Raw genomic sequence first — 55,518 nt, forward strand, 5'->3', positions numbered from 1 at the left:
CCGTCGCTTCGAGTTGCTGTTTGAGGCGGTCCAGTCGCGTGGTTTGGGCCGTGTGCATTCGATCGCGCAAACGATCGAGGTTTTGCCGCTGTTGATCGATTTCCCTTTGGATCGGTCGCAGGGACAGGCGCGATGACAGGTTGCGCAGCGATTCCTGTCGCGTCGATATCAAGCTTCGCAGGGTCGAGGGGCGCAGATGAGCAGACAATTCCACCACTTGCAGGCGACGGTTCTGCACCCCTCGGATCAAGGCGGGTGTGAGGCGATCTGCAATCAAATCAAGGCGTTGTCTTGGTGTGTTCAACAGGCTGTCCGGGCGCGGCAGGGCGCGGGACAGATCGCGCAGCCTTTGCGTTCGGCGTTGAACGGCATCCGTTGCCGCGCGGGACAGGCGCGCGGCTTGCTCTTCGGTCCAGGCAAGCAGTTCCATGCGCACCGGAACGGCCAGTTCGGCGGCCGCGGTGGGCGTCGGCGCGCGCTGGTCCGACACGAAATCAATCAGGGTGGTATCGGTTTCATGCCCAACGGCCGAGATCAACGGTATGTCCGACGCGGCTGCGGCGCGGGCGACGATCTCTTCATTGAAACCCCAGAGGTCTTCGATCGATCCGCCGCCACGGGCGACGATGATCAGGTCGGGCCGCGGCAACGCGCCGCCGGGTGTCAGTTGGTTGAAGCCTTCGATGGCGCGGGCGACCTCGGGCGCGCAGTTGGCCCCTTGAACCGCCACAGGCCAGATCAGCACCTTGCGCGGAAACCTGTCCCTGAGCCGATGCAGAATGTCGCGGATCACGGCACCGGAAGGGGATGTCACAACGCCAATGATCTGCGGCAGGTACGGCAGGGGTTTTTTGCGTTCGGGCGCAAATAATCCTTCGGCCTCAAGCTGCTTCTTGCGCTTCTCCAGCAGCGCCATCAGCGCGCCCTGACCCGCGACGGAAACCTCATCGACATTCAGGTTGTATTTGGATTGCGCCCCGAAAGCCGTGAGGCGACCGGTGACGACGACCTCCAATCCTTCTTCGGGCACAACGGACAGGCCGGAAATCTGACCTTTCCACGTGGTGCAGGCCAAAACGTTCCTGTCGTCCTTGATGTCGTAGTACAGATGCCCGGATCGGGCTTTGAACACGCGCCCAACCTCACCGCGCACGCGGATTCGACCGAACGAGCCTTCGAGCGTCCGTTTCACTTCACCCGAAATTTCGGACACAGTGTATTCAGGGGTGTTTTGGCCCGGAATCGGGTCATCAAGCAGGTCGGACATTTCAGCGCCTTGTTTCAAATGCGCGCCCAGCTTAGAACGCCGCGCAGGCAAGGCCAAGCAGATCGGAGAGCTTTCATGAATATCCTCATTCTCGGCAGCGGCGGGCGCGAACACAGCCTGGCATGGGCAGTGCTGCAAAACCCCAAATGCGACCGTCTGATCGTGGCTCCGGGGAATGCGGGGATCGCTCAGATCGCGGATTGTGCCGCTCTGGATATTGAAAACGGCGGCGCTGTTGTCGGCTTTGCCGAAGAAAATGCGATTGATTTCGTGATTGTCGGACCCGAGGCGCCTTTGGCGGCCGGTGTGGCCGATCGGTTGCGCGAAGCCGGTGTATTGGTTTTTGGACCTTCAGCCGAGGCGGCGAAGCTGGAAGCGTCGAAAAGCTTCACCAAGGAAATCTGCGACGCGGCCAACGCCCCCACCGCGGCTTATGCCCGGTTTACCGAGGCTGAGCCTGCCAAAGCCTATATCCGCGAACAGGGCGCGCCGATTGTGGTCAAGGCCGATGGTCTGGCCGCAGGCAAGGGCGTGATCGTTGCGATGGACGAAAAGACCGCACTGGACGCCATTGACGACATGTTCGGCGGTGCCTTTGGCGGTGCGGGCGCGGAAGTCGTCATCGAAGAATTCATGGATGGTGAAGAAGCGTCGCTGTTCGTTCTGTGCGATGGTGAGGACATTCTTTCAGTCGGCACGGCCCAGGATCACAAACGGGTTGGCGAGGGCGATACCGGCCTGAACACCGGCGGAATGGGGGCGTATTCTCCGGCGCCGGTGTTGAGCGAAGAGGTGGAGGCGCGTGCGATGGAAGAAATCGTGCGCCCTACCATCGCCGAGATGAAGCGCCGGGGAACGCCGTTTCAGGGCGTTCTTTATGCAGGTTTGATGATCAAGGACGGGCAGCCAAGGCTGGTTGAATACAACGTCCGCTTCGGTGATCCGGAATGTCAGGTGTTGATGATGCGGTTGGGTGCGCAGGCGATGGACCTAATGCACGCGGCTGCCGAAGGCAGGTTGGGTGAGATGCGGGTGAATTGGGCGGATGACCATGCCATCACGGTGGTAATGGCGGCCAATGGTTATCCGGGTGCTTACAAGAAAGGCACTGCGATCAAAGGGCTTGAAGGCCTGCCGGAAGACAGCCGGAACATGGTGTTTCACGCTGGTACAAAGAGTGCCGATGGGCAGGTGGTTGCATCGGGCGGGCGCGTGCTGAACGTGACCGCCCGTGGGAGCACGCTGAAGGAGGCGCGCGACCGGGCCTATGAAATGGTTGAAGCCGTGGATTGGCCTGACGGGTTTTACCGGCGCGATATCGGATGGCGTGCATTGGATGGTTGATCGGGCAGGGGGTTTGCCCCTCGGCCTTGCGGCCTCCCGGCGCTGCGCGCGTTCGCGGTCGAAATCGTCCACTGGACGATTTCTTTTCAACCGCTGATCCCTCAGGATTTTTTTGGCCAGATGAAGAGGCGGATCAGCAGTTCAGGGCTTGGGCTAGGCTTTTGCGGCCGTTGAACGGGCCCCGGTCGGATGTGATCCAGCCGTTGTCGTAAGAGACGCTTATGATCCGCGTCCAGTCGGCGCTGGCCACGATCAGTTCCGGGCGGTCGCCGCAGGTGCGCAGGCCTCCGGAAATGAAATCTTCACCGATCCTGTGGTTGGTCAATCCGGGCAGAGCCGCGATTTCGGTCAGGGCATTGTCTTTGTAGCGCCAGATGCGCAGCGTTTTGGCAAGGTGCGGACGGTCGACATAGGCGATCTCGACATGTCCGTCGCCGTCCAGGTCGGCGGCCCCGATCGGGGCAAGCCAGCGGAAGCGGGTGCCGATATGAGGCGTGGCCGCGATCTTGTCTCCGGCGGCGTCGTAGATCGCAAGCTGAGCCCCTGATTTGTCGTGGGATTCAACGACAATTGCTTCGCGTGCGCCGTCCAGGGTGACGTCTGCCAAGCGCGGGGCGATGTCTTCGAACACGCGATCCTGCGGCAGACGAACAGTTACGACCGTACTGTCGGTCGTGAATTCCAGCGCGCCATATTCGATCGTGTCACCCAGGACGCCATGGGCGTAACGAGTGGTTGGTTCTGTGAAGCGGGCGTCGTTTATGGTATCTGCCGCGCCAGCTTGTGGCAGCGCGAGCCAAAGTCCGAAAGATAGCAAAGCGCCGCGTGCCCGACGTTGCCAAAAGCGGCGGGGCAGGCGCGGCGCATTGTTGTGCATCAGATCTGCTTTTCAGGCATCTGAACGACCAGACCGTCCAGCGCGTCGGTGACCTTGATCTGGCAGGTCAGACGCGAGCGGGCCGGGTCGGGCTCGAACGCAAAGTCCAGCATGTCTTCTTCCATGTCATCCTTGGCCGGAATTTTCTCGACCCAGTCGGGGTGGATGTAAACATGGCAGGTCGAGCAGGCGCAGGCGCCGCCGCAATCGGCCTCGATGCCGGGGATGTTGTTGTCACGGGCCCCTTCCATGACGGTCAGTCCGTTGGCGACCTCGACTGTGTGTTCGGTACCGCCGTGCTCGACATAGGTGATCTTTGCCATTGCGTGCGTCTTCCTTTTGCGATGTTCGATTTCTTCCTTAGTGAAGGCATTTAGGTCTTTCCAGCCTCATTTGCGACTCAGCGCGCCATGTCTGGACTTTCTTGTTGTTTGTTCTATTTTTGTTCTCATGCTTGTTGCACCCGTTCGCCCTGTGGTTTCAAACCGGGATTGGCCGCGCCCGCCGTCCTGTCTGCCTTCCAGCCAACTGGATTCCCCGCCCGAGGGCGCGCGCGTGGCTGTGGCCGGGCTTGTGATCCTGCGGCAGAGGCCGGGAACGGCCAAGGGGGTGATCTTTCTGACGCTTGAAGACGAGACCGGGATCGTGAATGTGGTGATCTGGCGCAAAATCTACGAACGGTTCCGCCGTGCGGTGATTTCGGGGCGGTTGCTGAAGGTGACGGGCCGGATGCAGCGGGCGCATTCAGTGACCCATGTGATTGCGGAAGAAATCGAGGATATTTCGGGGATGCTGGATATGCTGGTTCAGGGCGCAGGGGCGGCCTGCCGTGACGGACAATAGCGAGCGGCTGTCTTGCCGCCTTGCGCACAGCAAGACCTGTGCGCCGATGAATGTCGGTAAGTTCTCGCATATCACGCTGGGTCAAAGGCGCTTTTCCGCCAATTCGGCATTGGTCGGTCGACTCTTTGATGTCGTGTTAGTACTGCGGGCATCTCTATGCGTCGGCCTGTGTCTGAACGCAGGCGCGACGGCACGCTACTCAACATTTTCTCAGAGTCAGTTCAGATGCCCGAAGTAACACGAAATGGATCGTTCGAAAAAACCGTCCAGCTGGATGAGAGCCAGATTGCCGGTCGCCTTGGCGAACTGTTGGAGCATACGCGTTCAAAAGGATACGTGCATACCGCCAGAATGATCGAGGAAGCATTGAGTGCCCACTCTTTCGAGCGCAGACACCTTGGGAATACCCAAAAATACCTCTCGGAATTGCAGCGTCTGAAGCGAAAAGAGATGACACGCTTGGTGCGGGAAACGGATGGGAAGAAGCAAGCGGCTTTTGTTCTGACACCCCGGATGCGCGTTGACCACAGAAATCCTGCCGCGCTGCGCAGTGGAGCTTGGAGGAACACCCCGATGCCTTTCCCGGCGGAACCCGAATTCAAGTTTCGCTAGCCGAACCTGCCGTGGCCAAGGCGGACAGGGCTGATGATCCGCGTCAATCCAAACGGGTTTTCAACGCAGTCATCGTTTGAACAAGACCTCCTGCGCCTGCTTGTCACGATTGTCTCCTCGTAGCTCTGCGTGCAGAGCGCGTCCGGCCTGAACACCGGGGCGGGCGCCGACGGTCTTCAGCCAGCGCGCAAAGTGGGGTTTGTCATCCAGCACTTGCTGCTGCCCTTCCCACAGGCTGGCCCAGCCCCAGATCGACATGTCTGCAATCGAATAGAAGTCTCCGGCAACGTATTCGTTCTCGGCCAGCCGTCTGTCGAGCACCCCGTACAGACGACCGACCTCGGCCCGGTATCGATCTTTGGCATAGGGCAGGTCCTGTGGCGGGTTCAGTTGCGGGGCGTATTTCAGGAAGTGATGCGCCTGACCTGCCATCGGGCCAACACCGCCCATCTGCCACATAAGCCATTCTTCGACGGCGATCCGATCACGCTCGGTCTTGCCATAGAACTGCCCGGTCTTGCGGGCCAGATACATCAGAATTGCCCCGCTTTCAAAAACCGAGATCTGTGCACCATCCGGCCCGTCAGGGTCCACGATTGCGGGCATACGGTTGTTCGGGGCGATCTTCAGGAACTGCGGGTCGAACTGATCGCCCTTTCCGATATTGACCAGATGCGTGGTGTAGGGCAGCTCCATCTCCTCAAGGGCGATGGACACTTTCCAGCCGTTCGGTGTGGGCCAGAAGTACAGATCAATCGGGTCGGCCATGTGTTCTCCTGATGTTGAAGGGATCATGCGGGTTTCTGCCGGTTCGGCAAGGGCCGCTTACGAAAGCGTGACTGAAACGCAGGCCGGGCTTGACCGCAAACCGCCCGAGGCGTATGCCATCCCAGAGCTTCGTGGCGATTTGTTACCGGATTGCGGGCCACGCTAAACAACACCGCTAAAAGGTCAGGATGAAAGACCCCTTTCGCTTGGCCGCGTCTGGGGTTTTTTGTTTGCCTCCGCCGGAGGCTGAAAGGGAATGAGATGAGCGAGAACTGGAACAAACGCACCCAAGCCGTCCATGGCGGTGTCCGCCGCAGTCAGTACAACGAGGTGAGCGAGGCGATTTTCCTGACGCAGGGCTTTGTGTACGAAACTGCCGAACAGGCCGAAGCCCGGTTTCTGGAATGCGGCCCCGATGAGTTCATCTATGCCCGCTATGGCAACCCGACCGTGTCTATGTTCGAACAGCGCATCGCGGCCCTTGAAGGTGGCGAGGATGCGTTCGCGACGGCCTCGGGCATGGCGGCGGTGAACGGTGCGCTGACCTCGATGCTGAAGGCCGGGGACCATGTTGTTTCAGCAAAGGCACTGTTCGGGTCCTGCCTGTACATTCTGGAAAACATCCTGACCCGTTTTGGCGTCGAGGTGACTTTTGTGGACGGCACCGATCTGGAGCAATGGCAGACAGCGATCCGCCCGGACACCAAGGCGGTCTTCTTCGAGTCGATGTCGAACCCGACTCTTGAAGTGATCGACATCGCATCCGTGTCCAAGTTGGCCCACGCCGTCGGGGCGATTGTGGTGGTGGACAACGTGTTTTCGACGCCCGTCTTTTCGCGCGCGATAGAACAGGGCGCGGATGTGGTCGTTTATTCGGCGACCAAGCATATTGACGGACAGGGCCGTGCGCTGGGCGGCGTCATCATCGGCACCAGGGATTTCATCCGCGGAACCGTCGAGCCGTATCTGAAGCATACCGGCGGCGCGCTCAGCCCGTTCAATGCCTGGGTCATGCTCAAAGGTCTGGAAACCATGGCGCTGCGCGTCAATGCGCAGGCCGACAGTGCACAACGGATCGCAGAGGCGCTGGAAGGGCACCCGGCGCTGGCGCGCACCCTTTACCCCGGTTTGAAGACCCACGCGCAAAACGCTCTGGTTCAATCGCAACTTGGTGGAAAAGGCGGGACCGTGTTGTCCCTGGATGTCAAGGGCGGCAAGGACGCGGCTTTTGCTTTCCTCAATGCGCTGACCATTCCTGTGATCTCGAACAATCTGGGCGATGCCAAGTCGATCGCAACGCACCCGGCGACCACAACGCACCAGCGTCTGAGCGATGCGCAGAAGGACGAGTTGGGCATTACGCCGGGCCTGATCCGTTTTTCCGTTGGCCTGGAAGACGCCGGAGACCTGCTGGCAGACATCCAGCAGGCATTGGAGGCTTCGCAGAAGCAAACAGCAGCACAGTGACAAGCCTCTTACCACTAGGGGTCGTCGCGTTATCTGTGAACGCGGCGTCTTTCCGGGTGGTGTTCGCGGTTGAAGCCTGACCTTTGTGTCTGCGAAAGGCGTATTTCGTTGCAGAATGACGGTTTTGCGCCGGTTTTTTCAATCCGGACTGCTATTGCCTGCGTATTGGGTTAAACTGGTAAATCACCTGCAGTCGTATATATTTCTACGACCAATCGAGGAACCGCAGCCGATGAACATCCACCCGCGCGATATTGATGAGACCCCGGATCAGGAAAAAGCCGCCGAGGCCCTGAAAGTTCTGCGGCAATGGGCGGAATCTGCGACGGCATCCGAGATCAGCCAACTGGATCCGGCTATTGCGCGGCTGGTGCCCGGCCTGACCCGGGTGAACTATCCTTCGCTTTCGCGCGAGTACCCGGAGGGTTTCTCGGTTGACGCGGATTACCGAGCGTCGTTGCCCGACTTGCAAAACGGCCCGTCCAGCTTGATACGCGGTGCCAAGCAACAGATTCAGCATGTTGGCATCTCGAACTTTCGCCTGCCGATCCGTTTCCATCGGAAAGATGGGGAAGACCTGACGCTTGAGACATCTGTTACGGGCACCGTCAGCCTTGAGGCCGAGAAAAAGGGCATCAACATGTCCCGGATCATGCGGTCTTTTTACAAACATGCCGAGCGTACATTCAGCTTCGAAGTGATGCAGGCGGCGCTTGACGACTATATGACCGATCTGGACAGCTTTGACGCTCGTATCCAAATGCGGTTTTCTTACCCCGACAAGGTCAAGAGCCTGAGATCAGGTCTGGAAGGATATCAATATTACGACATCGCTCTGGAACTGGTGGAGTCGGGCGGTGTGCGCCAGAAGATCATGCATCTGGACTATGTCTATTCCTCGACTTGCCCGTGCTCTCTGGAGTTGAGCGAACATGCCCGTGTCATGCGGGGACAATTGGCAACACCGCATTCGCAACGATCTGTCGCGCGAATTTCCGTGGTCGTGGATTGCGATGCCGATTGTCTTTGGTTTGAAGACCTGATCGAGTTGTGCCGACGCGCGGTGCCGACCGAAACTCAGGTCATGGTCAAACGTGAAGACGAACAGGCTTTTGCCGAGTTGAACGCAGCCAATCCGATTTTTGTCGAAGATGCGGCGCGCTTGTTCTGCGCTGAATTGCTGGCAGATCATCATGTTGGTGATTTCCGGATAGTAGCCAGCCATCAGGAGAGCCTGCATAGCCACGACGCTGTGTCGATTCTGACCGAAGGCCCAACCTTTGCGGCATCCAGCTTGGATCCAAGACTGTTCAACACTTTGTTTCACGTTGGGTGAATACCGCCGTGTAAGCGATTAGGATTTAATCAAAGATTACGGCGGTAGGCGTTCTTTTGCCGCAATGCAGCAAAAATGCTGCATTTGCGCAGTCGTTTGTTATATATCTATCGTGAATGCAGCAGCTGGATGCTTGCCATTTGATTGGCTGGCCGCCCCGAAAAGGATGCCGAGACGTGAGACGCCTTGGACTGCAAGACCGCGACCACCGTTCGAGAAATCGAAGAGGGCAAGGCGTTTTATCCATCACATTTGGGCTGCATCGTTATTACAGGAGAAGCATGTAATGAATCCGATTACCCAACCGCTGGAGTTTCAAGCTGCGGCAATTCGCATGGCTGGTTACGCAATGGTCAACCAGATGAAGATCATGCAGATCGTAGCCCGTTCAGCGTTCGAATTGCCGATGGCTCCTGTGCAGGCGTTGCACGTGGCTGCGGCGTCCCCGGAAAAGCCGGTGGAAAAGACGACGGTCAAGGCAAAAGCCACTGCGCCGCGTGTGCAAAAAACTGTCGTCAAAAAGACCGCAGCAGTGAAAAAAACCGTAACGAAGGTCACCGCCGGCAAACCTGAGCCCAAACCCGCGGAGTTTTCCGCGAAGCCGCGCGCCGTCGTCACGCCAAAGGCTGAACCTGCGGCGATAGCAAAGCCCGCACCAAAACCAGCACCCAAACCGGCGCCGCAGCCAAAAACAGAATCGAAACCGGCTGCAGCTGTTGCAAAAAACGCCAAACCGGCTGCGCGGAACGCGACTGCAACCACGTCTTCCTCTCGCGCGTCGGCCCCGGCAAAAAAACCTCGTACCCGACCGGCGGCTTCTGCGACCAAGGCACCTGCTGCGCGTGCCAAAGCCGCTAAGCCTATCGAACAAACCGTTTCGACCCCAGCAAAAACCGCGCCCCTTGCTCCCAAAGCAGAAACTCAGCATTCGGCGCCCGCTGCTGCGCGGTCAAAACCTGCGGCATCGGCAGAACAATCAAAACCGCAGGCGCGCAAAACGCGACCGCCGTCGAAACCGCCCGCAATGCCGGGAGCGGATACCAAAACAGACACGTAAACCGGGATCATCTGCTTGACACGGTCGGGCTGGCGCGCCAACGCTGCGCGTTATGATGGATCTTCGCCCGGTCGGATATGTGATTGGCTTGCTGGTCGCCATTCTTGGGGCGACCATGCTGTTTCCTATGCTCGCGGACATTATCGAAGGTCGCGGCGAATGGAATGTGTTCCTGGAAAGCGCGATAATCACAATGCTGACCGGATCCGTCCTGGCGATGAGTTGCTCGAACGGTGTGGGCGAGGGGCTGACCATCCGGCAGACCTTTTTGCTGACAACCGGCGTTTGGGTCGCGCTGCCGGTGTTTGGTGCAATCCCGTTTCTGTTCGGTGAAACCGAGCTGCGCTTTGTCGATGCCTATTTTGAGGCGATGTCAGGCCTTACGACGACCGGTTCGACCGTAATATCAGGGTTGGACACGCTGCCAAAGGGCCTTTTGTTGTGGCGCGGTATCCTGCAATGGCTGGGAGGCATCGGTATCATCGTCGTCGCGATGGTATTCCTGCCCGAATTACGGGTAGGAGGCATGCAAATCTTCCGATCGGAAGGATTTGAAACCATGGGGAAAATCCTGCCTCGCGCGCAGGAGATTGCGGGGCAGATTTCCCTGATCTACGTCTTCCTGACCCTTGTGTGCGTGCTGGTCTATGCCGCGTTTGGGATGAGCTTTTTTGACGCGTTAGTGCATGCTTTCACGACGGTGTCCACGGGCGGTTTTTCGAACTATGACGCCTCGTTTGGAACATTTTCAGGCCCGGCCGAATATGCTGCATCCGTCTTCATGATTTTGGCGGCTCTTCCTTTTGTGCGCTATGTCCAGTTGGCCAATGGTCATACGGCGTCGTTATGGAAAGACAGTCAAATCCGGGCATTTCTGGCGACCATTCTGGTTCTGGTTGTCATCATGTCAGTCTTTCTGACCTCGGTCTTTCCGCATCATTGGGAACAGGCGTTCCGCGAGTCACTGTTCAACATCACCTCGATCATCTCGGGGACAGGATACGCCAGTGTCGATTACATGGGGTGGGGCAGCTTTCCGATCATGCTGTTTTTCCTGATCGGATTGATCGGTGGATGCGCGGGGTCGACTGCGTGCTCGATCAAGGTTTTTCGCTATCAGTTGCTGTTCGCCTCAATCAAAAGCCAGATCAAACGGATCAGGTCCCCGCATGGCGTGTTCATGCCGCTCTATGATGGAAGGCCGGTCGGACGGGACGTTCTGACATCGGTGATGAGCTTTTTCATGTTCTTCGTTCTGTCGATGGGAGTGTTGTCCTGGGCGTTGGCACTGACAGGTCTGGACTTCATTACTTCGGTGTCCGGGGCCGCGACGGCGCTGGCGAACGTTGGACCGGGTCTCGGCGATCAGATCGGACCGGCGGGTAATTTTGCAGGTCTCAACGATACGGCCAAATGGCTGCTGACAACTGGAATGCTGGTCGGGCGGCTCGAGCTTTTAGCGGTATACGCGATCTTCACCGTTCAATTCTGGAGAGGCTGATGAAAAGACCCCTTGGCGCGCAAATCTCGCATATGCTCAAGGATCGTGGCGTGGATGTGATTTTCGGTATACCGGGCGTCCACAACCAGGAAATGTATCGTGGTATCGAAGAGGCCGGCATCACGCATGTTCTGGCCCGGCACGAGCAGGGTGCCGGATTCATGGCTGATGGTTACGCGCGCGCAACCGGCCGCCCCGGCGTCGCCTATGTGATCACCGGCCCCGGTTTGTGCAACATCATGACCCCGATCGGACAGGCCTACAGCGACTCGGTTCCGATGCTGATTCTGTCCTCTTGTCTGGATGAAACGCAGGCTGTCCGGGGTCAGTTGCACCAGATGAAAGATCAACGTGCTGCCGCCGGTACGGTTGCGGATTGGTCTGTACAGGCCAACTCCGCCGAAGCTGCCTATGGGCTGATAGAACGGGCGTTTGAAGAATTCGAGCTTTCGCGCCCGCGCCCCAAGCACATTCAGGTGCCCATCGCGCAGTTGCAGGCCGAGGCCGCCCCCGCGCCGTTCCCCAACCAGCCCGCGCTGCGCGCCAAAGCCTTGCCGCCTGACGTGTCATCGGTCGTGTCCATGTTGAACCTTGCCCGCAGGCCGCTGTTCATCCTAGGTGGCGGATGCAGGTCGAATGATTGGCGTCAGATTTTGACACAGCTGGGGGCGGCCTGTTTTACCACGTATGCCGGGCGCGGGCTGCCGGGCGCAAATTATCCGCTGGACTTCGGGTCCATGTTGCCACGTCCCGGCAGCGCCGAGGTAATCGCGTCGGCGGATCTGGTCGTTGCGGTGGGGGCCGAGCTGGGCGAGGTCGATTTGTGGCGGCAGGATTTGGGGCATAAGGCGACCTTGATACGCGTCGACCTCGACCCCGAAGTTCTTTCCGATCGCCATCGCGCCGCCATCAAGCTGCAAGTCGACAGCCAGAGCTTTGCCCGCGCCTTGTGGCACGCAACTCAGGACATGAAACCAGCAACAGGCTGGTCACCCGAGGAAGTCGCCGAGATGCGCGCCCGCTGGCGTGCCGAGGTGGATGGAGAGCGGCCCGGAATCGTGCCGATCTCGGATGCTTTGCGCGCTGCCATGCCGGCCGACACCATGATCTATTCGGACATGACGCAGTTTGCCTATGTCGCCAAAGATGTATGGGACATGGCCTATCCTCATCACTGGCATCATCCGACGGGGTTTGGCACTCTTGGCTATGGGTTGCCCGCCGGTATTGGCGGGGCGGTTGCCCGGCGCGGCAAACCCACGGCGGTTATCGCCGGGGATTACGGGTTCCATTACACAATGCAGGAACTGGGCGTGGCGGTTGAGTTGGGATTGTCGCTGCCCATCATTCTATGGGACAATGGCAAACTGAAGGAAATCGAGGACAGTATGGTGCGCAGCCAGATCGCGCCCAACGCGGTCATGGCGCATAATCCCGATTTCTGCAATCTTGCCGAAGCCTTTGGTGCGCGCTCCTCGGCGCCTTCGAATGTGGCAGAGATGCAAAGTGCAGTAAGGGCCGCATTCGATGCGCCTGTGCCGACCTTGATCCACGTGACACCTGATATTCTGTAACGAAAAAGCGCCGCACTTTCATGCGGCGCTTTTTTGCTGAGGTGCTGTCTGATCAATCCCAGCAGTGAACCAGAACCGTCATGCCGGTTGCGCGCCGGTTCAACTCATTGGGTGATATCTGTATGGTTTCTTCACTCGATTGACCGGACACTCCGGCCTCTGCAAGAATTTCGGTCAACCGATCAACGGTGGCCGCAAGGCTGACCGAAGCGGGCAGGGTGCGCCCTTCGGACGGTGTGGGCAACAACATTCCAACGACGTTGCCGCTGTCGTTGAAGACCGGGCCGCCTGCATCACCGGGTTGGGCGTTCAGCGCCAGACGCTTGACGCCGGTCTCACCGCTCAGCCCACGTATGTCCGCGACCTGCCCGTAGGTCAGGGTGGGGCCACCCAATGCGCCCTGATAGGAAAAGCCGGACACGGCCACTTCCGACTTGATGCGCGGCTTGGTGGCACTGAACGCGGCGACGCTCATGGGGGCGAGCGTTTTTGCAGGGCGCAGGACTGCCACGCCAAGTTCAGGGTCCGTCAGGGCCAGTTGAACCTCTTGATCACCATCCAGAGTGATCCGCGTGCAGCTCTCCGCGGCCTCGGAAACCGTCAGTACTGTCCCGTTCTCATCCGCGAAGAAACCAGAGCGCGTCAGCCGAGGCTTGCGGACCTGAAGGCCCGACACCAGATCGATGCGCTGTTCTGCGGAAGCACCGGCGGCGGCATCCAGAACCGCATCCGTCGTGCTGAAGCTGGACGTCATCGCTGACAGAACTCGCAGGCGACGTGCCTCGTCTCCTTCGGGCCAGACAAGGGTGAAGCCCTTGATTTTTCCATCGGCCAATTGCGCTTGCGTAAAGGACACTTTGCCGTTGCCGCGCCCTTCAAGGGTAAACCGGTCGCGGCCCAGTTCACGAGGGCCATTCAGCGGAACGATCTCAAGCGATTGCATCACCTCGTAAAGCGCGCGGAGCGTGTTCTTGTCCCCCTCCTGACTGATCAGGAGCGCCTTGGCGTTCAGGTCAGAGATGCTTTTGAAATGTGCAAACGGGGCTTCATAACGATCAAGGCTCACAGCGCCCAGAGGCATGTCGAGCACAATCCCGGCCTTGTCGTCGGAATACCGCTCCATTCCGACAGAGATCAGCGGCGCGTTGTATTCATCCATCAGGGCCTTGCGCTGCAACGTGGTCAGAACACCCGTGGCGTCAAACCCGTTATAGCGCTGCCAATCGCTCATTGATCGGCGGGTGCCTTGCCCGAACGCACCATCAATGGTCGAGTTGTAAAACCCCGCCGCGCGCAGAGCCGTTTGCAGATCCTTGCGTTCCTGCGCGGTCAACAGACGTTCGGACTGAAGCGCCTGTGCGCGGGTTTCATCGGAATCCTGTGGTGTGGCGACTGCCGGAGCCTCTTCCGGTTGTGCCACAGGTTCAATTGGTGCCGCGACGGCGCCGCGGTTCAGCACGTTTGCCCCGACGGGCCAGAACTGTTGCCCCATCGCGCTGGAAAACGCGATGTAGCTGTCGCGCGGGATCTGGCCTTCGGCCCGATAGACGCGCAGCACCTGTTCGGCGTCGGTACGAGCATAGGGGCCGATCACAATCGCGTACCAGCCGCTGTTCAGGCGAAACCCGTTCACGTCCGGCAAAGCGCCGGCATAGGCCTGTGCCCGTTCCTGCGCTTCGCGCAGCGAGGGCTGGGCCTCGACCTGGACCCAGACGCCGGGATCTTGTTGTGCGGTTGCGGCGCGCAGGCCGACCAGAAGAAACAATAGGATTGCTGAAAATACGCGTGTCATAGTCTGCCCGTCTTATGCAGTGTTCATGCTTTGGCGCAGAATACGCGAATTCATTTGCGAAAAGCCATGCCGCGAATGCGGGGAATTTACGGTGTGGCCCTGCAGATACAGGCTTGGCCCCAAGCCCCGTTGACGCCCCTTTGCCCCTTGCATAGGAAGGGCAAAACCGACCGGAACCGGGCGCAAAGGCGCCCAGAGGGAATGCCATGACCGAACCGACCAGCGCACCGCGTTCATTTCAGGAGATCATCCTGCGGCTTCAGACCTATTGGGCGTCTAAAGGCTGTGCGATTCTACAGCCCTATGACATGGAAGTCGGGGCCGGAACGTTCCATCCCGCGACCACCCTGCGCGCGCTTGGCTCGAAAGCCTGGACTGCGGCTTACGTTCAGCCGTCACGCCGCCCGACGGATGGGCGTTACGGTGAAAACCCGAACAGGTTGCAGCACTATTATCAGTATCAGGTGCTGATCAAACCCAGCCCACCGGATTTGCAGGAGCTGTATCTGGGAAGCCTCGAGGCGATTGGCATCGACATGGACCTGCACGACATCCGTTTTGTCGAAGATGACTGGGAAAGCCCGACGCTCGGCGCGTGGGGTCTGGGTTGGGAAGTCTGGTGTGACGGAATGGAAGTCAGCCAGTTCACCTATTTCCAACAGGTTGGCGGCCATGACTGCGCGCCGGTATCAGGCGAGCTGACCTATGGGCTGGAGCGTCTGGCCATGTATGTGCTGGGCATTGATCACGTGATGGACATGCCGTTCAATGACCCCCAGTCGCCGAGTCCTTTGACTTACGGCGATATCTTCAAGCAGACCGAAGAGGAGTATGCCCGCTGGAACTTTGACGTGGCCAACACCGAGGTTCTGCTGCGCCACTTCGAAGAGGCCGAGGCCGAGTGCGCCGCCATTCTGAGCCAGGAGCATGTGGACCCGAAGACGGGCAAACGCATCATCATGGCGCACCCGGCCTATGATCAATGCATCAAGGCCAGTCACATCTTCAACCTGCTGGACGCGCGCGGCGTGATCTCGGTGACCGAACGGCAGGCCTATATCGGGCGCGTCCGTGCGTTGGCCAAACAATGTGCGGATGCGTTCGTGCAGACCGAGGCCGCCGGGTTTCAGGCCTGATGAGGCAATCAGGCCAGCCCGGGCAAAAGCGCCTTGAGCCCGTCTGCGATCATGCTGACGGCAATGGCGGCAAGGATCATACCCATGAAGCGGCTCATGATCACGCGCGCGTTGCTGGACAGGCGTTCAGCCAGCCAGGCGGCGTTCCAGAACGTGATCAGAAGCAGACCGACCACGACAAGAAATACTCCCATAAAAACAAAAGCCTCGACCGTGGTTTTAACCTGATGTGCGTACAGGATCAGGGTGGTTATCGTGCCGGGGCCCACAAGAATGGGAAAGGCCAGCGGGTAAAAGGCCACCGTATCGGTTTCGGGGTAAGCTTCCTTCTCTCCTTTTGTTCCATGATGAGAGGTGCTTTCGTTTCCGTTCAGCATGTTGAGGCCGATCATCATGACGACCAGGCCGCCGGCGACGCGCAGGTGATTGACGCTGATGCCAAAAAGGCCAAGCGCCTGACTTCCAGCCAGCGCAAAGGCACCGCCAAGGATCAGGCAATAGATCACCGTCTTCACCGCAATCTTGCGCTGGTCGGCGGCAGGCAGGTCCTGAGTGACGCTCAGAAACACCGGCAGGTTGGAAACCGGGTTCATGATGGCAAACAATGCGCCGAAAAAACCGACAGCAAGCGTGGATTCCATGGTGTTGACCTCATTGATGCCTGTACCCGGACGAAACCTGTCCTATTTTACAAGAACTTGAAAGAGGCAGCCTGAAACATGACGGGAAAACTGCTGGCAATTGTTCTGTTGTTGTCGGCCTTGGTGGCCGGGGCCGGAATGTATTATTTGCAGATTTACGGTTTCTACTATGAGGTCGAACCGCAGCCCGGCCAGGACGTGGTCCTGATGACGGACCAAGGTGATGCGCCTGTCCCAATCACCTATTCAGACTTTCAGGCGATCGATGCGGACAGTTCTCCGATCCGCTACCGAGGCTGTTTTGAAACGGATCTGAAGCCGGATCAGATGGCCGGGTTTATTGCTGTTGAAAACCCAGAACCCTTGACCGCGCCGGGTTGGTTTGACTGTTACGACGCCGTTTCGCTGGGCGATGCGCTGAAATCGGGGCAGGCGCAGGCGTTTTTGAGTGAGAAGAACATCCATTTCGGCGTCGACCGGATCGTGGCGATTACCAGGGATGGCAAGGGATATGTCTGGCACGCGTTGAACAACTGCGGTGAAAAAGCCTATGACGGTACGGTGGTGGGTGAGGAGTGCCCGAAACGCCCTGAAAACTGAGGAAAACCATGGCTGACGCCGTTTTGATCCCGGACTTCATTACTGCAACTCTGGGGTTTGCGGTGTATTTGTTGGGTGCCCGGATCAACGGCAAAGTCGCAGTTCTGAGGCAGTTCAATATTCCTGAACCGGTCACGGGCGGCCTTTTGGCTTCGCTCGTGGTTTTGCTTCTGTATCTCTTTGCCAATGTAGAACTGTCATTCGAGTTGCAGACCCGGGACGCTCTGTTGGTTCTGTTCTTTGCCGGGATCGGACTGAACGCGCGGCTTTCTGACTTGATTGCCGGTGGTAAGCCTTTGTTGATCCTTCTGATTTTGACGCTTGTCACGATTGTTGCGCAGAACGTTATCGGCGCGGCAGGGGCTTCCTTGTTTGGCTATCCGGCGCAAGCTGGCGTTCTGTTTGGTTCGGCCGCGTTGATTGGTGGACACGGAACCGCAATCGCATGGGCACCCGAAGTTGCCAGCGCAACGGGTCTGGACGGTGCAACCGAACTTGGCGTTGCCGTGGCGACGCTCGGACTGGTGCTTGCTGCGCTGGTGGGTGGCCCCATCGCGCGTCTTCTGGTGGAAACGCGAGGCCTGTCGCCGGACCGACCTGACGAAGAACATACGGTCGGACTGCCGGAGGAAACGACCGCAGCCACCGAAATTGACCATGTGACCATCATGCGCGTGCTGCTGCATCTGAACCTTGCGATTATTCTGGGCTATGCGCTGGGCGAGGCGATTTCGGCCGCTGGGCTGAAACTGCCGCTGTTTGTGCCCTGTCTGATCATGGGCATCGTGATTTCGAATGTCCGAGCGGCCATCGCTCCGTCCGCGCCGCCGGTTGCACGGACACCGTCGCTGGCATTGCTGTCTGAATTTGCGCTTGGGGCCTTTCTGGCAATGTCACTGATGAGCTTGCAGTTGTGGACCATCGCGGAACTGGGTGTGGCAATTGCCGTGATCATGACGGCGCAAACGGTGTTTACGGTCGTCTTTGTGATTTGGGTACTGTTTCCTCTGATGGGCTCGAATTATCGCGGAGCGGTGCTGGCAGCGGGCTTCGGAGGCTTTGCCCTGGGTGCCACACCCACCGCGATTGCAAATATGACGGCAGTAACCAAGCGATATGGGCCGTCGCCTATTGCCTTTATCGTGCTGCCCCTTGTATCCGCCTTCTTTGTGGATATCGCCAATGCCATCGTCATTCAGACGATTGTGAACTTCTAAGGACCGACTATGCCCGACCTGCTGATCGAACTGTTTTCCGAAGAAATTCCTGCGCGGATGCAAACCCGTGCCGGTGAGGATCTGAAAAAGCGGATTACCGATGGCCTGGTCGAGGCCGGTTTGACCTATTCAAACGCGGCCGCACTGACCACACCCCGCCGCCTGACACTGGCGGTGGAAGGTCTGCTGGCGCAAAGCCCGACAATCCGGGAAGAGCGCAAAGGGCCCAAGGTCGGCGCGCCGGACAAGGCGATCGAAGGTTTCCTGCGCGGCGCGGGCCTGACCCGCGACCAACTGGAAGAGCGTGAGACACCCAAGGGCGCTGTCTATTTCGCCACCATCGAGAAACCGGGCCGCCCGGCCGCCGAGATCATTGCCGAAGTGCTGGAAGCCACCATTCGCAATTTCCCATGGCCCAAATCCATGCGTTGGGGCAGTGGCAGTCTGCGGTGGGTGCGTCCGTTGCATTCCATTCTGTGCATATTGTCGGATGAATCAGGGGCGCAGGTTGTTCCGATGCAGGTCGATGGCATTCGTTCCGGTGACACCACGGCCGGTCATCGTTTCATGGCCCCCAACCGGTTCTCGGTTACGTCTTTCGAGGACTATGCCGCCAAGCTGAAACGCGCATTCGTTTTGCTGTCACAGGATGAACGTGCCGAACACATCTGGAATGATGCGCAGAACATGGCTTTTGCCGCCGGTCTGGAAATCGTCGAAGACAAGGGACTGTTGGCCGAGGTTGCCGGGCTGGTTGAATGGCCTGTGGTGTTGATGGGGATAATCGATGATGAGTTTCTGGAACTGCCGCCCGAAGTGTTGCAGACCTCGATGAAAGAGCATCAGAAGTTCTTTTCGGTAAAGAACCCCAAGACAGGTCGGATCGAACGGTTCATCACCGTCGCCAACCGCGAAACCGCCGACTACGGCGCAACCATTCTGGCGGGGAACCAAAAGGTGCTGTCGGCACGTCTGGCCGATGCCAAGTTCTTCTGGGAGAACGACCTGCGCATTGCCAAGTCGGACATCAACCAATGGACCCGCGCGCTGGAGAACGTGACCTTCCACAACAAGCTGGGCACTCAGGCCCAACGTATCGAGCGCATCGCCGCGCTGGCCCGCGAACTGGCCCCGGTGACGGGCGCCGACCCGGATCAGGCCGAGAAATCCGCGCGCCTGGCCAAGGCCGATCTGAGTTCAGAGATGGTCTATGAATTCCCGGAACTTCAGGGGCTCATGGGGCGGTATTACATCGAAGCCGCCGGCGAGGATGCCGCGGTGGCTGCTGTTGCGCAGGAACATTACTCGCCGCTGGGGCCGTCGGATGATGTGCCTGCGGCACCTCTGTCGGTCGCCGTGGCGCTTGCGGACAAACTTGATACTTTGGCCGGGTTTTGGGCGATCGATGAAAAGCCCACCGGGTCGAAGGACCCGTTCGCGCTGCGTCGCGCGGCCTTGGGGGTGATCCGGTTGATCCTGAACAATGATCTGCGGCTGAAGCTCGACCGTTTCTTCGACGCGCAACTCGTTCGGGCCGAAGCGGCTTCGAACGAAGCCTTGCACGACGGGCATGTCGCAGAGCTGTTGGATGAGATTGCCGACCACGGTGTTTTCGGAGCGGCGTTCCGTACGGTGAAGGAGAAGCTTGCGGGCGACAAGGCCGGGACGCATCAAATGACGGACTTTCTGCATCTTGAACGGAAGGTACCCGATACGTCCGATGACCTTTTGTCCTTCTTCCACGACCGCCTCAAAGTCTTTCTGCGTGACGAGGGCATCCGCCACGACATCATCGATGCGTGCATCGCGATGGAGGGCAATGACGACCTCAGCTTGCTGGTCAAACGTGCCCGCGCCCTGAATGCAGTGATCGCGACTGAAGATGGCGAGAACCTCGTGCAGGGGTTCAAGCGGGCCAACAACATCCTGACCCAGGCCGAGGAAAAGGACGGCGTGGAATACTCTTACGGTGCGGATGTGAAATTCGCAGAGACCGACAGCGAGAAGGCGCTTTTCGCGGCTTTGGATGGGGCGCAGACGCAAATCGACGTGGCCCTGAAATCCGAAGACTTCCCAACTGCAATGGCGGCCATGGCCGCGCTGCGCGGGCCGGTGGATGCGTTCTTTGAGGACGTACAGGTCAACACCGACAATGACGTGATCCGTCGTAACCGGTTGAACCTGCTCAGTCAGATCAGGCAGGTTTGTTCCAGCGTGGCCGATCTGTCGCGGATCGAAGGTTGAAACCTCGGGCACGCAGCGATGCGTGCCCACAACGCCCTTGCACGAAGGGCGCAAGCGCTTATGCTGCACTCAAATCAAAAGGTGCTGCAGTGCAGAATAATCCGCATACCACGCTCATTACATCCGATGCGCCGGTCACGGCCCATACCCATGGCGGGCGGGCCAAGTGTCTGCAACGGCTGGTCCGACTGGACCTGCCGGTGCCCCGGACCGTCGCCTTGTCGTTTGATGCGGTCCATCAGATTGCGGAAGGCGACGTTCCGAACCTTGACGCGATCCTTGAGCAATTCGATCCCACGACCTTGCTGTGCGTCCGACCAAGTTCTGAAGATCCCGATTGGGGTGGGCCCGGTGCGGTTCTGAACATTGGCATGAATGATGCACGCTATGTGGACCTGTCCGACACCATGGGGGCAGAGGCCGCTGCTGCGCTGTATCTCAGGTTCGTTCAAAGCTATGCGATCCACGTGGCGCGGCTGGACGCGGACGTGTTCGATGACATCGACATGGATGGCAGCGAAGGCCTGCGCCATTCCCTGCGCGCCTACGAAGATGAAACGGACGAAGCCTTCCCGCAGGATCGGGGTGAGCAGTTGATCGGGGTTTTACGCTCGATGGCCCGTGCATGGGACGGGACATCCGCCCGGCTGCTGCGGCAGGCCAAGGGTGCCCCGGCAGATGCGGGTCTTGGGCTTGTCATTCAAGAGATGATCCCGGGCGTCGGGCAGGGTGAATGCGGATCAGGTGTGCTTCAACTGGTCGACTCGACCACCGGAATGCCGCAGATCACGGGGCGCTACCTGAGCCAGAGCCAGGGCCGGGATGCGCTGGGCGAAGATGTGGCAGCGCTGTTTCTTGAAAAAGACCCGCGAGGACCGTCGCTTGAAGAAGTCGCACCCAAAGCCTTTGCCGAGTTGAAAGAACAAGCCGCGCTGATGCGCGAAAAACTGCGCGAAGAAATGCAGGTCGAGTTCGTCATTCAAAACGGCAAAGTGCATATTCTGGATGGCGTCCGGGTTCAGAGAACGTCGCGCGCGGCGATGCGGATCGCCGTTCGTCTGGCTGAAGACGGGATCATACCGCCGCAAGAGGCGGTGATGCGCGTCGACCCCCATGCGTTGAATGAACTTTTGCACCGGCAGGTCCATCCGGAAGCGCGGCGTGATGTTCTGACAACGGCCATCGGTGCCAGCCCGGGCGCCTCAACCGGAAAGATCGTGTTTACATCCGCAGAAGCGCAGGCCAGTGCCGCGCGCGGAGAAGCATGCGTTCTGGTCCGCCGCGAAACCTCGCCCGAGGATGTGCGCGGGATGCATGCCGCCGTAGCGGTTCTGACGGAAAAGGGCGGCATGACTAGCCACGCTGCCGTGATTGGTCGTGGACTTGGCCTGCCCTGTATCGTTGGTGCCTCAGACATGCGGTTCCAGACCAAAAAGAAGATGCTGACCGCGCCCGATGGCCGTGTTTTCAAAACCGGTGATATTCTGACAATCGATGGCAGTTCCGGTCAGGTGCTGGCAGGGCAGCCAGCCATGCTTGAGGCCGCGTTGGATGATTGTTTTCAGACATTGATGGCCTGGGCCGATGCCGAGCGTGATATTGACATCCGCGCCAATGCCGACACGCCGGCTGATGCGCAGACGGCGCGCAATTTTCAGGCTCAGGGGATCGGCCTGTGCCGGACGGAACATATGTTCTTTGAACCCGGTCGCCTGATCGTGATGCGCGAGATGATTTTTGCGCAAACGTCTTCGGGCAGGGCGGCCGTGCTGGAACGTTTGCTTCCGATGCAACGCGAAGACTTTGTTCAACTGTTCAGAATCATGGAAGGGCAGCCTGTCTGCATTCGCCTGTTCGACCCGCCTTTGCACGAGTTCCTGCCCACCACGCGCAGCGGTCAACGGGAATTGGCCGAGGCTCTGGATTTGCCGGTTTCCGATGTCGAACGCCGGGTCAATGCGATGACTGAATACAACCCGATGCTGGGTTTGCGCGGCGTTCGTCTGGGCGTAACGGTGCCGGAAATTTATGACATGCAAGCGCGCGCGATCTTCGAAGCCACGCTTGATGCCAGAAAGAACGGCGCCCCGGTCGTGCCCGAAGTGATGATCCCGCTGGTCTCTGCCAAACGAGAGGTCGAACTGGTCAAGTCCCGCATCGATTCGGTGGCGGCCGCGGTCGCGTCAGAACGAGGGCAGGAGTTTGAATATCGGCTGGGTGTGATGGTTGAAACCCCGCGTGCCTGTCTGCGCGCGGAAGAGATCGCCCCGCAGACCGCGTTCATGAGTTTCGGTACCAATGACCTGACGCAGATGACCTATGGTCTGTCCCGCGACGATGCCGGCCGGTTCATGTCCGCCTATGTTCGCCAGGGTGTCTTCGGCGAAGATCCGTTTCACGTTCTTGATCCGGATGGGGTCGGGGAATTGCTGAAGCTGGGAGCCGAGCGGGGACGAGCCGCGAAACCGGATGTAACCCTTTCGGTTTGCGGAGAGCACGGCGGAAACCCCGAATCAATCGCCATTTGCAGGGATTTGGGGTTCGACTATGTTTCGTGTTCGCCGTTCCGGGTTCCTGTCGCTCGGCTGGCTGCCGCTCAACTGGCGATTTCCTCCAGACTTGGGGGTTGACAGGGGCTGAAAACCCAAGGATTAGTGGGTTATCAGAACACTCGCAGGCGAAATTTATCTTCGCTGCGGGCAAGATTCCACTTGCATTTTCCGAAAGACTGGACCTTTGCGCTCGATTGCGTTAGATGCCTCGTCGCGCCCGCCGGGGGAGGGTATGGCGCGTGAAGTGCCTGTGCGAGGTTATCTGATGCTACGTTACATAATGGCTGTTGCCACAATGGCGGCAACCGTGCTGCCGAGTGCGTCCTTCGCCGAGAGGGAAGCAATTGATACTGCAAAGAAAGAACTTGTCGCCCGCAGCGAATTGCCGGCGCAAAGCTTTCGCGACTATTTCAAACTGTTCCAGCCGCGCAAGGCGGCCAAACCTGTTGAAGTAACATACTCCAAGGACTGGCTTGACCAACAGCCCAAGGCGACCGGTGACGAAAACTGGAAGTGCCTGTCCGAGGCGCTGTACTTCGAAGCGCGAGGCGAAAGCGTGCGTGGTCAGTTTGCGGTGGCCGAGGTCATTCTGAACCGGGTCAAAAGCAGCCGCTTTCCAAGCTCACTGTGTGGTGTGATCCGCCAGGGCACCGGCAAGAAATACCAGTGCCAGTTCACCTATACATGTGACGGTCGCAAAGAGGTCATCCACGAGAAGAAGGCCTATGAGCGCGTGTCCAAGGTCGCTCGGGCGGCCATTGATGGTATCGGCCATGAGCTGACCGAAGGGGCGACCCATTACCACACGACCGCGGTTCGGCCATCTTGGTCGCGGGTCTATAAACAGACTGCGCGGATCGGTGTGCACATTTTCTACCGCCACAACTATCGGACAGCGAGCAACTGATTGACGCACCCGCGCTGGAAGCTTGATGGCGCGTGGCAGGTCGCAGTCTATATTACGGGCCAGGAGGCCCGTAATGCTTTTCACCCGACGACACATTCTGAAAACAGCCGCCGCAGTCGCCATTTTGCCGGTCGCGGCCGAGGCTGGTTATCCGCCGCTCAAGGCGCGTCTGAGCCGACAGCGCGTTGCGCCCGATGGGTTTCCTGACACGACGGTCTGGAGTTACGGTGACACAGTCCCCGGTACGATCATAAAGGTCGATCAGGGCGCACGCGTTCAGCGCAAGCTGGTGAATGACCTTCCCCAACCCACATCGGTGCATTGGCACGGAATACGCATCGATAACGCCATGGATGGTGTGCCCGGCCTGACGCAGGATGTTGTCGAACCGGGCGGCACTTTTGACTATGATTTCGTTGTCCCGGATGCGGGCACCTATTGGTACCACGCGCACAACCAGTCGATGGAACAAGTTGCCCGCGGGCTTTACGGGCCGCTGATCGTTGCAGAGGCCACGGCACCGGATGTCGATCAGGATCTGGTGCTGATGTTGGATGATTGGCGGTTGAACCCTGAGACCGCGCAGATAACGGATGATTTCGACAATGGCCATGATCTGAGCCATGCAGGTCGGATTGGGAACATCCTGACCGTCAACGGATCATTCGATCCCGCGTTTGCGGTACGCAGAAACGAGCGACTGCGACTTCGATTGGTCAACGCGTCCAATGCCCGGATATTTGATCTGGATCTTGATGGTCTTTCGGGGTGGATCGTCGCCTTGGATGGAATGCCCGTGGAAACACCGCTGCGGCTGTCGGGCTCTTTCCCGCTAGCACCTGCGCAGCGTGCGGATCTGATTGTGGATGTCGTCACCGAGGGCGAAACGGCAAGCCTGGTCAGCGTCGAAAGAGATGGTTCCTTTGGGCTGGCACGGTTCGAGGTTGGTGGAAACGCTGCCGGGGCGCACAGGCACGGCGTGTCAGCATTGCCGTCTAACCCTTTGCCTGAGATCGGAAATCTTCAAAATGCCAGAACGCACCGGATGGTTCTGCAAGGTGGCGCAATGCGCTGGCTGGAAAGCGCCCGGCTGGGTGAAACGGAACTGTCAGGCCGCGAGCTGGCGCAGTTGGGCAAATTCTGGGCACTGAACGGTTACGCCGAGCGCCCCGAAGATCCGTTTCTGGATGCGGCCGTCGGTAGTTTGCACAGGATCGAGTTCGTGAATGAAACCGCTTTTCCGCACGCAATGCATCTGCACGGGCATCACTTCCGGCTGATCATGGACGATGGCTCTCTGGGCCCCTGGCGTGATACCGTTCTGGTCGGGCGGGGACAGGCGCGCCAAATCGCATTGATCGCGGACAATCCCGGCAACTGGTTGCTGCATTGTCATATGCTTGGGCATGCTGCTTCGGGGATGATGAGCTGGTTTCGGGTCTCGTGACGCCGCATTCGGCGGTTGGAATGGCGCTTGTTTGAATGCTATAGGCCCTCGCGACGCCTATAGTAGGCAAACTATGCAACGAGCCCGAAAAGGCCTGACCCATGAGTTCTGAAATCCGTCTGGCATTCGCACACCCGTCCGAACGGTCCGAGGCGACGTCTCCTCGGGGGCCGTTGGATCGTATCTCGTTGCGCGACCATATCGTCGAAGTCGAAATTGGCGCCTTCCAGGCCGAGCGGGGAACAACCCAGCGGATCTGCTTCAACATCGTGGTCGAAGTCCGGCCTCTGACGGACCCGATTGATGATGATGTGGATCGCATCCTTTCATATGACCGCGTAACGGAATCCATCGCCTATGAGCTGGCAGCCGAGCGCCTGAACCTGCTTGAGACATTGGCCGAACGCGTTGCGGAACGCATCCTGCTTGAACCTCAGGCTGTAAGAGTCTTTGTTCGCATCGAAAAACTGGATCGGGGCCCGGGTGCGTTGGGGGTTGAGATCGTGCGCGGAAAAGACTCGGTCCATCATGAGGTCGCCGAAGAAGAACGCCCGCATCCCCGCCTTGTCTTCCTGTCGAATGACGCCATCGCCTCGGAAAACCTGAAGGGTTGGATCGATCAGTTGGAGAACCGCCAGCGCCCGCTGATCCTGTGTGTCGGGGCGTCCGACCTGGCCGCTCCGCAAACGGGTCATGCGATGACGCAACGCCGAATTGACTTGTTGGCAATTGAACAGAATGCCTGGGTTCTGGCGGCACGGGACCATCGCTGTGTGGTGGTCTCAACGCGGACCGAATTGGATTGGGCGATGAAGAATGGCCAGATCTGTGTCTGGGCCCCATCCAAGATCGTTCTGGATGCCGTTGACGGCCCGTCTGCCGCCCCGTCGGATGCCGTGGCACTGGCTGCATGGTTCGCGGCGACCTTTGAAGCGAGCGAAATGATGGTGATCGGCGGCGCATTGCCGACGGAACCCAAAACGCCCTTGCGCGCTGTTGCGGTGGATCAGGCCCAGCTGTGAGAACCTATTTCAGACCACTGACCCAGCATGGAGCGACCCGTCCCACAGGCGCTGTGCCGCTGGCGGGCCAACCCCTTTGGTTCACCCATGTCGAAGCGCTGCGGCGCGGGTTCGAACCCGAAATCGTCGCGGCCTCGGACGTTCCGCCAGATCACCTGAGCCGTTTGAGCCAATCGCGGGCTGACGTGGCGGGCCTTGATATGCAGCTGCCTCATATCATGGGGATTCTGAATGCCACGCCGGACAGTTTCTCGGATGGCGGTGTTCACAGCTCGGTAGATGCTGCTCGCGTGGCTGCGGTGAATATGGTGGCGCATGGTGCCACGATTCTGGATATCGGCGGAGAGTCCACCCGTCCGGGTGCGGATTTTGTCCCGGCCGGGGAAGAGATCGCGCGAACCCGCCCGTTGATCGAAGCGATCCGGTCGGAAACAGGCGCTTTGATTTCCATCGATACACGAAAGGTCGATGTCGCCAAGGCTGCCTGCGCGGCCGGGGCAGGGTTGGTCAACGATGTCTCGGGCTTCACCTTCGATCCGGCGTTGGCACCGTTCTGTGCCGCGCATGGAGTGCCTGTCTGTGTCATGCACATGCAGGGTGATCCGGCGACGATGCAGATCAATCCGCAATACGACAACGTATTGCTGGATGTTTACGATTTTCTCGAAGGCCAGATCGCGTTGCTGGAACGTCTTGGCCTGAGCCGCGATCAGATCGTTGTGGATCCCGGGATCGGGTTTGGGAAGACCGAGGATCACAACCTGACCCTTTTGCGCAATCTCAGCCTGTTCCACGGCTTGGGCTGCCCGATCCTGTTGGGCGTGTCGCGCAAGGGCTTTATTGGCGCCATCGGAAAAGAGCCTTGCAAGACTGCCCGCGCGCCGGGATCAATTGCGGTGGCTCTGGCAGGATTGTCTCAGGGCGTGCAGATCATCCGCGTTCATGACGTGGCCGAGACCTCTCAGGCCTTGCGCCTATGGGCTGCTGTCCGGTAATCCGGTCGCACGGCAAATCACGGAGTGACACCTATGCGCAAGCTGTTCGGAACCGACGGGGTGCGGGGCACCGCCAACACGCATCCGATGACGGCAGAGATGGCGTTGCGTATCGGGGCCGCTGTCGGGCGGTATTTCCGACGGGACGCGACAGGGGTGCACCGGGTTGTCATCGGCAAGGATACGCGTTTGTCCGGCTATATGCTGGAAAACGCGCTGACGGCCGGTTTGACGTCCACTGGAATGAACGTGCTGCTGCTGGGGCCCGTTCCGACGCCCGCCGTTGGCCTCATGACGCGGTCCATGCGGGCTGATCTGGGCGTCATGATCTCGGCCAGCCACAACCCTGCCGAAGACAACGGAATCAAGTTCTTTGGGCCGGACGGCTATAAACTGTCCGATCAGGCCGAGGTCGAGATCGAAAGGCTGATCGACGAAGGCGTCGGACCCGCCCAGGCGCAGAATATCGGCCGGGCGCGCCGGGTTGATGACGCACGGTTTCGCTATGGCGAACGTGTGAAGTCGTCGTTGCCGCGGAACGTCAGTCTGGATGGCTTGAAGGTGGTGATCGATTGTGCGAACGGCGCAGCCCACCGCACCGCACCAGAAGTTCTGTGGGAGCTGGGCGCAGAAGTGATCCCCGTGGGAATCGCGCCCAACGGCAAGAACATCAATCTCAACTGCGGATCGACCAAGCCACAACTGGCCGCAGAAACCGTTGTCGCGCATGGCGCCGACGTGGGCATATGTCTGGACGGCGACGCGGACAGGGTGGTTGTCGTCGACGAAACCGGCCAGGTGGCTGACGGCGATCAGCTGATGGCTTTGCTGGCGACGGCATGGAAGAAATCGGGCCAGTTGAAGGGCGACGCTCTGGTCGCGACCGTAATGTCCAACCTGGGCTTGGAACGCCATCTGACAGCGCAGGGTTTGCGCCTCGAGCGAACGGCCGTCGGCGATCGCTACGTGGTCGAACGGATGCGTGAAGGTGGGTTCAACCTTGGTGGGGAACAGTCCGGCCATATCGTGATGAGCGATTATGCCACCACCGGTGATGGGTTGATGGCAGGGCTGCATTTCCTGGCGGAAATGGTTCTGTCGGGGCGCAAGGCATCTGATCTGTCCAAGCAGTTCGAAACCGTTCCGCAGTTGCTGAAGAATGTGCGCTATTCCAGCGATCAAACACCGTTGGAGGTTCAAAGTGTTCAGGCGGCCATCGCCGATGCCGAGGCGCGGCTGAACGGGCAGGGCCGGTTGTTGATCCGCAAATCCGGGACCGAGCCTCTGATCCGCGTGATGGCTGAATGCGAAGACGATGGGTTGCTGACCCAAGTTGTCGACAGCATCGTGGCAGAGGTCGAAGCCGCCACAAGCTAATTCCCGAACAAAACCTTTCGCAGGCTGAACCACTGGCTGATAGCCATGCCAGTCAGGATCAGTGCCAGAGCGATGTAAAAGCGCAGGGGCAGGGCCTCGGACAGGATCCATGCGCCGAACACCATCGACCAGATCGGCACCTGGTAATTCACCAATGTCAGGAAAACCGACCCGGCGCTGCGGGTGATCGAAACGCGCAAAAGGGTGGCAAACGCAGTTGGCAGCAAACCCAGAACGATCAGGGCGATTGTCGGGCGTGGGCCTTGCCAGGTCGGCAGCCCCTCGGTGAGCAGCATTATGGGCAGAAGAAGCGCGGCCCCGACAACCAGCGTCAGAGCGGCCAGTACCAAAGGGTCAACCGGCGGGCAGCGTCGCGTCAACACGGATGAACTTGCGTAACACAGCGCCGCCGTGATGCAGGCCAGTTGCGCGACGGGTTCTGCCCCCTGGCCCAATTGTGCAAGGCCGGGTCCGATCAAAACCAGGGCCCCGGAAAAGCCAAGGCACACCCCCAGAAATCGGCGCAGGTTCAGTGGTTCATCCGAGAAGAAATGCGCCAGCGGCAGCACCATCAGCGGGATGGCAGCCATAGACAGCCCCGCAAAAGCAGATGGCACAAATTGCTGCCCCCAACTCAGCAACATGAATGGCACGGCAGTGGACAGCACGCCAATAAGGACAATCGAAACACTCAGCGCCGGCGTCAGAACCGGCAGCTTGCGACCGGTCGCCCTCATCATCAGCAACAGGGTAACTGCGCCCAGCGTGGTTCGTGAGGTGGCAACGGTGATTGGGCCATACCCTTCAAGTGCCATGGCAACGACCATGAAGGTCGCGCCCCAGATCAGGCCCAGCGTGAAGACGCCGCTCCAGTCCTGTCTTGTCGGCTGTTGCACCATTGGTTTGTCCTGTCGGGCAGCGCAAGTTCGCGAAATAGATTGGTCTGATCGGGCGTTTATGTGCCGCGCCACTTTTTTGTGCAAACGAAAAAGGGCGACCGCCGTGGCCGCCCTTATGCTGACTAAGGTCAGGCTTAGTTCTTTTCTTTGTCGACCATCTTTCCGGCCGAGATCCACGGCATCATGCCGCGCAGCTTGGCGCCGGTTTCCTCGATCATATGCTCGTCATTGGCACGGCGCGCCGCTTTGATGGTCGGCTGGCCTACGGCGTTTTCCAGCATGAAGTCACGAACGAATTTACCCTGCTGGATGTCGTTTAGGACCTCTTTCATACGCGCTTTGGTCTCGTCGTATTTCAGGATACGCGGCCCGGTGACGTACTGGCCGTATTCGGCGGTGTTCGAGATCGAGTAATCCATGTTGGCGATGCCGCCTTCGTAGATCAGGTCAACGATCAGTTTCACTTCGTGCAGACACTCGAAATAGGCCATTTCAGGGGCGTAACCGGCTTCGACCAGAGTTTCAAAGCCGCAGCGGATCAGTTCGACCAGACCACCGCACAGAACGGCCTGTTCGCCGAACAGGTCGGTTTCACACTCTTCACGGAAGTTGGTTTCGATGATGCCCGAGCGGCCGCCGCCGATGGCCGAGCAGTAGGACAAGCCGATTTCCAGCGCTTTGCCGGTTGCATCGTTGTGGACAGCGACCAGGCAGGGCACGCCGCCGCCCTTGGTGTATTCGCCGCGCACGGTGTGGCCGGGGCCCTTGGGGGCCATCATGATGACGTCGACGCCGTCTTTCGGCTCGATCAGGCCGAAATGTACGTTCAGGCCGTGGGCAAACGCGATGGCCGCACCAGGCTTGATGTTGTCGTGGACGTATTTTTTGTAGGTCTCGGCCTGAAGCTCGTCGGGCATGGTGAACATGATCACGTCACACCAGGCCGCCGCCTCGGCGATGCCCATGACTTCCAGGCCCTCGGCTTCGGCTTTCTTGGCCGAAGGCGAACCTTCGCGCAGGGCGATGACCAGGTTCTTTGCGCCTGAATCGCGCAGGTTCAGCGCGTGCGCGTGACCTTGCGAGCCATAGCCCAGGATAGCCACTTTCTTGTCTTTGATCAGGTTGATATCGCAATCGCGATCGTAATAGACGCGCATTTCGCCGGTCCTTTCTGGTTTGATTGCGGCGGTTGTATCTGCCCGTTCGCGCAATGGCGATAGGGTTGGGCTTGAGTATTTGCGAAAAAGATGAAGAATAATTCGCGATAATCGGAGAATGTGGAAAAATCATGCTTGATGATATTGATCGGCGTATTCTGCGCCACTTTCAAGCAGACCCGAGCCTGACAACAGCGGAACTGGCCGATCTTTGCCGGATCAGTGCGGGCGTCTGCTGGCGGCGAATCGAAAAGATGCAGGCCGCAGGGATCATCGAAGGGCAGGAGGCCGTGATAGACTGGGCCGCGATGGGATATGCCGTCGAGGTTTCGCTTCGCATCACGCTCGACAAGACGCAGGCCCGAGCTTTCGACGATTTCACGCAGGCGGCGCGTGACGTGGCAGAGGTGATCGAAATCCAGACCTTTCTGGGTCGTGTCGATGTTCGTCTTTCCGTCATTGCAAGAGATATGAAGCACTATCAGCAGCTTTATCGCGACCGGATTCTGACCCTGCCGCATATTGCTGATATCGAAGCCCTTATGCACATCGCGCGGGTCAAGCGGGACGAGGTGCTGCCGGTATGATCGAGCTGGATGAGATTGATCGCCGTCTTCTTCGCGCGCTGCAACAGGATGCCACGCAAAGTGCCGGAGCATTGGGGCGCCGGTTCGGATTATCCCAACCCGCCACCTGGCGTCGCATTCGCCGGCTGGAGGACGCAGGAATAATCAAGGGCCGTCGGCTGCGTCTGAATGCCGAAGCGCTGGGGTTCGGTGTGACAGTCTTTCTGGGCATCAAGCTGGGGCGCAAGGGCCAAGTCAGTCTTGAAGATTTTGAGCGCGCTGTCAGTGCCGTTCCCGAGGTGCAGACCGTCGAGCACGTGCTGGGGCTGTATGATTATCGACTGCGTGTCGCGGCCCGGGACCTGGCCGATTTCGAACGTGTTTTGCGGCGCCGGATCATGACTCTGCCGGGTGCAGGCGACGTCGAGGCCAACGTTCTGCTGAGCGAAGAACGTCTGCCCGGTCCCATTGGCTGAACAGTGTCAGTACTTGGTGCGGATGCAATAGCCCGGATGATGCGTCATACGCGCAAAGGTAAGCGGCCTGTCTTCTTTCCAGGTGGTGCGCTCCATTTGAATCATGGATGTTCCCGCCGTGGTGCCCATGAATTCTGCCAGTCGCGCATCTGCGGAAATGGCACAGAAAGCGACCTCGGCATCGGTGAAAGGTGCGGCCGTCAACAGCCATTCATGTGGCCCCTGTTCGAACAGGTCCGCGTCCTCCACATCAGGTACGGCCTCGATGTTGATCCATCGTTCTTCCATCTGAAAGGGCCGATTGTCCGCATAGTGCATACAGATTACATGTAGAACACGCGCATCCGGTGCCACGTTGATCTGCGAGGAAAGCCATCCTGGGCTGGTGACGACATTCCTTTCAACAAGCGCATAACGATAGTTTGCATTCTGGCTTTCGACCACTTGCCGCGCCAGTGACAATTCGAGTTTGGCGTGTTTGCTGGGCTCTTTCTTGACACGTGTGCCGCTCTTGCGTTTGCGCTCGACAAAGCCCTGGTCGGCCAGTTCTCTCAAGGCTCTGTTCACAGTGGCCCGGGCGCAATTGAACTCCTCTGCCAGCTGGGTCTCTGTCGGCAAAAGCGATCCTTGTGGCCAGACACGGCTTTCAATGCGTCGTTTTACTTCGTCTCGAACGAACTGGAAGCTAATCCGCTTTTGTATCGTCACGGGTGAATCTATCCCTTCAAGTATAAAGTGTGCGCATCTGTTCAGAAGCAAGTAGAAGTGTAAAGGGGAAGTGACACTGGTTGGCGTCATTTTCGTGCTTTCACGAATTTAGCGAAAAAAATTAAGTGTTTGTTAAGCTTTACGTTGGGTCAAATTTTTGCCGCGAAGGGGCTTTACCCGAACTGACAAAGCGGACAAGACTTCGAAAACGCTTTGGAGAGGATGCGCCATGCCAGGCTTGCTGGAAACCGTTGACCCGAACGGGCTCGAAGAATTCTCGGTCGTATTTACCGACCGCTCGCTGAACCATATGTCGCAGAAGTTTCAGCAGGTGATGCGCGACATTTCGGATATGTTGAAGGGCGTGTACAACGCGGATGGCGTCGCCGTTGTTCCCGGCGGTGGAACCTATGCCATGGAAGCGGTCGCCCGACAGTTCGCGCGCGGCGCAGATGTGCTGGTGGTTCGCAATGGATGGTTCTCGTACCGGTGGAGCCAGATCATTGAAAGCGGGTCTCTGAACAACTCGACCACGGTCATGAAGGCGCGCGAGACTGGCAATTCCAGCCCATCGCCTTTTGCGCCTGCTCCGATCGAAGAGGTCGTCGCCGCGATTCGCGAACAAAAGCCCGGTGTTGTTTTTGCTCCGCATGTTGAAACGTCGGCGGGGGTTATTCTGCCGGATGACTATGTGACCGCGCTGGCAAGCGCGGCGCATGAGGCGGGTGCGTTGATGGTGTTGGATTGCATTGCGTCGGGTTGCGCCTGGGTGGACATGAAAGCCACCGGTGTCGATGTTCTGATCTCGGCGCCGCAGAAAGGGTGGAGCGCCTCGCCATGTGCCGGTCTGGTCATGTTGTCTGAACGCGGAGAGGCACGTCTGGAGCAGACCAGTTCCGACAGTTTCGCCCTTGATCTGGAGAAATGGCGGCAGATCATGCAAGCCTATGAAAACGGCGGCCACGCCTACCACGCCACGATGCCTACCGATGCGTTGCTGGCCTTCCGCGACACCATGGCAGAGACTCGTGAATACGGGTTCGAAAAGTTGCGTGCGGCGCAGTGGGCGCTGGGTGACGGTGTGCGATCGATGCTCAAGGACAAGGGTGTCGTTTCGGTTGCGGCCGACGGTTTCGGCGCGCCCGGAGTTGTGGTCAGCTACACCTCGGATCCCGAAATCCAGAACGGCAAGAAATTTGCGGCACTTGGCATGCAGATTGCCGCGGGTGTTCCGTTGCAATGTGATGAGCCCGAAGGGTTCAGCACGTTCCGGTTGGGTCTGTTCGGGCTTGACAAGCTGTACGACGTGGACGGCACCATCGCGCGTTTGAAACGGGTGCTGGATCAGGTTCTGTAAGCGGACCGGGCCTTAGCGAACGCCGAGGCCCATCTGCATCAAAGTCTTGCGCACTGGTGGCAGGGAATAGAGCGCGCTCAGCCCCATCGCCCGTGCATCCCGCAGCGGCCGCGTCTCGATCATCGAGGCGCGGTTCAGCAGATCAATGCCTTTGACGCGCATCTCGATCTCGGTGTGACGGGCCTTGTGATAGGCACCCAGCATCTGCTCGTCTCCCAGACCTTCGGGCCGGGCCTGTGCCAAATCCAGCAGGCAACGCAGGTCACCCAGAGACATGTTCAATCCTTGTGCCCCGATGGGAGGCACCACATGCGCCGCCTCGGCCATCAGCGCGATGCGTTCACCCGCCAGCCGTTCAGCCGATTGGCTGATGATGGGCCAGATCGTTCTGCGGGATGCCAATTTCAGCGGGCCGAACAACCCGCAGGACCGAGAGGTCATGGCGGCCTCGAAAGCCTCGGGTTCCAGGTTAAGGAGTTCAACGGCCTTCGGTCCGCGTTCCATCCAGACGATGGCGGACGAGGGCTGCCCGTTCCAGTCCGGTAGAGGCACCAGCGTGAACGGCCCCCCGGATCTGTGAATTTCGGTCGAAACATTCTCGTGTGGAATTGGGTGCGTCACCGCAAATGCCAGCGCCTTTTGCCCATATCGTGTTGTGTGCACCTTGATGCCGGCTGCTTCGCGCATTGGCGAGTTGCGACCATCGGCAGCAAGCACAAGCTTGCACCGGACGCGGCTGCCATCACTCAGGCTCACGCGGGCCTCGGCGGTTCGGGTAAACAGGCTGGTGGTCGCGGTGCCGGGACGGAAATCGACATTTGGCAACTCGGCCAGTCGTGCCACCATTTCACGGCGCAACAGCCAGTTGGGCAGGTTCCAGCCGAAAGGTTGTTCGGAGATGTCGGCCGCGTTGAAGTCGCGGACGACGCGTGGCTCGGGCAAGTCGCCCCCGGCGTCAACGATCCGCATGACTTGCAACGGAGCCGCCTGTGCATCCAGTCTTGCCCACAGACCGCATTGTTCCAGCAGGCCGCGCGCAGGCTGCAAGAAAGCCGTCGTACGCAGGTCTGACCCGTCCACGTCCCGCTCGGTGATTGGAGGGCTCGGATCAACGCAGATCACTTCAAAACCTGCCGTTCCGAATACCGCCGCAGCGGTCATACCGGCGATCCCGCCACCGGAAATCAGGATGTCACAGCTGTCGGACATGGCGCCTCTCATCATTCTGGGCAGAACCTAGTTCGGATCTGCCCCGAGTGCCAAGTGACATCCTGTCCCGTATTTCAGCCCCGTGAAATCAGGATGAGGATAAGAAACATCAGCGGCACCATCATAAGGGCAGGGATGTAGAGGCCGGGAAGGCCGAACAACATTATGGAACAGCCCCACATGCTGAAAATCGCAGCGGCGGTGTAATACAAGTCTTCTGCCTTGGCGTTGACAGCGTCGCGCGCCAGCCATCCAAAGACGGGAATTGCGAAGAAAAGGCGCTGCCAGATCGGCAGGCGCAGCGGCATCTCAATCACGCTCATCGGGGTCTCCATCTGTTCGTCGCTGCAGCGCATATAAGGACGCAGATGGGTGTGCAGAACGTGCAGATCGTCGCACTGTGACAGCCTATCGCAGGCGCGCCAGAAACGCGGTCAGATCGTCCGTGTGATGGTGGATGTGATCGGCTTCATGCGGGTCGGGAGAAACATGAACCGTGCGCATTCCCATCTCGTGTGGGGCCGCGAGATTGCGTGGTTCATCTTCGAATATGGCCGCTATTTCGGTCTGAAGGCCGTCCTTTTCAAAAACCGCTTCGAACGCGGCTTTTTCGGGTTTTGGTCGGTACCCTGCATGTTCAACACCGTATATCGCGTCGAACAGGCCTGTCAGGCCGCGTGCCTCAAGGACCCGTTCCGCATAGGGCGCGCTGCCGTTGGTGTAGACGATCCGCCGGCCGGGAAGGGCGCGGATATGATCGGCCAGTTCCGCATCCGGGTCCATGTGGCTCATGTCAACCTGATGTACCGCGTGCAGGTAGGGGTCGGGGTCCAGATCATGTTCGGCCATCAACCCGGCCAGCGTGGTCCCGTATTCCCGCCAGTAATGCGCGCGCAGCCGGTCGGCCTCGGCCCGGTCAACACCGATGGCTTGCACCACATAATCCGTCATCAGAACTTCTATCTGATCGAACAGCCGCATATGCGGTGGGTACAGGGTGTTGTCCAGATCGAACACCCATTGTGTGACATGACTAAACGAAGGTTTGACCATGGCTTGGGTTTAGGGCGCAGTCGGTCGGTTTTCAATGCTGTACTTGATCGCCGCCCCCTGTCACGGCTAGACATGTCCGAACGAGGAGACAAACGATCCCATGAGCCAGACCCGATCCCCGACCAAGGACGCCTACAGCCTTATCCTGGAAGCCATCGATGTGGGCGTCTACAAGCCCGGTGATCGGTTGGTCGAAAGCGAACTGGCAGACCGTTTCGGAGTGTCACGCACCCCGATCCGCGAAGCGTTGCAACGTTTGGAAACCCAGTCTCTGCTGGAACGGGACGGGCGGTCGTTGATCGTCGCATCCCTGGATCACAACCAGATGGCCGAGCTTTACATCGTGCGCCGGGAACTTGAGGGGCTGGCTGCGCGCCTTGCCGCAAAACACGCCACCGAAGAAGAAATCAAGGTTCTTCAGGACATGGTCGTCGAAGATGACAAGCTGATCGATGACCCAACGGCCTTGTCGCGCGCCAACCGACGGTTTCACGAACAGATTCATCTGGCGTCACACAACCGCTATCTGGTTCAGCAGCTTGATCTGGTTCACCGGACGATGGCCCTGATGGCGACCACTTCGCTGGCAGTTCAGGGGCGTGGTGAGATTGCGCAAAGTGAGCATAAGGGAATCGTCGATGCCATCGCAGCCCGAGACGAGGAGGCTGCAGGGCAGGCGTTGAAGGAACATATTTCGGTCGCCTTCATGACGCGTCTGAAACAGGATGCCAGTCGTCGCGACAAATGAACGTCAGGTCAGCGGAACGTCTTCGCTGGCCTGCCCGTGTTGGGTTTTGTCCCAAAAAAACGGATTTGTCGCCAGTTCCCACAGGGCTTTGTAGCCGGCAACCACCCCCAGAGGGAAATACAAACACATCGTCGGGACCCACGGCAGCAAAAACCGCCGTTCACGCGCGGATACAGCGATGATCCCGACGCATATGTTCAGAGCCTCGGTCGCCAGAAACAGCCAGATCAGCGCCGTCGTGATCTGCTGCGGCAGGATCTGCTCCATCGGATTGGGCATGCCCAGGGCGTACAACCAGAAAATCCATAGAACAGGGGCCAGCAGGAACTGACCCAGAGTGCCCAGAAAGAACGCCTGTAGGCCGATAAACTTGGCCGCACCCAAATCAGCATACAGTTTCCGCGGGTCCCGCATGTGCACAAGATAGGTGACCATGAACCCCTTGAGCCAGCGTGAGCGTTGCTTCACCCACGGCCAGGCACGGAAATTCGCCTCTTCGAAGGTGGCGGTGTCCACCATCTCGGTCCGGTAACCCGCCCGGCAAAGCCGCACGCCCAAATCGGCATCTTCGGTGACATTGTGGGCGTCCCAGCCGCCCAGTTCCAAGAGCTTTTCGCGGCGGAAAAAGAACGTCGTTCCCCCAAGCGGTACGACCAGCCCCATCCGCGCGATGCCCGGCAGGATCACGCGAAACCAGCTGTTGTATTCGATGGTAAAACAGCGTGACCGCCAGTTCGTGCGAGGGTTGTAGTAATCCAAAACACCTTGCAGGCAAACCACCTCGGGCGAAGCTTGGGTGAAATGCGCAACCACACGTTCGATCTGATCCGGCTGTGGTGCGTCTTCGGCATCCCAAACGCCAACGATGTCACCGCGGCAAAAGTCCAGCGCGTAATTCATGGCGCGCGGTTTGGTGGTCAACCCGTTCAGTTCGGGGACTTCAACAACACGCATCCAACTGGGCAGAGCCACTCGCGCAAGGGCGTCGCGCGTCACGTCATCCGTCGCCTCAAGCACGAGAATGACGTCCAGCAGCGCTTTGGGATAGGTCAGCCTTTGAAGCCGTTGCACCAGAGCACTCGCGATTTCTCGCTCCTTGTACAACGGCACCATGATGGACACGCAGGGGTGACGCAGCGCGATCGCCGCCTCTGTTGGCTCGGTCGGCTTTTTCATGCGGTCGCTGAGGCAGGCCAGGGCGCCCATTATCCGAAAGGCTGCAAAAAGAACCAAACTGCCTACGGCCGCGCCCAACAAAACCATCAATCCAATCGAGGGGAACAGGGCAGAAAGACACAGCACACCCAGCGTTGCCGCAGATGATACGAGCCGGGACCCGGCGGTCCAGTTGCGACAGCTTTGTTCCGCGTTCACACGGGTTTCGGCCGCTTTTGCGAGTGTCCGCGAGAAGTGCTGTGCAATTACCTGGTCGATCTGATGAGAATCCGCAAGAACCGGCAGGATGGAATAGTCGCAATCCTGCATCTCGGCTGCCACGGTTGCAAAACGGTCGGGCCGGGCAGTGGCGACCAAAAGCAACGGGCCGATGCGCATCCAGGGAATGACATTGTGCTCAAGCCAGAAATCTACCGGCTTCAGGTCACACAATCCGGGCATCGTTGGAATTTGTTCGAGGTCCGCGATCTGCCACCCGAACTGCGTGGACAGAGCTTTCAGAACGTCCTGCCTGGTGGCATACCCCTCGCCAACCAGAATCTCGCCAAGCGGCGCTTTCTGCCTGGTCTGCAAGCTCAACGCATGGTCCAGTTGCGAGCACGTGATGACATTGGCTTCCAGCAGGCAAGTGCCCAGCGGTTTGCGAAATCCGGGCGCCGGGATCGGGGACGCGTTTGTAAAATCCTGAAGGTTAAGTTCAACCATTAAAAAACCCTGGCACAGTTACCTGCGCTCAGGGTTGATCAAACAAGGTTAATGTGCCGTTAACTCTGGTAACTTAAGGGTTTATGCCTGCCCTTTTTTCTTTTCCATCGCTTCGGCGAAACGTTCGAACAGGTAAAAACTGTCCTGGGGTCCGGGCGACGCTTCGGGGTGGTATTGTACCGAGTATACAGGTCTGTCAGTCATGCGAATCCCGCAGTTCGAGCCGTCAAACAGCGATCTGTGGGTCTCGACCACGCCTTCCGGCAAAGATTGTGCGTCCACGGCAAAACCGTGATTCATCGAAGTGATTTCGACCTTGCCGGTTTCCAGATCCTTGACCGGATGGTTCGCGCCGTGGTGGCCGTGGTTCATCTTGACTGTCTGACCGCCCAACGCCAGCGCAAGCATCTGGTGGCCAAGGCAGATACCAAAGACGGGCAGATCGGTTGTGTCCAGAATTTCCTTGATCATCGGCACAGCATAGGCACCCGTTGCGGCCGGGTCGCCGGGACCGTTCGACAGGAAAACGCCATCCGGCTGATGGGCCAGCACTTCGGCAGCGGTTGCCGTTGCTGGCAGCACGGTTACATCACATCCAGCCGAGGCGAGACAGCGCAGAATATTGCGCTTTGCTCCATAGTCGACAGCCACGACTTTGTGGGCGGGGGCCTCTTGCCGCTTGTATCCTTCCGGCCACGCCCAGCGCATTTCATCCCAGCGGTAGCTTTGGGCACAGGTGACATCCTTGGCCAAGTCCATCCCCTCCAGCCCGGCAAAGCCGCGGGCCGCAGCTACCAGTTCTTCGATGTCGAAATTACCCTCGGGATCATGAGCCAGCGCCACATGCGGCGCGCCTTGCTGGCGAATGGCGCGGGTCAGACGGCGGGTATCGACGCCGCCGATGGCGATGCGTCCACGGCGGGCAAGCCAGCCCTTGAGTTCTTCGGCCGAGCGCCAGTTGGACGGCTGGGTCGGACCCCATTTGACGACCATGCCAGCGGCAACCGGATCAGCGGTTTCGTCATCTTCGGGGTTCACGCCGACATTGCCGATATGGGGGAAGGTAAAGGTGACGATCTGCCCGGCATAGGATGGATCGGTCATGATTTCCTGATATCCGGTCATCGCTGTGTTGAAGCAGAGTTCTGCCACGGTCTGTCCGGTTGCACCGAAACCGATGCCGTAAAACAGCGTTCCGTCGGCCAATGCCAGACATGCGGTGGGCTTGGACGGGGCGTTCTGGGCCATGGCGCGACTCTCCTGCAAGGTAAACCGGCGCATACCTAAGGGGGTTAAGCGCTTGGGTCAAGTCTGTTCAATTTTTGGGCTATCGTTATTTTTCAATGGGTTAAGCTTGTTCGCCCCTGGTTGTAACGCGCTTTTTGTTTAGATATGTTCGGGGTTCCGTTGTCATGGGGATGGACAAGCCAAATGGACATGCGATCACGGGTGAATGCCGCCCTGAAGCAAGCAATGAAAGACAAAGCAGCCGAGCGTCTGTCGACACTGCGGTTGATCAACGCGGCCATCAAGGACCGCGACATCGCCGCGCGCGCCTCGGACAATGAAGAAGTCAAAGGCTGTGGTGATGCAGAGGTGCTTGAAATTCTTGGAAAAATGACCAAGCAACGCAAGGAAAGTGCGCGTGCCTATGAAGAGGGTGGTCGCCTGGACCTAGCCGAGCGCGAGATGCAGGAAGTCGCCGTCATCGAAGAGTTTCTGCCCAAACAGTTGGATGATGATGAGGTGTCAAAGGCGATTCAGGCTGCGATCACTTCGACCGGTGCCGGTTCCATTCGCGACATGGGCAAGGTCATGGGCGAGTTGAAAACCCGTTATACCGGACAGATGGATTTCGGCAAGGTCGGGCCTATGGTCAAGGACCACCTCTGCGCCGCGTCAAACGGCGACTGCTGAGACATCAGGCTGAAACACCTACTGCGCGACAGGGTCGCGCAGTTTCCTGGCCAAATCGTCATAGAGCGTGATGCGCTCATCTTCCGACAAAAACGCCCCGATTTCTACTTCACGCCCGTCTCCGACGAGCGTGACATAGTGTGGAACCGGGCCGCCTCTTTCGTACATTTCAGGTCGTGCCCAATAGCGATTGCACGACCATTCCTGTTGGTCTTTGCCCGGAGTGTGATGCACCAGGCGGGCTTGTGAACCGGACAAGGTGAAAACCTCAAACGCACTGCGCGCGCGATAGTTCGCCTGAATCGCCAGCCAAAGCCCAAGCACCGTCAACAGGAGAAACGGTAACAGGCCCCACAACACGACCGACCCAAGCACGGCCAACAATGGGATCAAACCGAACAGAAATACGGAAAGGATGGCAATCATCGCCCCACGTCGCGGCAGAGAGTTATGCGGCCAGAGGCGCAGTTCCTGTTCGGTTTCGGATGTCTGATTCCATTTGTACGGCATACCGGAAACATATCGCAGTGCCGCCTCATGTCGACGGATTTTGATCAGACCACGTGGCCCACACGCGCCCAGGACAAGGCGTCATCCAAACGGTCGTCGCCCCAGAACACCTCTTGCCTCACCACGAAGCTGGGGGCGCCGAAAACACCCAGTTTCACAGCGACGTCTGTTTCAGCTTCCAGCGCGGTGACGATATCCGGGCTGCGCGCGCGGGCCAGTGTCAGACGAGGGTCCTGCTGGCACCGTAGCAAAGCTTCGGACAGGGCGCTTTCGCTGCCCGCCTCGACGCCATCCTCGAACCAGATGCGGTATAGGTTCTGGGTAAATGACTTGCCCCATCCGTCCATCATACCAAGCAGAGCGACCTGATTGGCCAGGGCAAGATCGGAAATCGGATAGGGTGCGGGCAGGCTGGCGTGGATGTGATACTTGGCACAGCGACGTTCGATATCACGCCACATATATGCGGATTTTTCGGGTTTTCCGGCGAACGGGATATTCTGCTGGGCTGACATGACCGTGCGCACATTAAAGGGCCGCCAGTTAACGGTGGCGTCATGTTCTGCGCACCAGTCGTCCAGCCGCATCACGGTAAGGAAGCTGTAAGTGCTGCCGATTGAATACCAAAAGTCGATTTCCGGCATTGCCGATCCTCCGACTGTTCTGTGGGGGTATCATAGCGGATTTTGGTACACTTGGCGAACCGACAGAAGTGGAAAACGAAAACCCCGCCACTTGGGCGGGGTTTTTTTGGGATCAGATCGGGATCAGTGCGCGTGGCCTTTGTCCCAGTCTTCCTGCTTGGGCAGCTGCTCGAACGTGTGTTCGGGCGGCGGTGTCGGCAGGGTCCATTCCAGCGTATCCGCGTATTCATTCCACGGGTTCGGACGTGTCTCTTTCGCACCACGGAACAGGGCGTAGAACACGATCCCGAAGAAGAGCAGGAACGAGGCGAACGAGATAAACGCGCCGATCGACGAAACGAAGTTCCACTGGGCGAATGCCTCGGGGTAGTCGATGTAACGGCGCGGCATGCCCTGACGGCCCAGGAAGTGCTGCGGGAAGAAGGTCAGGTTGGCGCCGATGAAGAACAGCCAGAAATGAACCTTGCCCCAGAACTCGGAGTACTGACGACCCGTCATCTTGCTGAAGTAGAAGTACACCCCAGCAAAGATCGCGAAGACAGCACCCAGCGACATCACGTAGTGGAAATGTGCCACAACATAGTAGGTGTCATGATAGGCACGGTCGACACCGGCCTGCGACAGAACCACACCGGTCACACCGCCGACGGTGAACAGGAACAGGAAGCCGAAGGCGAACAGCATCGGTGTCTTGAACTCGATCGAGCCGCCCCACATGGTGGCGATCCACGAGAACACCTTGACCCCCGTCGGAACCGCGATGACCATCGTGGCCAGCATGAAATAGGCCTGCTGACGCAGCGACATGCCGACGGTGTACATGTGGTGCGCCCACACGACAAAGCCCAGCACGCCGATTGCGATAATCGCCCAGACCATCGGCAGATAGCCGAAGATCGGCTTGCGCGAGAAGGTGGCGATCACGTGGCTGATGATGCCGAAACCAGGCAGGATCACGATGTACACTTCCGGGTGGCCGAAGAACCACAGGATGTGCTGATACAGGATCGGGTCACCGCCACCGGCCGGATCAAAGAAGGTGAAGCCAAAGTTGCGGTCCATCAGCAGCATGGTGATCGCGCCTGCCAGAACCGGCAGCGACAGCAGAATCAGCCATGAGGTGACGAAGATCGACCAGCTGAACAGCGGTACCTTGAACAGGGTCATGCCAGGGGCACGCATGTTCAGGAAGGTGGTGATCATGTTGATCGCGCCGAGGATCGAGGAGGCGCCCGATACGTGCACAGCGAAAATCGCCAGGTCCATGGACATGCCGCCTTCGGTAGTCGACAGCGGCGGATACAGAACCCAGCCCACACCCGAGCCGAGCTGATCGTTACCACCCGGGCTGAGCAGCGAGGCAACACCCAGCGAGGTGCCGGCGACATAAAGCCAGAAGGACAGGTTGTTCATCCGCGGGAACGCCATGTCCGGCGCACCGATCTGCAACGGCATGAAATAGTTGCCAAATCCGCCGAACAGGGCAGGGATGACAACGAAGAACATCATCAGAACACCGTGATAGGTGATCATCACGTTCCACAAGTGTCCGTTGGGGGTGCACGGGTCGGCCATGAAGCCTTCCAGGCACATGTACTGAACGCCCGGGTGCATCAGCTCGAGCCGCATATAAACGGTCATCGCCACCGAGATCAGACCGGCAAGGGCCGAAACGACCAGGTACAGAATCCCGATGTCCTTGTGGTTGGTCGACATGAACCAGCGCTGGAAAAAGCTGCGCTGATCTTCATGGTCGTGACCGTGAATGGCTGCGTCTGCCATTATAGGTGCCTCCTGTTGCAACTGCACCGCGCAGTCGGACCTCTCCAACGCGCGGGATTCCTGCTGGTTTTAGAATGTGAAGAAGGCACCTTCAATGGCCGAGTTTGATCTGGATCAAGATTAATTGTCGCGGGCACGCGGGTGCCGCACGATTTTCCGGCTTTGAACGTGGGGTATCTGGGCATGGCGGATGAGAATTCAAGCCCGGACTGTCGATGCGGCATGGGCGTTGGCAGAGTTCCGCCTTGACCGTCGCCCGCGCGCGTCTCAGAACTGTGCCAACACCCGCAATCCAGAGGTTTGAGATGGCTGATTACGACCCCGACAATATCTTTGCCAAAATCCTGCGCGAAGAAATCCCGTGCATGCGCGTGTACGAGGATGATGAAACGCTGGCTTTCATGGATATCATGCCGCGCGCGGACGGGCATCTGTTGGTGATCCCCAAAACACCATGCCGCAACGTACTGGATGCCACGCCCGAGCAACTGACGGCGGTTACAAAAACGGTGCAGAAGATGGCTCGGGCGGTCAAGTCTGCATTCGACGCGGACGGGGTGACGATTCAGCAATTCAACGAGGCGGCAGGCGGGCAGGAAGTCTTCCACCTGCATTTCCACGTCCTGCCGCGCCACGAAGGGGTTTCCATGCGCCCGCCGGGCAAGATGGGGGATTTCGAGCTTATCGGTGAGCACGCGAAAAAGATCAGCGCCGCTCTCGCTTGATCATTTGGCGCCATGGGGCCCCATGCATGCGCCATGATCCTGAAACGCGTGCAGCACGGCACAGACATGATCGTGCTGCCCGTCGCAGGCCGCTGAAATTCGGGTCAGTTCCGCTTCGAGGTTTTGCAGTCGGGCAATTCGGTCCCGCAGATCGGCCAGTTGTTTTTGGGCAATTTCGTGCGCCCGGTTAAGGTCGCCGCCAGAGGTGCCCTCAAGAGACAGCAGGCCCACGACGTCGGCCAGTGGCAATCCCAGATCACGGCAATGGCGAATGAAGATCAGCCGTTTCAACGCGGCTGCGTCATACCGGCGTTGATTGCCCGCGGTTCGCTCTGGTTTGGGTAACAGGCCTTTGTCTTCATAGAACCGGATTGTCGGAATTTTCACTCCGGTTCGGCGCGATAAGTCCCCGATCGAATACATTTTTCCGGTTTTGACCTCTTGAACCTCTAGTGGCTAGAGGAATTACATGCTCTGGGAAGCCGTAACAAGGGACATGAAACGATATGGCACACCAGCATTCCCACACCGGGCATGGTCACCAACACAACCACATTGATCCAGACGCTGGCGATGCGCGCGTCGCCTGGGCGATTGCGGTGAACATGTTCCTGACATTGGCTCAGGTCATCGGGGGCATCATTTCGGGTTCTCTGGCGTTGATTGCCGATGCGCTGCACAATTTTTCGGATGCTGTTGCGCTGATCATCGCGTTTTTTGCCCGCAAGATTGCACGGCGTCCGGCCGATCCTCGGATGAGCTTTGGCTATGGCCGGGCCGAAGTCGTTGCGGCCTTGGTCAATTACACTACGTTGATCGTGTTGTCGGTCTATCTGTTCTACGAAGGCGTCATGCGGTTTTTTGAACCCGAGCCGATCAACGGATGGCTTGTGGTCTGGGTCGCCGCGCTGGCATTGGTGGTCGATCTCATAACCGCTGCGCTGACGTATACCATGGCCAAGGACAGCATGAATATCCGGGCCGCATTCATCCATAATGTTGCGGACGCCTTGGGATCAATCGCCGTGATCGTAGCGGGCACCGCAGTGATCCTGTTCGGCTGGACATGGGTGGACCCGGCGGTGACGATCCTGATCTCGGTCTACATCATGTGGCATGTCAAAGAAGAGATAGGCGAGACGGTCCGCGTTCTGATGCTGGGCGCTCCGCCCGATCTGGAGCCAGAGCAGGTTGCCGCGGCGATCGAAGAAACGGAAGGGGTGGCCGAAGTGCATCACGTGCATTTGTGGAGCATGCAGGAGCGGCAGCCCGCCCTGACGGCGCATTTGGTCATCGATGCGAACGCGTGGTCAGATGCCGAAATGGTACGGGACAGTGTCAGGCACACGCTGCAAGTTCGTTTCGGGGTGGGGCATGCGACGCTCGAACTGGAACAGGCTGGCCGCGCCTGCGTCGGTTCGTCCCGATTTGGCCACCAGGAAGAATAGCGGTGCCTGAAAGAGAATTGCCGTTCCGATTTGGGGTCGGAACGGCAGACTCGTAACCAAACACTTCTCGGATTTCGAGGGCGAGCCCTGGATCACCGGTTAACATACCACTCACTCTTGATTGGCAGTTCCATATTACTCGTTAACGGGGCCTTTGTATCTACCTGAGTTAAAAAATGCTTAAAGACTTCCATAAATCCACCGAATTCAGGGTTAATTGCCTTACGCCTGGGAAACAGAGCCAGCCGGCCACAGGGATTGTTGTTTGCAACAGTGGCGCGCAGCGATTCGCTGCGCAGTGATCGACAGATGGATTCAGGGTGCCACTGGGCCAAAAACGTCTGCGAAAGTCTTTTTCAGTGCGGCATCAAGGTCTGCCATCGTTACCGGCAAGCCCAGGTCGACCAATGAGGTCACGCCGTATTCGCTTATCCCGCAAGGGACGATGCCGGAAAAATGCTCCAGATCCGGTTCGACATTCACTGAGATCCCGTGAAAACTGACCCATTTGCGCAGGCGCAAACCAATGGCGGCGATCTTGTCTTCCGCCGGTTTGCCAGTCGCTGTCAACGGCTTGTCATCACGCCGAACCCAAACCCCCACGCGCCCTTCACGGATCTCGCCTTGCACGTTGAATTCCGCCAGCGCCGAGATCACCCAGGTCTCCAGCTGTTTCACAAACTGACGCACGTCGCGACCACGTTTGTTCAAATCCAGCATGACATAGGCCACACGTTGACCGGGCCCGTGATAGGTGTATTCGCCGCCGCGTTTGCTTGCGTAAACCGGAAACCGATCGGGGTCGGTCAGATCCTCGATCCTGGCCGAAGTGCCGGCCGTATAAAGTGGCGGGTGTTCCAGCAGCCAGACACACTCTTGGGCTTCGCCATTTGCGATTGCGGCGACGCGCGCCTCCATAAAGGCAACGGCGTCGTCATAGCTGGTCAGACCATCGGTGATTTTCCATTCCATGCCGGTCTCATATCCGTCTGAATCGGTCAAGAAAAGGGGTCAGGCGGCCTCGGACAGGCAACGTTGCAGCACCTGGGCATAGGTTTCAGAACCCTGTGCGCCGGTCAGCAGGTATTTCCCGCCAAAAACCATGGATGGCACGCCTGAAATTCCCCGGCTGGTCCAGAACAGCTGCTTTTCACGCACCGGGGCTATGTGTTCTCCGCTTTCAAGTGCTTGTCGCGCCGTATCCGCGTCCAGCCCGATGGATCGAACAACTTCCAGCAGAACATCCATATCGGAAACATCCCGCTGCGCTGTGAAATACGCGTCGAACAGAGCCAGTTTCAAAGGATGCTGTCGGCCGAATGTTTCCGCCCAATCCAGCAGCTGATGCGCTGCGAATGTGTTCACCATTCTGCTGTCATCGTCGAAGTTGAAGGCAAAGCCGAGCTCGGCCCCGATCGAGGTAAGCTTGTCCCGTGCCTGCTGACTTTGCTCGGCGGTCGAGCCGTATTTCGCCATGATATGTTCACGCAGGTTCTGGCCTTCGGGTGGCATGTCCGGGTTCAACTCGAACGGATGCCAGCGAAGCCGGGCAAGGACACCCTGTTGCTGCAACGCCATGTCAAGCTGTCGAAACCCGACAATGCACCAGGGGCACACAACATCCGAGACGATATCGATCTGAACGATCGGGAGGTTTTCGGGCGGGGGCATCGGCGGCTCCTGTCAGGTCAATGGCGTGTTGTCCAGTGGCAGAGATAAGCCCGTGGTGAAGGAATTTAAACCACTGCGTTTTTGCCTCTTCACATCGAGCGCACCAACGTCTATACGCCGCTTTACCAAGTCATTGGCAGTGCGGTCGTGGCGGAATTGGTAGACGCGCAGCGTTGAGGTCGCTGTGGGGTAACTCCCGTGGAAGTTCGAGTCTTCTCGACCGCACCAAAAAATTGAAATAATTGTTTTATTACAATATTATAATTGAATCCGTTTAGAATTAGGCCACCTCTTGGACCACCTTCTTGTGCCCGCTAGAAGTGGACGGAAAAAATCGATAGCAGCTGCTTGCTGACATAGTGACTGAAATGCGCAGAAAGCTGACTTTGCAAAGTTTGAGTAATTTTCCTCTATTCGACGTTTAGAACCTAATGATTGGTCCGTATGTTATCGGCCTATTTGGCGTTGCCAATATTTCACTTCCGCACCTATGAAGCGATTTGCCTTCAATCTTTCATAATCCATAGTTGAAGGTGTTCTTTAAACTGATGTTTGAACTGGTGAAATCCGGAAGCAAAAAGCACTCAACCGAGTACGAGGATCCAGAACGGTCGCAAGAGGGAAGGCGACGTTGTCAGTACACGTCGCCTTTTTCGTTGTTTTGAAACTACTCCAAGATAGCGAGGATCTACTCGATTAGTGTGATCTCACCGGGCCGCCATGTTCCTTCAAACCAAGGCTCCAAAGGACCGTAGAGTCTTAGAACCGTGGACCAGGATTTTCCGGGCATTGTCTGTATCCAATTGCCCTCTTTGCCTTCTGGCGCTTCTGGCGCAAACCAAACCGTAAAACTGCCGTCCTCGTTTGCTTCCAAAGTGGGTTGGTTGCTATCGACCCCTGCAAGTTTCTGGTCCGTTTCGAGAAGTGAACGGGTTTGCGTGTCGTAGACAACGAATGACCAATAGTCTTTTGCTGGCGGGTTTGGGGGAATTGTCACCGAGTAAGTTTTACCGCCGTCGAAGTAGTTTCCATCGCTGTCGCGATTCGCGAGTGCGTATTGCGATCCGACCCCTACCTTTTGAGCGACCATCGCAGGCGTGATTCCGGTCGCGTAGTAGTGGAACAGAGTCCGCGCATCCAGAATTTTGACGTCACCGGCTTGGAACTCGTGATTGCCCCCGACAAACGCGGTCTTCCAATACCCGTCGTCATAGTAGAAAGGTGCGCGGGATCGTGGGGCAAAGTTAAGAGATTTCGCGGCAGCAGTGCCAAGTGCCACGGCTTCGCTCAGCAAGGACTTCAGTTCATCATCAGGTTCAAAAGGCTCTCCCTTGCGAATCCCTATCGAGAACATTGCGCCCATCAACTCTTCCGGCAGCGCACCTTCGGCTTCGCTATCGACGACGGCTTTCATTTCATCGAAAAAGCTGAAATCGTTTGCGTGGATTGTGTTGAACTGTTTGTCCGTTAGATTCACGAACTCTTGCTCTGGTGGGTTCTCTCTGTCTTCCCAGCGATAGACACGCAAAGTTTCTTTGACCCGTTTTACCGCCGCTTCAACACCGTCATCCCCGTAGAACGCACGAAGCAAAAACCAGTTACGATAGCTTGGTGGCTGAACGATAAAATAGCCCTCTTCCGGCAAATCCCCTTCGAATCCGGGAGGCACGATCAGAAATTTTCCGCCTTTGCCTTCGTCAGGGCCAGCATTACCGATATCGGTGACGTATCGCATGTATGCGTCGTTCACGAAACCCAGCATACCTTCGGGCACTTCATATACCACCGGACCTTCGGAGAGATCGGTACAGTTCAATATATAAATTGTTGTCGTGTTGGGTGTCAGCAGTAGCGAACGCGCGTTATACAAATCTTCAAAGATGCCGATTTTCATCGGATCAACCCCAGCGCCTTCTTCAAGACCATGACACATCGCATAGGTCGATGCGGCGGGCATACCATCCATGAAAATCTGCATACCCCGCACGAAGTTAAGCGCGTTGTACGACAACTTCGCGGTTTCTGGCGTTGGAAGTCCATCGAAATACTCCAACGCACCAAAACGTGTTTCCACTGTGTCCGGCACAATGATGCTGTCGGGGACGTTTGCACTGTATTCCTGTGCTAAGGCCGGGATCGCAAGAGACAATGCGGCTACACCTGCGAACATCAGTCTTTTCATACCGTTTTCTCCTAGTGGGATAAGTCTACTATTCAATTCACTTTTTCCAGATCGGGTAGTTTCCAACCGCTTTCTATCCAGCCTTCAGCTGGTCCATAGAGACGAAAAAGCAAGAAAAAGTCCTCGCCGGTCGGAATCCAATTGCTTTCCAGCCCATCCGGAGCAATTGGGCCGAAATAAACGTCAGCCGAGCCATCTTCGTTAACCTGTATGTCAGGGAGGTCAGGCGTCGCCAATCCCACCCGCTCGTTGCCTTTTACAAAGCCCTTAGTTTTCATGCTGTATACAATGACGGACCAAAAATCCTCGGCGGGCGTGTCTGATGGAACTGTCAGTTTGTAGGTATCTTCACCGTTGAGCATGGCGCCATCACTGTCGGTTAAACCTGTCAGGTAGAACGTGCCTCCACCGAGCTTTTTGGGCAGGTAAGTGATCCAAGAATATGACCCGCCCGCGCGGTCGTCGATCAAAACCATATCTGTCGTAACATAGGGAAATCCGGCTTCCGGTTGGCCTTCGGCGAATGCCCAGACACCCCATTGGCGATCTTCCCACAAAGGCACGACAGAGCGCGTTATGAAGTGTTCTTGCATCGTATCGTAGGCACATTGGAGACCATCCAGCATGGCCGCTTGTGTCTCCTCGTCAGGTTCAAAAGGATGGCCTCGCACAATGCCCAGAGACGCCAGCATCGCCATCATTACCTTGTCTTGCTCCAAAACAGGCTCGCGCTGAATGACCGCATTCAGATCAGTGAAGAAAGTCATGTCGTATACAGGCAGCGTGTTGATGGGGTTCTCTTTTACGTCGATGAACCGTGTTGCCGGAGGATTGTCCGCATCCGACAAGGCATAGACTCGGAGCGTTTGGGCATATGCGGCCTGGTCTGCGCTTGTGCCGCCATCTTTTGCAACTGGACGGAAAGCAAAATGAACGCCATAGGTGTTGGACTGGTGAACGTAGTACCCGTCTGACGGTACGTCTCCGTCGTAACCAGGCGGAAGGATGAGGTATTTGCCACCTTCCCCCGCATCTTCGCCTGTCGTTCCGACGTCTGCCAGCGGGACTTGCCAGGCATTCACGATGGTTCCAAAGAAGGCCGCCTTATCACCGGCAGGGGGCACATCAATGACTACAGGCTCGTCAACAGTGATTCCGCCGCCGAATACATAGGGCGTGACATCGTTGGCCGTTAGAAAGCCGTGGCGACTGTCCATTGGCTCGCTCATATAGGCGATAACGCCCCGATCAGCGCCGGCATCGCGCTGGATTGCAAGTTCGATGTCATAAACGCCGACCGCCGGCATGCCCCAAATTGCAGCTTCACACGCGCGACGTTCGATCAGGTTCCGTTGTGCGTCTGACATCTCGGCGCTTGCGCTAATGGGTAAAAACAGGATCGCAGCGGTGGCCCAAGTTGAAAGGCATCCAATTCTGGGAACGTTATTCGACATTGCTTTCTCCACGTATGCTTGGATGTGAATTTATTGCACAAAGCCAAATGGGATGCGTATCATTTCACGACAGCGGACTTGTAGAAGCGAGACAATCTGGCATGAGCTTACCCCCAATGATTTCGGCGAAAGCACTTGGAGCAATGCCGCAGTTTGTCTTGGATGTGGCAGGGGAGAGAAGGCTTATCGCCGCGATGAGGGCAGCCGAACTGTCGTATAAATTCGTGGATGAACGTTCCGGCTATATTTCGGCTCATTCGCTGGCGACGTTCATACACGAAGCGGCTTGGTCAACCGGGCTAAAGAACATCGGTCTTTTTTGGTCTCCTCACCTGACTGTCGCAGAGTACGGCGCATGGGGGCGCTATGTTCTTTCGGCCCCGAACTTGGGTACGGCCCTCAATCGTGCTTCTTTTGTGATGCCGCTTCACTCGTCCACAGATAGGGCATGGTTGGAAAGCCCTGGATCACCCGCCAGGTTTTGCTACGATTTTGGTATTAAATCTCACCGCGCCTATCCCGATGTCGGCTTCTCCGCGATAGGAGTCATTCTTAGTATTTTTAAAGCTTATCTCGGAGCGAATTGGACGCCGCGTGCCGTTCTGTTGAATTTCCACAAAGTGACGAACGCGAACGAAGCTGAAGATGTGTTTAGGTGCCCGGTTATTTGGGACGCGCCGCGGTTGGGGATCGAGTTTGATAGATGTTGTTTGCAAGCCAGCCGCTCAAGTCGACCCAACGCCGAAAATCCAACCACAGTCGACGACATAGCTAGGGAGCGTCTGGGAGGACCTCCTGAGACGCTTTCTGAACGAGTTGCAGAACTCGCGCGCCAGCAACTTCATGATGATGCGGTTTCGATTGATTCAATTGCGCGTTCTCTAGATGTAGGAGTGCGAACCCTTCAGCGTAGGCTTGAAGCGGAGGGCGGACGTTATCGTAATATTATCAATAGAGTCCGCATAGAACGCGCGACTGAACTTTTGGCTTTACCAACGGAAGCGGTATCCGACATCGCTACCGCGCTGGGATATGAAACGTCCAATAATTTTAGCCGGTCATTTAAAAGGCAAATGGGCATTTCACCCACCGAATTCAGAAGCACTCTTTATCGCAAATAAAATAGGACACAGAGTTCTCGATTAGAAGGTCTTGTATGGGCTGCCACTCGTCACTGATGGAAGAAGAAGGAAACGGCAACTTCGAGCATCGTTGCCCGACGTCTTAAGCGGAGCGAGATAGCGGCATCACCGCCCCATTTTTCAACCTTCTAAGCAATCATCGCCGCCAGGTTATCAAGCGCCTTCTTGTAGTTTAATCCAAAAGCGCCTTTTAACCGCACGACCAAGTTTTTTTAGCGTCACTTTGTTCGCCTATCAAAAGTGGGTACTCGTGCAACAACTCTGAACGAAATCTTTGACGAACCTAAGCTCTGATTTCGGCCTTCATGAATTCAACAAAGGCTTTCACGCGCGGTTTGCGAAAAGCTGATGGCAAATGGACACCTTGGATCGGGAGCGTGCGGGAGTGGATTCCAGAGAACAGCTCGACCAACCGCCCTGTTTCCAGGTCATCCCCGAGGAATACATCGGGGCAGATAAAGATACCCCGCCCTGCGCGTGTTGGCACGAGACAGGCAGGAGGGCTATTGGCGAGAAACGGCCCGGATACGGGCACTTGTATGGTTTGGCCTTCGACCTGAAACGGCCAGCGGTTCGGTTCGGGGTTGTTCGCATCCCTGATACAGATGTGTTCGGAAAGCTCAGCGGGATGTGAAGGCGTGCCATGCTCTGCAAGATAGGCCGGTGCAGCCACGACCTTCATGTGCGTCTCGCCCAGCTTGCGGACAATCAGGCTTGAGTCATCAAGGTTCCCAATCCTGATTGCAATGTCAAAGCCACCCTTGGCCAGATCAGCATAGTGATCTGACAGGTCCAGCTCGACCGTGACACTCGGGTGTTTTTCAACAAAACGAGTTGCGGCTACCGCCACCGCGGTGTCGCCATAGGTGAGGGGTGCCGCAACGCGAATAACACCTTTCAAACCACCTGAAGTATCGAATTCGGCTTCCAGCTGCTCAAGCTCGGCAAGCACACGTCGCGCCCCTTCCAGGTATTTTTCTCCTTCGTGAGACAGAGACATTGAGCGCGTGGTCCGGTGAAGGAGCGTCATGCCAAGCAGGTTTTCGAGCCCGGCGACACGCTTGCTCACCAATTTGTTCGAAATCCCCAAGCGTTGCCCAGCAGCAGCGAAGGAACCGGTTTCCACGACAGCCACGAAGCTTCGCATTCCATCAATCCGGTCCAATCATTTATCTCCAGAATGACGATACATACTCTCAATTATCGCCATTTCAGCGAGCAAAAGCCACATCTAAGTTCTTCTCAAGCTCAAACGCAGGAGACAAGAACATGGCAAGTTCACATGCCCCGATCTCGATTGGTCAGGTTGCCCTGACAGTGCGCGACCTTGATGGCATGGCCGCGTTTTATGAAGACGTGATTGGCCTTGGCCTGATCGAACGCAACGGCGAAACCGCCTGTCTGGGGACCGGCAACGGGACACTGATCGAGCTCCGCCAGGACCGCAAAGCCAGGCCTTTCCCGCGCGAAGCCGGGCTGTTTCACACTGCCTTCTTGCTGCCAACCCAGCAGGACCTCGCCGCTTGGTTGATCCATGTAGAGGAACGCGGACTCCAACTTGATGGCGCATCACATCACGGCGTTAGCGAAGCTCTCTATTTGAGTGATCCGGAGGGGAATGGCATCGAAATCTACCGGGACCTGCCGCGCGAGACCTGGAAGCGCAGCGGCGAGCAAGTGCAAATGACAACGCAACCGCTTGAACTGAATTCGCTGAAGCAAAATGCCACGCCGTGGCACGGCGCGCCTAGCGGCACTGTCATCGGACATGTCCATCTGCGTGTTGGAGACGTGGATGAGGCCGCGCGATTTGTTACTCAGGCCATTGGAATGGTGCAGACGTTCCAACTGCCCTCGGCGCGTTGGTTCGGTTCAGGCGGTTACCACCATCACCTTGCTGTCAACGAATGGCAATCCAAAGGGGCAAAGAAGCGCACAGAATGGAGCACAGGCCTCGCGAGTGTCGAACTTCTGGCGGGACCTGAAAGCCTAAACCCTGGTCGCCTGATCGACCCGTGGGGAACTGAATTCAAAATCACCGCGACGCAAGCCCGCGCCGCGTGAATTCCTATCACCACCGCTTCAAAACAAGGAGAAAATCAATGACCCCCAAAGAACTCGTACTGGAGGCTGTTGAAGCCATTTTTATCAATTTCGACCCATCCGCAGCGCAGCAACTGCTGGCGCCGGACTACATCCAGCACAACCCCGCCGTGCCGACAGGTGCAGCCCCCATACTTGGCTTCATTCCAGGCTTGAAGGACAGTGGGGTCGAAGTGAACATTCACCGCGTGATCGCCGAAGGGGACATGGTTGTTTTGCACACGACCTACAACAATGCGCAGGCTTTTGGCGCAGATACGTTGGTTGGCTTCGACGTCTTCCGCGTGGAAGATGGAAAGGTTGCAGAGCATTGGGACAATCTGACTCCGCTCGCCCCGCCAAACCCTTCCGGTCACACGCAAACAGATGGCCCGACCGACATCACTGATCTGGACAGGACAGCAGAGAACAAAGCGCTGGTCGCGGATTTCGTTGAAACCATCCTGAAAGGTGGTGAAACTGATCGGATCACCGACTTCCTGTCCGCCGAAACCTACATTCAGCACAACAGCCAGATCGCTGATGGTCTGGACGGTCTGGGCGCCGCTTTGATGGCGATGGCGGATCAGGGCATCCAGATGATCTATTCCGATGTGCACATGGTTGTGGCCGAGGGTAATTTTGTCTTCACCGCATCCGAGGGCACATTGGGCGGCGTACCGACCGCGTTCTATGACCTGTTCCGCGTTGAGGACGGCAAGATCGTCGAGCACTGGGATGTGATCGCAGACATCCCATCCGAGATGGCCCATGACAACGGCAAGTTCTGATCGGACGGCAACATGAAAACGTTCTTGATCACTCTAACGATGATGCTGGGAAGTATAGCCATGGCCCAAGATGCTGGTGTAATTGAGATCGTGACTATGAACCTCGCAGAAGATGTCACGGCACAAGAATTCGAACCGATCGATAAGGCCATCGAAGAAGAGCATGTCAGCCAGCAGCCCGGCTTCATCTCACGCCAAGCGGCCTTCGCGGACGGCAAATGGGCTGTCGTGGTGAACTGGGAAAGCGCGGAGGCCGCGCAAGCGTCGATGGACAGTTTTGCTTTCGCCCAAGCAGCCGAGAAGTTCATGAGTATGATCGACGCAACCTCAATGTCGATGAAACGCTATGAATTGGCGCGATAGCGTATAAACCTCCACAGCATCCGTAGGAATTACGGGTGCTGTACACTGAGCCTCCCCAACTGAACGGGTCCACCGTTATGTTTAGGAAACGGAGGACTGAGAATGGCAAACAAGCGACCGAAGCCCGAAGAGATTGTCTCGAAGTTACGGCAGGTTGAAGTTCTGATGGGGCAAGGG

The 55,518-nt window shown here is 57.9% G+C and carries 52 protein-coding genes, 1 tRNA gene and 1 riboswitch (1 of these 54 cut by a window edge); of the genes, 30 read left to right on the top strand and 23 right to left on the bottom strand.

Translation table 11 applies throughout. The features are described 5' to 3' along the window. Positions 1-1,267 carry the 5' portion of an exodeoxyribonuclease VII large subunit gene (gene xseA / locus GOW09_RS15940; protein ID WP_171119568.1) on the bottom strand. Its footprint begins 218 nt before the window's first position, so the window shows 1,267 of its 1,485 coding nt (coding positions 1-1,267); it begins with the start codon at positions 1,265-1,267; its stop codon lies beyond the left edge, outside the window. A gap of 75 nt (positions 1,268-1,342) precedes the next feature. On the opposite strand from xseA, the gene purD reads away from it, so the two are divergent. Continuing rightward, positions 1,343-2,611, top strand: a complete 1,269-nt coding sequence (gene purD / locus GOW09_RS15945; protein ID WP_170346585.1) for a phosphoribosylamine--glycine ligase — start codon at positions 1,343-1,345, stop codon at positions 2,609-2,611. Positions 2,612-2,744: 133 nt separating this feature from the next. Here the strand turns inward: purD and GOW09_RS15950 are convergent, their stop codons facing one another. Together GOW09_RS15950 and GOW09_RS15955 are read right to left on the bottom strand one after the other, a co-directional pair. Next, positions 2,745-3,488, bottom strand: a complete 744-nt coding sequence (locus GOW09_RS15950) for a VCBS repeat-containing protein (RefSeq protein WP_171119569.1) — start codon at positions 3,486-3,488, stop codon at positions 2,745-2,747. Further along, on the bottom strand, positions 3,488-3,811 hold the full coding sequence (locus GOW09_RS15955; protein ID WP_170346586.1) for a 2Fe-2S iron-sulfur cluster-binding protein: 324 nt from the start codon (positions 3,809-3,811) through the stop codon (positions 3,488-3,490). Before GOW09_RS15955 ends, GOW09_RS15950 begins: the two co-directional genes overlap by 1 nt. Before the next feature lie 127 nt (positions 3,812-3,938). Between GOW09_RS15955 and GOW09_RS15960 the strand changes: the two genes are divergently transcribed. Both GOW09_RS15960 and GOW09_RS15965 read left to right on the top strand, forming a co-directional pair. Further along, on the top strand, positions 3,939-4,331 hold the full coding sequence (locus GOW09_RS15960) for an OB-fold nucleic acid binding domain-containing protein (protein WP_171119570.1): 393 nt from the start codon (positions 3,939-3,941) through the stop codon (positions 4,329-4,331). 225 nt (positions 4,332-4,556) lie between these two features. After that, positions 4,557-4,943, top strand: a complete 387-nt coding sequence (locus GOW09_RS15965; RefSeq protein ID WP_171119571.1) for a hypothetical protein — start codon at positions 4,557-4,559, stop codon at positions 4,941-4,943. Positions 4,944-5,012: 69 nt separating this feature from the next. Here GOW09_RS15965 and GOW09_RS15970 read toward each other — a convergent pair whose 3' ends face one another. After that, the gene (locus GOW09_RS15970) at positions 5,013-5,711 is read right to left on the bottom strand and encodes a glutathione S-transferase N-terminal domain-containing protein (protein ID WP_171119572.1); all 699 of its coding nucleotides are present in this window, start codon (positions 5,709-5,711) and stop codon (positions 5,013-5,015) included. Positions 5,712-5,832: 121 nt separating this feature from the next. Then, positions 5,833-5,910, top strand: a riboswitch (SAM riboswitch). A 62-nt stretch (positions 5,911-5,972) separates the two neighbouring features. Here GOW09_RS15970 and metZ point away from each other — a divergent pair. From metZ to GOW09_RS15995, 5 genes are all read left to right on the top strand, one after another. After that, positions 5,973-7,178: an O-succinylhomoserine sulfhydrylase gene (gene metZ / locus GOW09_RS15975; RefSeq protein ID WP_171119573.1), complete on the top strand. Its 1,206-nt coding sequence runs from the start codon at positions 5,973-5,975 to the stop codon at positions 7,176-7,178. 232 nt (positions 7,179-7,410) lie between these two features. Next, positions 7,411-8,514 (top strand): GTP cyclohydrolase FolE2, encoded by a 1,104-nt coding sequence (gene folE2 / locus GOW09_RS15980; protein ID WP_171119574.1) that lies wholly within the window; start codon positions 7,411-7,413, stop codon positions 8,512-8,514. A gap of 166 nt (positions 8,515-8,680) precedes the next feature. Continuing rightward, a complete protein-coding gene (locus GOW09_RS15985) occupies positions 8,681-9,571 on the top strand; it encodes a hypothetical protein (RefSeq protein WP_217360286.1) in 891 nt (296 codons plus the stop codon). 52 nt (positions 9,572-9,623) lie between these two features. Further along, positions 9,624-11,072, top strand: coding sequence for a TrkH family potassium uptake protein (locus GOW09_RS15990; RefSeq protein ID WP_152457609.1), 1,449 nt, complete (start codon positions 9,624-9,626; stop codon positions 11,070-11,072). Then, positions 11,072-12,646 (top strand): thiamine pyrophosphate-binding protein, encoded by a 1,575-nt coding sequence (locus GOW09_RS15995; protein ID WP_171119576.1) that lies wholly within the window; start codon positions 11,072-11,074, stop codon positions 12,644-12,646. The genes GOW09_RS15990 and GOW09_RS15995 overlap by 1 nt, the downstream gene beginning before the upstream one ends. A 52-nt stretch (positions 12,647-12,698) precedes the next feature. Here the strand turns inward: GOW09_RS15995 and GOW09_RS16000 are convergent, their stop codons facing one another. After that, positions 12,699-14,438 (bottom strand): serine protease, encoded by a 1,740-nt coding sequence (locus tag GOW09_RS16000; protein ID WP_171119577.1) that lies wholly within the window; start codon positions 14,436-14,438, stop codon positions 12,699-12,701. A 206-nt stretch (positions 14,439-14,644) separates the two neighbouring features. On the opposite strand from GOW09_RS16000, the gene GOW09_RS16005 reads away from it, so the two are divergent. Beyond that, positions 14,645-15,574 carry a glycine--tRNA ligase subunit alpha gene (locus GOW09_RS16005; protein WP_171119578.1) on the top strand — a complete coding sequence of 310 codons (930 nt, stop codon included), beginning with the start codon at positions 14,645-14,647 and terminating at the stop codon, positions 15,572-15,574. 8 nt (positions 15,575-15,582) lie between these two features. On the opposite strand, the gene GOW09_RS16010 is transcribed toward GOW09_RS16005, so the two are convergent. Continuing rightward, complete coding sequence (locus GOW09_RS16010; protein WP_171119579.1) at positions 15,583-16,215, bottom strand: MarC family protein; 633 nt, start codon at positions 16,213-16,215, stop codon at positions 15,583-15,585. 78 nt (positions 16,216-16,293) lie between these two features. On the opposite strand from GOW09_RS16010, the gene GOW09_RS16015 reads away from it, so the two are divergent. The 9 genes from GOW09_RS16015 (at position 16,294) to glmM (ending at position 28,576) form a co-directional block, all read left to right on the top strand. Next, on the top strand, positions 16,294-16,815 hold the full coding sequence (locus tag GOW09_RS16015; RefSeq protein WP_171119580.1) for a DUF6446 family protein: 522 nt from the start codon (positions 16,294-16,296) through the stop codon (positions 16,813-16,815). Between the two features lie 8 nt (positions 16,816-16,823). Beyond that, complete coding sequence (gene gltS / locus GOW09_RS16020; protein ID WP_171119581.1) at positions 16,824-18,032, top strand: sodium/glutamate symporter; 1,209 nt, start codon at positions 16,824-16,826, stop codon at positions 18,030-18,032. A 9-nt stretch (positions 18,033-18,041) separates the two neighbouring features. After that, on the top strand, positions 18,042-20,276 hold the full coding sequence (gene glyS, locus GOW09_RS16025) for a glycine--tRNA ligase subunit beta (protein ID WP_171119582.1): 2,235 nt from the start codon (positions 18,042-18,044) through the stop codon (positions 20,274-20,276). Positions 20,277-20,365: 89 nt separating this feature from the next. Beyond that, on the top strand, positions 20,366-22,906 hold the full coding sequence (locus GOW09_RS16030; RefSeq protein ID WP_171119583.1) for a pyruvate, phosphate dikinase: 2,541 nt from the start codon (positions 20,366-20,368) through the stop codon (positions 22,904-22,906). A 187-nt stretch (positions 22,907-23,093) separates the two neighbouring features. Beyond that, a complete protein-coding gene (locus GOW09_RS16035) occupies positions 23,094-23,735 on the top strand; it encodes a cell wall hydrolase (protein ID WP_152457618.1) in 642 nt (213 codons plus the stop codon). A gap of 73 nt (positions 23,736-23,808) precedes the next feature. Next, positions 23,809-25,182: a multicopper oxidase family protein gene (locus GOW09_RS16040; protein ID WP_171119584.1), complete on the top strand. Its 1,374-nt coding sequence runs from the start codon at positions 23,809-23,811 to the stop codon at positions 25,180-25,182. A gap of 101 nt (positions 25,183-25,283) precedes the next feature. Further along, positions 25,284-26,204 (top strand): dihydroneopterin aldolase, encoded by a 921-nt coding sequence (locus GOW09_RS16045; RefSeq protein WP_152457620.1) that lies wholly within the window; start codon positions 25,284-25,286, stop codon positions 26,202-26,204. Then, positions 26,201-27,199 carry a dihydropteroate synthase gene (folP, locus tag GOW09_RS16050; RefSeq protein WP_171119585.1) on the top strand — a complete coding sequence of 333 codons (999 nt, stop codon included), beginning with the start codon at positions 26,201-26,203 and terminating at the stop codon, positions 27,197-27,199. Before GOW09_RS16045 ends, folP begins: the two co-directional genes overlap by 4 nt. Before the next feature lie 33 nt (positions 27,200-27,232). Further along, a complete protein-coding gene (glmM, locus tag GOW09_RS16055; RefSeq protein ID WP_171119586.1) occupies positions 27,233-28,576 on the top strand; it encodes a phosphoglucosamine mutase in 1,344 nt (447 codons plus the stop codon). On the opposite strand, the gene GOW09_RS16060 is transcribed toward glmM, so the two are convergent. Continuing rightward, a complete protein-coding gene (locus GOW09_RS16060) occupies positions 28,573-29,475 on the bottom strand; it encodes a DMT family transporter (protein ID WP_171119587.1) in 903 nt (300 codons plus the stop codon). The two genes, glmM and GOW09_RS16060, sit on opposite strands and share 4 nt — an antisense overlap. A 134-nt stretch (positions 29,476-29,609) precedes the next feature. Then, positions 29,610-30,632 (bottom strand): ketol-acid reductoisomerase, encoded by a 1,023-nt coding sequence (gene ilvC / locus GOW09_RS16065; protein ID WP_171119588.1) that lies wholly within the window; start codon positions 30,630-30,632, stop codon positions 29,610-29,612. A 131-nt stretch (positions 30,633-30,763) separates the two neighbouring features. On the opposite strand from ilvC, the gene GOW09_RS16070 reads away from it, so the two are divergent. Further along, positions 30,764-31,219: an Lrp/AsnC family transcriptional regulator gene (locus GOW09_RS16070; protein ID WP_171119589.1), complete on the top strand. Its 456-nt coding sequence runs from the start codon at positions 30,764-30,766 to the stop codon at positions 31,217-31,219. Continuing rightward, the gene (locus tag GOW09_RS16075) at positions 31,216-31,674 is read left to right on the top strand and encodes an Lrp/AsnC family transcriptional regulator (protein WP_171119590.1); all 459 of its coding nucleotides are present in this window, start codon (positions 31,216-31,218) and stop codon (positions 31,672-31,674) included. The genes GOW09_RS16070 and GOW09_RS16075 overlap by 4 nt, the downstream gene beginning before the upstream one ends. Positions 31,675-31,680: 6 nt before the next feature. Here the strand turns inward: GOW09_RS16075 and GOW09_RS16080 are convergent, their stop codons facing one another. After that, positions 31,681-32,382, bottom strand: a complete 702-nt coding sequence (locus GOW09_RS16080; RefSeq protein WP_254705361.1) for a GntR family transcriptional regulator — start codon at positions 32,380-32,382, stop codon at positions 31,681-31,683. A gap of 229 nt (positions 32,383-32,611) precedes the next feature. Here GOW09_RS16080 and GOW09_RS16085 point away from each other — a divergent pair, with 229 nt between their 5' ends. Further along, a complete protein-coding gene (locus tag GOW09_RS16085) occupies positions 32,612-33,739 on the top strand; it encodes an aminotransferase class V-fold PLP-dependent enzyme (RefSeq protein WP_171119592.1) in 1,128 nt (375 codons plus the stop codon). A gap of 12 nt (positions 33,740-33,751) precedes the next feature. Here GOW09_RS16085 and GOW09_RS16090 read toward each other — a convergent pair whose 3' ends face one another. The 3 genes from GOW09_RS16090 to GOW09_RS16100 all read right to left on the bottom strand — a co-directional run bounded on the left by GOW09_RS16090 (position 33,752) and on the right by GOW09_RS16100 (position 36,001). Next, on the bottom strand, positions 33,752-34,948 hold the full coding sequence (locus GOW09_RS16090) for a UbiH/UbiF family hydroxylase (protein ID WP_171119593.1): 1,197 nt from the start codon (positions 34,946-34,948) through the stop codon (positions 33,752-33,754). A gap of 74 nt (positions 34,949-35,022) precedes the next feature. Further along, positions 35,023-35,304: a hypothetical protein gene (locus tag GOW09_RS16095; RefSeq protein WP_254442750.1), complete on the bottom strand. Its 282-nt coding sequence runs from the start codon at positions 35,302-35,304 to the stop codon at positions 35,023-35,025. Between the two features lie 52 nt (positions 35,305-35,356). Further along, positions 35,357-36,001 (bottom strand): pyrimidine 5'-nucleotidase, encoded by a 645-nt coding sequence (locus GOW09_RS16100; protein ID WP_171119595.1) that lies wholly within the window; start codon positions 35,999-36,001, stop codon positions 35,357-35,359. A 100-nt stretch (positions 36,002-36,101) separates the two neighbouring features. Between GOW09_RS16100 and GOW09_RS16105 the strand changes: the two genes are divergently transcribed. Beyond that, complete coding sequence (locus GOW09_RS16105) at positions 36,102-36,749, top strand: GntR family transcriptional regulator (RefSeq protein WP_171119596.1); 648 nt, start codon at positions 36,102-36,104, stop codon at positions 36,747-36,749. Between the two features lie 3 nt (positions 36,750-36,752). Here the strand turns inward: GOW09_RS16105 and GOW09_RS16110 are convergent, their stop codons facing one another. Next, the gene (locus GOW09_RS16110; protein WP_171119597.1) at positions 36,753-38,630 is read right to left on the bottom strand and encodes a glycosyltransferase; all 1,878 of its coding nucleotides are present in this window, start codon (positions 38,628-38,630) and stop codon (positions 36,753-36,755) included. An 81-nt stretch (positions 38,631-38,711) separates the two neighbouring features. Then, on the bottom strand, positions 38,712-39,878 hold the full coding sequence (gene carA, locus GOW09_RS16115; protein WP_171119598.1) for a glutamine-hydrolyzing carbamoyl-phosphate synthase small subunit: 1,167 nt from the start codon (positions 39,876-39,878) through the stop codon (positions 38,712-38,714). Positions 39,879-40,061: 183 nt separating this feature from the next. On the opposite strand from carA, the gene GOW09_RS16120 reads away from it, so the two are divergent. Then, positions 40,062-40,547 carry a GatB/YqeY domain-containing protein gene (locus GOW09_RS16120; RefSeq protein ID WP_152457635.1) on the top strand — a complete coding sequence of 162 codons (486 nt, stop codon included), beginning with the start codon at positions 40,062-40,064 and terminating at the stop codon, positions 40,545-40,547. Between the two features lie 18 nt (positions 40,548-40,565). Here the strand turns inward: GOW09_RS16120 and GOW09_RS16125 are convergent, their stop codons facing one another. From GOW09_RS16125 to ctaD, 3 genes are all read right to left on the bottom strand, one after another. Then, positions 40,566-41,057, bottom strand: a complete 492-nt coding sequence (locus GOW09_RS16125; RefSeq protein ID WP_171119599.1) for a DUF2244 domain-containing protein — start codon at positions 41,055-41,057, stop codon at positions 40,566-40,568. Positions 41,058-41,101: 44 nt separating this feature from the next. Then, complete coding sequence (locus tag GOW09_RS16130) at positions 41,102-41,701, bottom strand: 2-hydroxychromene-2-carboxylate isomerase (protein ID WP_171119600.1); 600 nt, start codon at positions 41,699-41,701, stop codon at positions 41,102-41,104. Positions 41,702-41,824: 123 nt separating this feature from the next. Further along, positions 41,825-43,483: a cytochrome c oxidase subunit I gene (ctaD, locus tag GOW09_RS16135; protein ID WP_170346621.1), complete on the bottom strand. Its 1,659-nt coding sequence runs from the start codon at positions 43,481-43,483 to the stop codon at positions 41,825-41,827. A 305-nt stretch (positions 43,484-43,788) separates the two neighbouring features. Here ctaD and GOW09_RS16140 point away from each other — a divergent pair, with 305 nt between their 5' ends. Continuing rightward, positions 43,789-44,208: an HIT family protein gene (locus tag GOW09_RS16140; RefSeq protein ID WP_171119601.1), complete on the top strand. Its 420-nt coding sequence runs from the start codon at positions 43,789-43,791 to the stop codon at positions 44,206-44,208. On the opposite strand, the gene GOW09_RS16145 is transcribed toward GOW09_RS16140, so the two are convergent. Continuing rightward, positions 44,209-44,631, bottom strand: coding sequence for a helix-turn-helix domain-containing protein (locus GOW09_RS16145; RefSeq protein ID WP_171119602.1), 423 nt, complete (start codon positions 44,629-44,631; stop codon positions 44,209-44,211). An 83-nt stretch (positions 44,632-44,714) separates the two neighbouring features. Between GOW09_RS16145 and GOW09_RS16150 the strand changes: the two genes are divergently transcribed. After that, on the top strand, positions 44,715-45,656 hold the full coding sequence (locus GOW09_RS16150) for a cation diffusion facilitator family transporter (protein WP_171119603.1): 942 nt from the start codon (positions 44,715-44,717) through the stop codon (positions 45,654-45,656). 315 nt (positions 45,657-45,971) lie between these two features. On the opposite strand, the gene lipB is transcribed toward GOW09_RS16150, so the two are convergent. Continuing rightward, complete coding sequence (lipB, locus tag GOW09_RS16155; RefSeq protein ID WP_171119604.1) at positions 45,972-46,628, bottom strand: lipoyl(octanoyl) transferase LipB; 657 nt, start codon at positions 46,626-46,628, stop codon at positions 45,972-45,974. 39 nt (positions 46,629-46,667) lie between these two features. After that, a complete protein-coding gene (locus tag GOW09_RS16160; RefSeq protein WP_171119605.1) occupies positions 46,668-47,327 on the bottom strand; it encodes a DsbA family oxidoreductase in 660 nt (219 codons plus the stop codon). A gap of 141 nt (positions 47,328-47,468) precedes the next feature. Between GOW09_RS16160 and GOW09_RS16165 the strand changes: the two genes are divergently transcribed. After that, positions 47,469-47,555: transfer RNA gene (locus GOW09_RS16165), tRNA-Leu, on the top strand. Between the two features lie 460 nt (positions 47,556-48,015). On the opposite strand, the gene GOW09_RS16170 is transcribed toward GOW09_RS16165, so the two are convergent. Both GOW09_RS16170 and GOW09_RS16175 read right to left on the bottom strand, forming a co-directional pair. Then, entirely contained in the window at positions 48,016-49,509 is a 1,494-nt protein-coding gene (locus GOW09_RS16170; protein WP_174829437.1) for a DUF1254 domain-containing protein, read from the bottom strand. 32 nt (positions 49,510-49,541) lie between these two features. After that, positions 49,542-50,963 (bottom strand): DUF1254 domain-containing protein, encoded by a 1,422-nt coding sequence (locus tag GOW09_RS16175; protein WP_171119606.1) that lies wholly within the window; start codon positions 50,961-50,963, stop codon positions 49,542-49,544. On the opposite strand from GOW09_RS16175, the gene GOW09_RS16180 reads away from it, so the two are divergent. Then, positions 50,927-52,084 (top strand): AraC family transcriptional regulator, encoded by a 1,158-nt coding sequence (locus tag GOW09_RS16180; protein WP_171119607.1) that lies wholly within the window; start codon positions 50,927-50,929, stop codon positions 52,082-52,084. The two genes, GOW09_RS16175 and GOW09_RS16180, sit on opposite strands and share 37 nt — an antisense overlap. A gap of 304 nt (positions 52,085-52,388) precedes the next feature. Here the strand turns inward: GOW09_RS16180 and GOW09_RS16185 are convergent, their stop codons facing one another. Continuing rightward, positions 52,389-53,270 carry a LysR family transcriptional regulator gene (locus tag GOW09_RS16185; RefSeq protein ID WP_171119608.1) on the bottom strand — a complete coding sequence of 294 codons (882 nt, stop codon included), beginning with the start codon at positions 53,268-53,270 and terminating at the stop codon, positions 52,389-52,391. 104 nt (positions 53,271-53,374) lie between these two features. Here GOW09_RS16185 and GOW09_RS16190 point away from each other — a divergent pair, with 104 nt between their 5' ends. Genes GOW09_RS16190 through GOW09_RS16200 form a run of 3 tightly spaced genes read left to right on the top strand, consistent with a single transcriptional unit; the run spans position 53,375 to position 55,341 of the window. Further along, on the top strand, positions 53,375-54,169 hold the full coding sequence (locus tag GOW09_RS16190) for a VOC family protein (RefSeq protein WP_171119609.1): 795 nt from the start codon (positions 53,375-53,377) through the stop codon (positions 54,167-54,169). Positions 54,170-54,207: 38 nt separating this feature from the next. Then, positions 54,208-54,978 (top strand): nuclear transport factor 2 family protein, encoded by a 771-nt coding sequence (locus tag GOW09_RS16195; protein ID WP_171119610.1) that lies wholly within the window; start codon positions 54,208-54,210, stop codon positions 54,976-54,978. A 12-nt stretch (positions 54,979-54,990) separates the two neighbouring features. Further along, positions 54,991-55,341 (top strand): antibiotic biosynthesis monooxygenase, encoded by a 351-nt coding sequence (locus GOW09_RS16200; RefSeq protein ID WP_171119611.1) that lies wholly within the window; start codon positions 54,991-54,993, stop codon positions 55,339-55,341. The last annotated feature ends 177 nt before the right edge of the window (positions 55,342-55,518 follow it).

The organism is Ruegeria sp. HKCCA5463 (genome assembly GCF_013034175.1).
In the GTDB taxonomy this organism is placed as follows: domain Bacteria; phylum Pseudomonadota; class Alphaproteobacteria; order Rhodobacterales; family Rhodobacteraceae; genus Ruegeria.

What these genes read in the sequence shown, in the direction of transcription:
- metZ (WP_171119573.1), top strand. Translation starts at nt 5,973, where the DNA reads ATGAGCGAGAACTGGAACAAACGCACCCAAGCCGTCCATGGCGGTGTC.
- GOW09_RS16125 (WP_171119599.1), bottom strand. Translation starts at nt 41,057, where the DNA reads ATGCCGTACAAATGGAATCAGACATCCGAAACCGAACAGGAACTGCGC.
- GOW09_RS16105 (WP_171119596.1), top strand. Translation starts at nt 36,102, where the DNA reads ATGAGCCAGACCCGATCCCCGACCAAGGACGCCTACAGCCTTATCCTG.
- carA (WP_171119598.1), bottom strand. Translation starts at nt 39,878, where the DNA reads ATGGCCCAGAACGCCCCGTCCAAGCCCACCGCATGTCTGGCATTGGCC.
- GOW09_RS16150 (WP_171119603.1), top strand. Translation starts at nt 44,715, where the DNA reads ATGGCACACCAGCATTCCCACACCGGGCATGGTCACCAACACAACCAC.
- GOW09_RS16195 (WP_171119610.1), top strand. Translation starts at nt 54,208, where the DNA reads ATGACCCCCAAAGAACTCGTACTGGAGGCTGTTGAAGCCATTTTTATC.
- GOW09_RS15960 (WP_171119570.1), top strand. Translation starts at nt 3,939, where the DNA reads ATGCTTGTTGCACCCGTTCGCCCTGTGGTTTCAAACCGGGATTGGCCG.
- GOW09_RS16140 (WP_171119601.1), top strand. Translation starts at nt 43,789, where the DNA reads ATGGCTGATTACGACCCCGACAATATCTTTGCCAAAATCCTGCGCGAA.
- GOW09_RS15985 (WP_217360286.1), top strand. Translation starts at nt 8,681, where the DNA reads ATGCCGAGACGTGAGACGCCTTGGACTGCAAGACCGCGACCACCGTTC.
- GOW09_RS16010 (WP_171119579.1), bottom strand. Translation starts at nt 16,215, where the DNA reads ATGGAATCCACGCTTGCTGTCGGTTTTTTCGGCGCATTGTTTGCCATC.
- GOW09_RS15970 (WP_171119572.1), bottom strand. Translation starts at nt 5,711, where the DNA reads ATGGCCGACCCGATTGATCTGTACTTCTGGCCCACACCGAACGGCTGG.
- GOW09_RS15990 (WP_152457609.1), top strand. Translation starts at nt 9,624, where the DNA reads ATGATGGATCTTCGCCCGGTCGGATATGTGATTGGCTTGCTGGTCGCC.
- GOW09_RS16160 (WP_171119605.1), bottom strand. Translation starts at nt 47,327, where the DNA reads ATGCCCCCGCCCGAAAACCTCCCGATCGTTCAGATCGATATCGTCTCG.
- GOW09_RS16040 (WP_171119584.1), top strand. Translation starts at nt 23,809, where the DNA reads ATGCTTTTCACCCGACGACACATTCTGAAAACAGCCGCCGCAGTCGCC.
- gltS (WP_171119581.1), top strand. Translation starts at nt 16,824, where the DNA reads ATGGCTGACGCCGTTTTGATCCCGGACTTCATTACTGCAACTCTGGGG.
- GOW09_RS16120 (WP_152457635.1), top strand. Translation starts at nt 40,062, where the DNA reads ATGGACATGCGATCACGGGTGAATGCCGCCCTGAAGCAAGCAATGAAA.
- GOW09_RS16070 (WP_171119589.1), top strand. Translation starts at nt 30,764, where the DNA reads ATGCTTGATGATATTGATCGGCGTATTCTGCGCCACTTTCAAGCAGAC.
- GOW09_RS16005 (WP_171119578.1), top strand. Translation starts at nt 14,645, where the DNA reads ATGACCGAACCGACCAGCGCACCGCGTTCATTTCAGGAGATCATCCTG.
- GOW09_RS16095 (WP_254442750.1), bottom strand. Translation starts at nt 35,304, where the DNA reads ATGCGCTGCAGCGACGAACAGATGGAGACCCCGATGAGCGTGATTGAG.
- GOW09_RS16090 (WP_171119593.1), bottom strand. Translation starts at nt 34,948, where the DNA reads ATGTCCGACAGCTGTGACATCCTGATTTCCGGTGGCGGGATCGCCGGT.
- GOW09_RS16015 (WP_171119580.1), top strand. Translation starts at nt 16,294, where the DNA reads ATGACGGGAAAACTGCTGGCAATTGTTCTGTTGTTGTCGGCCTTGGTG.
- purD (WP_170346585.1), top strand. Translation starts at nt 1,343, where the DNA reads ATGAATATCCTCATTCTCGGCAGCGGCGGGCGCGAACACAGCCTGGCA.
- ilvC (WP_171119588.1), bottom strand. Translation starts at nt 30,632, where the DNA reads ATGCGCGTCTATTACGATCGCGATTGCGATATCAACCTGATCAAAGAC.
- GOW09_RS16060 (WP_171119587.1), bottom strand. Translation starts at nt 29,475, where the DNA reads ATGGTGCAACAGCCGACAAGACAGGACTGGAGCGGCGTCTTCACGCTG.
- glmM (WP_171119586.1), top strand. Translation starts at nt 27,233, where the DNA reads ATGCGCAAGCTGTTCGGAACCGACGGGGTGCGGGGCACCGCCAACACG.
- GOW09_RS16000 (WP_171119577.1), bottom strand. Translation starts at nt 14,438, where the DNA reads ATGACACGCGTATTTTCAGCAATCCTATTGTTTCTTCTGGTCGGCCTG.
- GOW09_RS16100 (WP_171119595.1), bottom strand. Translation starts at nt 36,001, where the DNA reads ATGGTCAAACCTTCGTTTAGTCATGTCACACAATGGGTGTTCGATCTG.
- GOW09_RS15995 (WP_171119576.1), top strand. Translation starts at nt 11,072, where the DNA reads ATGAAAAGACCCCTTGGCGCGCAAATCTCGCATATGCTCAAGGATCGT.
- GOW09_RS16145 (WP_171119602.1), bottom strand. Translation starts at nt 44,631, where the DNA reads ATGTATTCGATCGGGGACTTATCGCGCCGAACCGGAGTGAAAATTCCG.
- GOW09_RS16085 (WP_171119592.1), top strand. Translation starts at nt 32,612, where the DNA reads ATGCCAGGCTTGCTGGAAACCGTTGACCCGAACGGGCTCGAAGAATTC.
- GOW09_RS16045 (WP_152457620.1), top strand. Translation starts at nt 25,284, where the DNA reads ATGAGTTCTGAAATCCGTCTGGCATTCGCACACCCGTCCGAACGGTCC.
- GOW09_RS16170 (WP_174829437.1), bottom strand. Translation starts at nt 49,509, where the DNA reads ATGAAAAGACTGATGTTCGCAGGTGTAGCCGCATTGTCTCTTGCGATC.
- ctaD (WP_170346621.1), bottom strand. Translation starts at nt 43,483, where the DNA reads ATGGCAGACGCAGCCATTCACGGTCACGACCATGAAGATCAGCGCAGC.
- GOW09_RS16175 (WP_171119606.1), bottom strand. Translation starts at nt 50,963, where the DNA reads ATGTCGAATAACGTTCCCAGAATTGGATGCCTTTCAACTTGGGCCACC.
- GOW09_RS16130 (WP_171119600.1), bottom strand. Translation starts at nt 41,701, where the DNA reads ATGCCGGAAATCGACTTTTGGTATTCAATCGGCAGCACTTACAGCTTC.
- GOW09_RS15955 (WP_170346586.1), bottom strand. Translation starts at nt 3,811, where the DNA reads ATGGCAAAGATCACCTATGTCGAGCACGGCGGTACCGAACACACAGTC.
- GOW09_RS16075 (WP_171119590.1), top strand. Translation starts at nt 31,216, where the DNA reads ATGATCGAGCTGGATGAGATTGATCGCCGTCTTCTTCGCGCGCTGCAA.
- folE2 (WP_171119574.1), top strand. Translation starts at nt 7,411, where the DNA reads ATGAACATCCACCCGCGCGATATTGATGAGACCCCGGATCAGGAAAAA.
- GOW09_RS16035 (WP_152457618.1), top strand. Translation starts at nt 23,094, where the DNA reads ATGCTACGTTACATAATGGCTGTTGCCACAATGGCGGCAACCGTGCTG.
- glyS (WP_171119582.1), top strand. Translation starts at nt 18,042, where the DNA reads ATGCCCGACCTGCTGATCGAACTGTTTTCCGAAGAAATTCCTGCGCGG.
- lipB (WP_171119604.1), bottom strand. Translation starts at nt 46,628, where the DNA reads ATGGAATGGAAAATCACCGATGGTCTGACCAGCTATGACGACGCCGTT.
- GOW09_RS16110 (WP_171119597.1), bottom strand. Translation starts at nt 38,630, where the DNA reads ATGGTTGAACTTAACCTTCAGGATTTTACAAACGCGTCCCCGATCCCG.
- GOW09_RS15965 (WP_171119571.1), top strand. Translation starts at nt 4,557, where the DNA reads ATGCCCGAAGTAACACGAAATGGATCGTTCGAAAAAACCGTCCAGCTG.
- GOW09_RS15950 (WP_171119569.1), bottom strand. Translation starts at nt 3,488, where the DNA reads ATGCACAACAATGCGCCGCGCCTGCCCCGCCGCTTTTGGCAACGTCGG.
- GOW09_RS16200 (WP_171119611.1), top strand. Translation starts at nt 54,991, where the DNA reads ATGAAAACGTTCTTGATCACTCTAACGATGATGCTGGGAAGTATAGCC.
- GOW09_RS16190 (WP_171119609.1), top strand. Translation starts at nt 53,375, where the DNA reads ATGGCAAGTTCACATGCCCCGATCTCGATTGGTCAGGTTGCCCTGACA.